Here is a 55,115-nt window from a genome sequence, read left to right as displayed (position 1 = left end):
GCAGGCCGGTCTCGGCGCCGTCGATGCGGCGATGCACGTTGACGGCCGGCGTCGGCAGCGCGTCGCGGCCGAGCGTGAAGCGCTGCTCCCGCACCAGCGCGCGATAGGCCTTGTCGAGCGCCAGCGCGCGCTCGCGCGAGGGCAGGATCAGCGCGGCGACCGATGCCGCGCGCACGCGCGCTTCGTCGAGCCTGCCGTCGGGGAAGAAGCGCGCGAGCATTTCCGCGTTGGCGCGGTATTCGTCGCCGCCGCGCGCGCGGCGCAGGTAGCGCAGGTACTCGGGCTCGTCGCTGCCGGCCTGCGGCCAGTCGGTGAGCGCGGCGAGGCTGGCGTAGCCCCAGCCGGGCGCGCCCGGCACCTTGCGCGGCAGGCTGAAGGAGCCGTCAACGGTGACGCCGATGCCGCTGTGGCAGCCCATGCAGAACATCTGCTCCTCGCGCGTCTGCAGGCGCAGCCTGCCGTCGGCCTGTTCGATGTAGGCCTGCAGCTGCCAGCCGTACTCGCTGAAGATGCCGCTGAAGGCGTCGCCGCCGAAGTACGGCCAGCCGCCGTTCTGCAGTTCGCGGGCGTCCTCCTCGTACTTCAGCGCCAGATGGGCGTCGTCGAGCTGGAAGATCTTGCGCGCATAGCGCAGTTCCTTGAGGCGGCGCGCGCGCTGGTCCGGCGCATCCGGATCGAGGTAGTAGACGCCGTGCATGAACTCGGTGCCGGGCGGATAGGCGTAGCGCTTGACGGCGATGGCCGCCGCCGCGCCGGCGTAATGCGCGGGCAGCGCGGCGATGCGCGTCGCCTCGGCGACACGCCCGTCGCCGTCGAGATCGAAGCCGGCGACGCGCTCGTCGAGCGCTTCGGTCGGCAGATCGAGCTCGCCGTCGCCGCGCGTGTCGGGCAGCGCGACCGCCGCTTCGACGATCGCCAGATTGATGCGATAGACGGCGAGCGAGGCCGCGCCGCGCGCGTCCTCGCGGAACGCGGCCGGCAGGCGGATCATCACGTCGTCGGCCGCGCCGTTGGTCGGCCAGAAGGTGCCCGGGAAGGGCTTGTAGCGGAACGCGCGCCAGCCGCTGCCGTCGCGCGCGAAGCCGTCGTCGGCGAAGCCGCGCGCCAGGTCGAGATCCGGCATCCAGCGCGGCCGCTTCGCCGCCGGCAGGCGGCCGAGCGCCGTGCGCAGCGGCGCGTAATTGTCCTCGCGCACGTAGCGCAGGATGTCGGCGTCGGCCTGCGCGGCGATCGCCGCGCGGCGGTCGACGTAGAGATTGCTCCAGTGATTGACGCGGCCGAGCGGATTGAGCTGGTACTGCGCCTGCAGCTGCCAGTCGTCGGCGGCATTGAGCTGGTTCTTCGCCGTGTGGCAGACCCAGCAGGGATTGGCGGCGCCGTCGGTCTTCGTGTAGCACTGCGGCGGAATGTGCGCGAGCACATTGTCGATGCGGCCGCGCGCCTTCTCGGCGGCGGCGGCGGCCGTGGGATCGTAGGCCGGCGCGCAGGCCGCGAGCGCGAGCGCCGCGGCCAGCGCCGCGCCGATCGCGCGCAGCGACGCGGCCAAGGCGCCGCTCAGTTCGCCGCCGGCCGCGCCGGGAAGGTCGGCATCACCTTGCTGTAGACGTCGCTGCCGAAGCTGCACGGCTGCTTGCTGTTGTCGCAGGCGCTGCCGTCGGCGGTGTCGCCGTCGGCGGCATGGCCGAGATAGGCCACGCCGAAGATGTCGGCGACGCTGCGCAGCAGCGAGTAATGGTTGTACGGCTGTGTCGACACCGTGCCCGGCTTGATGAACGGCGAGATCAGCACCGCGCCGACGCGGCCGCCGCCGGGGCCGAGAATGCCCGGCTGCAGGAACAGCTGCGCGGCCGTGCCCTTCTCGCCGCAGCAGGCCGTGCTGTCGTCGCCCGGGCCGTTCGATTCGTCGTAGGTGATGATCAGCAGGCCGTCCTTCTTGAAGGCCGGCGAGTCGAGGATGACCGGCACCCACTGCTGCAGGAACTTGTCGATGCCGGCCAGCCCGCCGACCGTGCCGTCGGCGCAGTTGCTGTCGTGGCCGTCGGCGCAGAGATCCGGCGTGATGAAGCTGTAGGCCGGCGTGGTATCGATGCGCTTCAGATCGTCGAGCAGGGCATCGTCGAGATTGACGACGTGCTCGTCGCAGTACGGCAGGTCGTCGATCACGCTGTGGAAATAGACGAAGGGATTGTGGCGCGCCGCGTACTGGTCGTCGGCGGTTGCCGACTGCGTGCCGTCGACGCCGCCGATCGTGCCGTGCCCGCAGGTGCGCGGGCCTTGCGGACGCGCGTCGGAGGCGGCGAGCGCCGGATCGTAGCGGCTCGGGTCCTTGCCCATGTCCTGCATGTAGCCCTTCCAGCTGATGCCGGCGTCGCGGAACTCGTCGGCGAGCGAGCGCACGCTCTTCGGATAGATGCAGCCGACGCCGCGAACCTGGCCGTCGATGATCACCGGCAGGATGAAGTCGGGCAGGCCCAGCGCGCAGTCGGCCTGCGTCAGCGAGTTCGGGCCCTGGCCGCTGATCATCGAGATGTAGTTGTCGAGGCTCGCGTGGCCGGTGCCGTAGTAGTTCTCCAGCAGCGCGCCTTTCTTAGGCAATTCCCGGCCGAGATACGGCGCCTCGGTGTCCGGACCGAAGCTGCGGTCGTAGTTCTTGTTCTCCAGCACGATGATGAAGACGTGGCCGACGGCGTCGCCGCTCTTCACCGGGCCGCCGCTGTCGCTGCTGCTGCAGGCGCCGAGCAGGGCGAGGGCCGAAGCGGCGAGTGTCGCGCGCAGGCGGACGAGAAACGACTTGTGCATGGACCCGCTCCCCAAGATGCGATGCCGTCAGGACCGCCCTGACGCAGCCGATGCCCGCGTTGCGGCACCCGGCCCCCGAGCGCGGGAGTGTAGCGGAGCGCCGTGTCGGCGATTTGACAGGGCGCGCCAGGCCGGCACCGCGCCGGTTCAGGCCGCGGGCGGGCGGACGCGGCTCAGCAGTTCGACCAGGGCCGCGATGTCGACCGGCTTGGTCAGGTGATGATCGAAACCGGCCGCGCGCGTATCGAGAATGTCGTGCCTCTGGCCCCAGCCGGTCAGCGCGATCAGCCGCAGCGCCTGGCCTTCGGCCTGGGCGCGGATGCGCCGTGCCACTTCCAGACCGCTGATGTCCGGCATGCCGACGTCGAGAATCGCGACGTTGATGCGCCGCGGATCAGCGGCGCCGAGCGCCTGCGCGCCGCTGTAGGCGATGTCCACCGACGCGCCGAAGCGCTGCAGCAGCAGGCCCAGCGAGTCGGCGGCGTCGCGATTGTCGTCGGCGATCAGCGCCCGCAGGAAGGACAGGTCGGGCTCGGCGGCGCGGTCGTCGTCGGCGGCGGCGGCGTCCGGCGCCGGCGCGAGCGGCAGGCGCACGGTGAAGCGGCTGCCCTGGTCGCGGCCGGCGCTGGCCACTTCCACCGAGCCGCCGTGCAGCTCGGTCAGGCGCTTCACCAATGTCAGGCCGATGCCGAGCCCGCCCTGCGCGCGCGTGCGGTTCTGCGGCACCTGCATGAACAGCTCGAAGATGCGCGCCTGGTCCTCGGGCGGAATGCCCATGCCGTCGTCCTGCACCTCGATCGCCACCTGCGCGCCTTCGACGCGCACGGCCAGCGCGATGTGGCCGTTGCCGAGCGTGTACTTGGCGGCATTGTTGAGCAGGTTGGAGAGCACCTGCGCCAGGCGCATGGGATCGGCGTCCAGGTAGACCGGCGACGAGGGCAGCGTGACGCTCAGCTGGTGGCGCTGCGCATCGATCAGCGGCTGGCTCGACTCGACGGCGGTGCGCACCACGGTCGCCACGTCGATGCGCTGGCGGTGCAGGTCGAGTTCGCCGCGCGTCACGCGCGAGACTTCGAGCAGGTCGTTGACCAGCCGCGTGAGATTGCCGAGCTGGCGCAGCATCATCTGCCCGAACCTCGCCATCTTCTCGTCGCGCGCCAGCCAGGGCTTGAGGATGTGCAGGGCATTGCTGATCGGCGCCAGCGGGTTGCGCAGCTCGTGCGCGAGGATCGCGACGAACTCGTCCTTGCGCTGATCGTTGAGACGCAGGCGCTCCTCGACCTCGGCGCGCTCGACGAGGTGCTGGCGGATCTGGTACTGGCGGCCGCGCGCGCGCAGCGCCGCCTGCACGGCGCTGACGAGCGCCGCGACGCGCGTCGGACGCACGAGAATGGTGACGTTGCCGAGCCGCTGCGTGGCGCGCGCCAGCGCGGTCGAATCGGTATTGGGCCGCGCCAGCACCAGCACCGGCAGGTCGGACCAGGCCGGCTGCCGATCGAGCCACTGCGCCAGCGGCTGCTGCCGCGGCAGCGCCTCCTCGGCGAGCAGCAGCGCGCCGGCGCCGGCATCGAGCTCGGCGCGCAGGTCCTCGATGTCCGCGCAGGCCACCACGCTGACGCCGTGCGGCGCGAAGGCCTGGCAGGTGAGCGCGGCATCCTTGACCGTCGGCGCCAGCAACAGCACGCGCATGTCGCTCGCAACGCTGGCCGCGGCCGGGACCGTGTTCAGGACTGCGACTCCATCAGGCCGTCCTGCTCGCCCTGGAATACCGGCACGCCGGTCAGCACGCCGTGGAAATCCCGCAGCGGCTGGCCGATCTGGATCAGGCCGCCGGCCATCTTGAACTCGCGGATGCTGCGCTCGTGGGCGCCGCCGCGCTTCTTGACCACCGAGATCGCCTGCCGCACCTCGCCGCGCGCTTCGAAGTAGCGCATCAGGATCACCGTGTCGGCCAGATAGCTGACGTCGACCGGCGTGGTCATGTTGTTGCCGATCAGGCCGTGATGCGCGCTGACCATCAGCGTCGCCACGCCGAGCTGGCCGAGGAAACTCAAAAGTTCGTGCAGCTGGATGATGAGGAACCGCTCGCCCGGCATGGCGTTGAGATAGCCGTTGAGGCTGTCGATCACCACCACCGACACGCCGTCGCGCTCGACCGCGGCGCGGATGGCGTTGGTCAACTCGCCCGGCGAAAGCTCCGCGGGATCGACCTGCTTGATCGTCACCTGGCCGGAATCGATATGTGGCTGCAGACCGATGTTGAGCTCGCCGGTGCGCTTGACCAGCGTGCTGAGGCTTTCGTCGAACAGCAGCATCAGCGCCTTCTCGCCGCGCAGCGCGGCGGCGTGCACGAACTGCGCGGCCAGCGACGACTTGCCGGTGCCGGCGGCGCCGGCGATCAGCGTGCTCGTGCCGCGTTCGAGGCCGCCGCCGATCAAGGCGTCCAGCGCCGCGATGCCGCTGGCGTAGCGCGTCATCTCGACCGCCTTGCGCGCCTCGCTGGCGACCAGCCGCGCGAACACCTTGAGACCGCCGCGCTCGATGATGTAGTCGTGGTAGCCGCCGCGAAAGCGCATGCCGCGGTACTTCACGATGCGCAGGCGGCGGCGTTCGGTGCCGTAGTCGGGATTGAGCTGCTCCAGCGAGATCACGCCGTGCGCGATGCTCTGCACCTGCAGATCGTGATCGGTGCTGGTCATGTCGTCGAGCAGCATCACCGTGCAGTTGCGGCCGCTGAAGAACTGCTTGAGCGCGAGGATCTGGCGGCGGTAGCGCAGCGAGTTGCCGGCCAGCAGGCGCAGCTCGGACAGGGAATCGAACACCACGCGCTTCGGCTGGATGCGCTCGACGTCCTCGAGGATGGTGCGCGTGGTCTCGCCGAGCTCCACCTCGGACGGATGGAACATGGTGTACTGGTCGTCGGGCCGCAGCGCCTCCTCGGAAGCGGCCAGTTCGCGGATGGCGATGCCGTCGAACGACCAGCCGTGCGAGGCGCCGACCGCGCCGAGTTCGGCGATCGACTCCGACAGCGTCACGTACAGCGTCGGCTCGTTCAGCTTCACGCCGGCGAGCAGGAACTGCAGGGCCAGCGTGGTCTTGCCGGAGCCGGGCACGCCTTCGACGAGATACAGACGATTGGGCGTGAGTCCGCCGCCGAGGACGTGATCGAGTCCGTCGATTCCGGTGGAGATCAGCGTCATGGTCATTCGGTTCTCCGCGTCGCTTCCACATGCAAGCCCGTCGACCATGGACGAGGTTGCCTGAACGTGGGCTGTGCGCGTGCCGAACCGATGTGCGCGGGAAAATTCGCCGGCGATCCGTGCCGCCATCTCACGAATAGGCGAACGACGGCGCCGCCTGCCGGCCCGCGGCGCCGTTGCCTCAGGCCGGCGGTCTCAGACCGGCGGCCAGCGCCGCCTGCACCAGCGACTGCCATTCCTCGACGTGCTCGGCGTGACGGTTCATGACGTCCGCGTAGCGCTCCGGCGTCATCGTGCTCTTGGCGTTCGACAGCTGCGCCGAGCAGGCCTGCCCGAACGAAGCGTCGTCCGGCACGCCGAAGACCGGCGCGTCCAGTTTCGGTGCCGATGAGAAGTCGAGGATGCGTGCAAAGTTCATCGACGTCGCACCGCGCGCGCCGAGCGGCGCGAAACCGAAGCGCCAGGCGATCATGTTGAGGATCGAGTTCGGATCGAGCTGCTGCTTGGCGATGTGGCCGCGCTTGACGCGCGGGCCGATCGCCATGCACGGCACGCGGAAGCCGAGACGGCCGTCGTTGCCGGTGGCCTGGTATTCCTCGTAAGTCACCGGCGCGAACGGCGGCTCGACGTGGTCGTAGAAGCCGCCCCACTCGTCGTAGTTGATGATCAGCAGTGTCTTCTCCCAGGCTGGGCTCGTGCGCAGCGCGTCGTAGATCGCGTTGAGCAGGACCTGGCCCTTGCGAATGTCGGCGAGCGGATGATCGTCGTTCGAGGTGCCGGCGCCCTCACCGAGCATCGACGGATCGATGTAGGTGACGTCGGCGAGATCGCCGCTGGCCGCGTCCTTGAGGAACTGAGCATACGGACGGATGTTGGCGACGCCCGGGTTGTGGCCGGCGAATTCGAAGCTGACCAGCGCCCAGCCGGCGAGGTCGCCGTAGTAGTAGCGGCCGCTGCGGCCGACGCTCTTCAGCGCGTCCCACACCGTCGGCTGCGAGAAGAAGGTGATGTCGTTGTTCTTCTTGTCGGTCTGGCCGGCGTGCATGTAGTAGCGGTTCGGCTGCGTGGGGCCGAGGATGCCGGTGAAGTAGCGGTCGCAGAGCGTGAAGTTCTCGACAACGCCCTTGTAGAACGGCAGGTCGTCGGCCGTGTAGAAGCCGATCGGGAAATCGTCGCCGACCGGCTGCGTCAGCAGGAAGCCGTCCATCTTGCCGCCGTTGAGATGCGTGCGGCCGGCGTCGTAGCCGTGATCGGGATCGGCGAGCTGGCAGTTCTGGTAGTCGGTCAGATGCCGCGCCGCGACCGCATTGCCGTCGCTGTCGAGCAGCTTGAGCCTGGACGTGTCGACTGTCGTCGCGCCCGGCACCCAGCTGAAGTAGTGATCGAAGGAGCGGTTCTCCATCATCACCACGACGATGTGATCGATGCCGGACGCTTCGGGATCGGGCAAGGGCTGCGAAGCCGCGTCGTCACCGGAGTCGGAACCGCCGCAGGCCGCCAGTCCGGCGGCACCGGCCGAGGCGGCGATGCCCGCCAGCACACGGCGCCGCGTCAGATCAACCGGCTTGCCGCCATCGTTGCCATTGTTGCCCATTGCCGCGATTCCTCGTCGAAAAGACGGAGGACCATAGATGCGCTGCTTGTCGGCACCATGACAAGCGGCGCGCGCGCCGATGGTAAAAACGCATCAGGCGCCGCGCTCGCGGCACCGCTTTCAGCGCCGGGCGCCGAAGATCGCGGTCTCGTCGTCCGCCGGCTTCGCCGCGCCCGGCGCGAGGCTGTCGCGCACGAAGCGGATGTGGCGGCGCAGGATGTAGGCCTGGTCGGCGAAGGCGCCGGGCATCTTGGTGCCGACCACCGCCTTCTCGATGCGATCGAGCTGTTCGATCATCGCCGTGCGCTGTTCCGGCGTGGTCGGTTCGGCCATGGCGCGTTCGAGCGCCATCAGCTCGCCGTAGTGCCGGTAGAGGCGACGGCGAATGCGCCAGCCGTAGAGGTCGGGCGCGAAGCGCAGGCCGGAATCAGCACGACGATGATCGGCACCAGCACCAGCGCGACGCGGTTGACGAGGCTGGCCAGCCAGAACGGCAGATAGCGGTATGCGAGGCTCTTGCCGGACTTGTAGTAGCGCGCGGCGTCCTCGCTCATCGGATAGTCGTGCTCGATGGCGTGCGGGAACTCGCCGGGGTTCTGCATCAGCGAACCGCGGCCATGCACTTCCTGGCCGGCCTCGACGAGCAGATCGGACAGCGCCGGATGCAGATCGGCGTGCGCGAGCAGCTCGACGGTCGGCGCCAGCATGGTGATGCGATGGTCGGGCAGGTTGGCGCCGAGATCGAAGGCGCCGGCCGGCAGCTCGAAGCGGTTGAGGTAGCGGTAGCGCCGCTCGTAGGCCTCGCCCTGCACGAAGTCGAACAGGCGGATGCCGTCGGCGTGCAGGAGCCGGCGCACGGCGCCGAGATTCGCCGAATCGCCGGACAGGAAGGCGGCGTCGATGCGGCGGTCGAGCAGGGCCTGCGCCGCCTCGCCGCCTTCCAGATCGAGGAACTGCGTCCTGCCGCCGGGTTCGATGCCGTTGCCGTCGAGCAGGGTGATCGCCAGCACGCGCGTGCCGCTGCCCTCGTGGCCGACGGCGATGCGCAGGCCGTCGAGCTCGGACAGGCGCGTGATCGGCTTCGGCGTGCGGTAGAAGATGGTCACCGGCTGGCGGAACATGGTGCCCAGCGAGACGATCTCGTCGGTGCCGTCCTTGCGCGTCACGCCGGACTGCACGAGCGCGATGTCGACCCGGTTTTCGGCCAGCAGATCGAGATTCTCGGCCGAGCCGTGCGTCGCCACGATGCTCAGCTCGATGCCGTTGCGCGCGAGAATCTGCCGGTAGCGCTCGGCGATGTTGCGGAAGTTGCTGCCGTCCGGCCCGCCCGCCATCACCAGATGCCGCGGCGGCGCCGGCCGCACGAAGTGCAGCGTCGCGTAGATCGCCGCGGCGCTGAGCAGCAGGATCGGCAGCAGCGTGGCGACCGCATCGCGCCACGACACCACCGACACCGGCCGCAGGCCGAGCAGGCGCCGACGCGCCCCTTCGATTTTCGTCTTCTTCGAATTCCCGCTTTCCGTCACGGCGCATCCCGGCTGGCTCGATGCGCGCAGCTTGCCAGAACCGCGGCCGCCGTCCACGCCGGCGCGGCGATGATGCAATCCGGACGGAACATCGAAGCCCGGCCACGACACGCCGCCGGCACCGCCGTTTCGACTGCGCGGCGCGGCTCTGAGCCTCCCCGCGCAACGACGAAGCCCGGACGGCTCACGCCGTCCGGGCTTCGTCTTGACCGCGCAATCGCGGGCCGGCGCCGCTTCAGAACGAATCGCCCGGCACGCGCACCCAGCCTTCCATCAGCACGCGCGCGCTGCGCGACATCATCGCCTTCTTGACGACCCACTGGCCCCCATTGGGCGATGGCTCGAAGGCCGCCGCCGCGCCGACGCGCAAGGTGCCGGACGGGTGGCCGAAACGCACCGCTTCGCGCTCGCCGCCGCCGGCCGCGAGATTGACCAGCGTGCCGGGAATCGCCGCGGCGGTGCCGATGGCGACGGCCGCGGTGCCCATCATCGCGTGGTGCAGCTTGCCCATCGACAGCGCGCGCACGTTGAGGTCGATGTCGCCGGCCTTGATCTGCTTGCCGCTCGACGACACGTAGTCCTTCGGCGGCGCGACGAACGCGACTTTCGGCGTGTGCTGGCGCTTGGCCGCTTCCGCGACGTCCTTGATCAGGCCCATGCGCAAGGCGCCGTAGGCGCGGATCGTCTCGAACTTCTCGAGCGCTTTCGGATCGCTGTTGATCGCCTCGCGCAGCTCGGTGCCGGTGTAGCCGATCTCGTCGGCATTGACGAAGATCGTCGGAATGCCGGCATTGATCATCGTTGCCTGAAGCCGACCGACGCCCGGCACTTCGAGATCGTCGACGAGCTTGCCGGTCGGAAACATCGAACCGCCCTCATCGCCTTCCTCGGCCGGATCGAGGAATTCGATCTGCACTTCGGCGGCCGGGAAGGTCACGCCGTCGAGTTCGAAGTCGCCCGTTTCCTGCACCTGGCCATTGCTGATCGGCACGTGCGCGATGATGGTCTTGTTGATCTGCGTCTGCCAGATGCGCACGACACAGTGGCCGTTCTGGGGGATGCGCGACGCGTCGACGAGGCCGTTGTTGATGGCGAACGAGCCGACCGCGGCGGTAAGATTGCCGCAGTTGCCGGACCAGTCGACGAAAGCCTTGTCGATCGACACCTGGCCGAAGCGGTAGTCGACGTCGTGATCCGGCTTCGCGCTCTTCGACAGGATCACCGTCTTCGACGTGCTCGACGTGGCGCCGCCCATGCCGTCGATCTGCGCGCCGTATGGATCGGGCGAGCCGATCACGCGCAGCAGGAACCTGTCGCGCGCCTCGCCCGGCTCACGGCAGCGCTCCGGCAGGTCGTCGAGCTTGAAGAACACGCCTTTCGACGTGCCGCCGCGCATGTAGGTGGCCGGGACTTTGATCTGCGGTACGTGGGTCATGGGGATCGGTGCAGCGTCTGGTTTGCAGTTTGAGGGCGCCCTGCGCGAGAAGCCGCGCATGGACGAGGTCCAGTGGCCGGATTCCGGCCTCGATCACGCCGCCTTGTTCGACTCCAGGAAGTCCTGCGCGAAGCGCTGCAGCACGCCGCCCGCCTGGTAGATCGACACTTCCTCGTCGGAATCGAGACGGCAGGTCACCGGCACTTCGACCGTCTCGCCGCTCTTGCGATGGATCACCAGCCTCAGCGTCGTGCGCGGCGCGAGCTTGCCGACCACATCGAAGGTCTCCGTGCCGTCGATGCCCAGCGTCAGGCGCGTCGTACCCGGCTTGAACTCGAGCGGCAGGCAGCCCATGCCGATCAGGTTCGTGCGATGGATGCGCTCGAAGCCTTCGGCGACGATCGCCTCGACGCCGGCGAGGCGCACGCCCTTGGCCGCCCAGTCACGCGACGAACCCTGGCCGTAGTCGGCACCGGCGATGATGATCAGCGGCTGCTTGCGCTCCATGTAGGTCTCGATCGCTTCCCACATGCGCACGACCTTTCCTTCCGGCTCGACGCGCGCGAGAGAACCCCGCCTCACCGTGCCGTCGGCGTTGCGCACCATTTCGTTCATCAGCGTCGGATTGGCGAAGGTCGCGCGCAGCGCGGTGAGGTGATCGCCGCGATGCGTCGCGTAGGAGTTGTAGTCCTCCTCGGGCAGGCCCATCTTCGCCAGATATTCGCCGGCCGCGCTGTCCGGCAGGATCGCGTTGGACGGCGAGAGATGGTCCGTGGTGATGTTGTCCGGCAGCACGGCGAGCGGACGCAGGCCCTTGAGCGTGCGCTCGCCGGCCAGCGCGCCTTCCCAGTACGGCGGACGGCGGATGTAGGTGCTCTGCGGACGCCAGTTGTACAGCGGGCTGATCTTCTTGCCCTCGACGACCTTGAACGTGAACATCGGGTCGTAGACCTTGCGGAACATCTCCGGCTTGACGCTGCTGGCGATGACGGCCTTGATCTCCTCGTCGCTCGGCCAGATGTCCTTGAGGCGGATCTCCTTGCCGTCCTTGTCGACGCCGAGCACGTCCTTCTCGATGTCGAAGCGCACGGTGCCGGCGATCGCGTAGGCGACCACCAGCGGCGGCGAGGCGAGGAAGGCCTGCTTGGCGTATGGATGGATGCGGCCGTCGAAGTTGCGGTTGCCGGACAGCACCGCGGTCGCGTACAGATCGCGGTCGATGATCTCCTGCTGGATCTTCGGATCGAGCGCGCCGGACATGCCGTTGCAGGTCGTGCAGGCGAAGGCGACGATGCCGAAGCCGAGCGCTTCGAGATCGTCGAGCAGGCCCGCCTCCTTCAGGTACAGCTCGACGGTCTTCGAGCCCGGCGCCAGCGAGGTCTTCACCCAGGGCTTGCGCACGAGGCCTTTCTGCACCGCGTTGCGCGCGAGCAGGCCGGCGGCGATGACGTTGGCCGGGTTCGAGGTGTTGGTGCAGCTGGTGATCGCGGCGATGATCACGGCGCCGTCCGGCATCAGGCCCTCGGCCTCCTGCTTCTGCGCCTTGTCGAGATCGACGGCGATGCCGCGCTCGTGCAGCGCGCTGACCGGCAGGCGCCTGTGCGGGTTGGACGGACCGGCCATGTTGCGCACCACGGTCGACAGATCGAACTTCAGGGTGCGCTCGTACTGCGCCGTCTTCAGGTCGTCGGCCCACAGGCCGGCGGTCCTCGCGTAGGTCTCGACCAGCTTCACCTGCGCGGCGTCGCGGCCGGTCAGCGTCAGATAGTCGAGCGTGTTCTGGTCGATGAAGAACATCGCCGCCGTCGCGCCGTATTCGGGCGCCATGTTGGAGATCGTCGCGCGGTCGCCGAGCGTCAGCGCCGCGGCGCCTTCGCCGCGGAATTCGAGATAGGCGCCGACCACCTTCTCCTTGCGCAGGAATTCGGTCAGCGCCAGCACGACGTCGGTCGCCGTGATGCCCGGCTGCGGCTTGCCGCTGAGTTCGACGCCGACGATGTCCGGCAGGCGCATCCACGAGGCGCGGCCGAGCATGACGTTCTCGGCTTCGAGGCCGCCGACGCCGATGGCGATGACGCCGAGCGCATCGACATGCGGCGTGTGCGAGTCGGTGCCGACGCAGGTGTCCGGGAAGGCGACGCCGTCCTGCGTGTAGATCACCGGGCTCATCCGCTCCAGGTTGATCTGGTGCATGATGCCGTTGCCCGGCGGGATGACGTCGATGTTCTCGAACGCTTCCTTGGTCCAGTTGATGAAGTGGAAGCGGTCGTCGTTGCGACGATCCTCGATCGCACGGTTCCGGGCGAACGCATCCTTCTCGAAGCCGGCGTGTTCGACCGCCAGCGAGTGGTCGACGATCAGCTGCACCGGCACCACCGGATTGACCTTCGCCGGATCGCCGCCCATGTCGGCGATCGCGTCGCGCAGGCCGGCGAGATCGACCAGCGCGGTCTGGCCGAGGATGTCATGGCATACCACGCGCACCGGGAACCACGGGAAATCGAGATCGCGCCTGCGCTCGATCAGCTGGCCGAGATAGGCGTTCAGCTTCTCGGGCTCGGCCTTGCGCACGAGGTTTTCGGCGTGCACGCGCGCGGTGTACGGCAGCGTGGCCCAGGCGCCGGGCTTGATGCTGTCCACGGCCTCACGCGCGTCGAAATAATCGAGCTTCGTGCCGGGAAGTGTCTTGCGGTATTTGGAGTTCATGACGGCTCTTCAAAAAGATGAACCACAGATTCCACAGATCTACACAGATCAAAAAGATAGAGATCTTTTCTGTGTCATCTGCGAAATCCGTGGTTGATTGCCTTTGCTCGGGCTTTTACTTGCGGTCCTTGAGCGGAACGAACTTGAGATCTTCCGGGCCGACGTAATTCGCCGAAGGACGGATGATCTTGCCGTCGATGCGCTGCTCGATGATGTGCGCGCTCCAGCCCGAAGTGCGGGCGATGACGAACAGCGGCGTGAACATGTCGGTCGGCACGCCCATCACGTGGTAGCTGACCGCGCTGAACCAGTCGAGGTTCGGGAACATCTTCTTGATGTCCCACATCACCGTTTCGAGACGCTCGGCGATGTCGAACATCTTCATCGAGCCGGCTTCCTTCGACAGCTTGCGCGCAACTTCCTTGATGACCTTGTTGCGCGGATCGGCGATGGTGTAGACCGGGTGGCCGAAACCGATCACCACTTCCTTCTTCTCGACGCGCGCCTTGATGTCGGCTTCCGCTTCGTCCGGCGTGTCGTAGCGCTTCTGGATCTCGAAGGCGACTTCGTTGGCGCCGCCGTGCTTCGGGCCACGCAGCGCGCCGATGCCGCCGGCGATCGCCGAGTACATGTCCGAGCCGGTGCCGGCGATGACGCGGCAGGTGAAGGTCGAGGCGTTGAATTCGTGCTCGGCGTACAGCACCAGCGAGGTGTGCATGGCCTTGACCCAGGACTCGCTCGGCTTCTTGCCATGCAGCAGGTGCAGGAAGTGGCCGCCGATCGAGTCGTCATCGGTCTCGACCTCGATGCGCTTGCCGTTGTAGGCGAAGTGGTACCAGTACAGCAGCATCGAGCCGAGCGAGGCCATCAGCTTGTCGGCGATGTCGCGCGCGCCCGGATGGTTGTGGTCGTCCTTCTCCGGCTTCACGCAGCCGAGCACCGAGACGCCGGTGCGCATGACGTCCATCGGATGCGAGGACGGCGGCAGCTGTTCGAGCGCCGTCTTCACGGCGGCCGGCAAGCCGCGCAGCGACTTCAGCTTGGCCTTGTACGCCGCCAGCTCGGCGATCGTCGGCAGCTTGCCGTGCACGAGCAGATGGGCGATTTCCTCGAACTCGCACTGCGCGGCGACGTCGAGGATGTCGTAGCCGCGGTAATGCAGGTCGTTGCCGGAACGGCCGACCGTGCACAGCGCGGTGTTGCCGGCGGCAGTGCCGGACAGCGCGACGGATTTCTTGGGCTTGAAGGCGCCGGCCGGCGCCGCGGTGGTTTCGCTCATCTGCTTCTCCTGGGAATCGTCGACGTAGGCGTATGGCGTGGACTTACTTCTTCTTCGACGCGAACAGCGCGTCGAGCTTGTTCTCGAAGGCGTGATAACCGATGCGGTCGTACAGTTCGGCGCGCGTCTGCATCAGCTCGAGCACGTCCTTCTGGTGCCCGTTGGTGCGGATCGAGGTGTAGACGGCTTCGGCGGCCTTGTTCGCCGCGCGGAACGCGGACAGCGGATAGAGCTGGATGCCGACGCCGACCGAGGCCAGCTCCTCGCGCGTGAACAGCGGCGTCGCGCCGAACTCGGTGATGTTGGCGAGCACCGGCACTTTCAGCGCGTCGACAAACTTCTTGTACGTCGGCAGATCGTAGGCGGCCTCGGCGAAGATCGCGTCGGCGCCGGCCTCGACGCAGGCGATCGCGCGTTCGATCGCGGCATCGACGCCTTCGGCCTGGATCGCGTCGGTGCGCGCGATCAGGAAGAAGTCCGGATCGGTCTTGGCATCGGCGGCGGCCTTCACGCGGTCGACCATCTCGCCCTGCGTGACGATTTCCTTGCCCGGCCGATGGCCACAGCGCTTGGCGCCGACCTGGTCCTCGATGTGGCAGGCGGCGGCGCCGGCCTTGATCAGCGACTTGATGGTGCGCTCGATGTTGAACGCGGAGGGCCCGAAGCCGGTGTCGATGTCGACCAGCAGCGGCAGGTCGCAGACGTCGGTGATGCGCCGCGTGTCGGTCAGCACATCGTCCATGGTGTTGATGCCGAGATCCGGCAGGCCCAGCGAACCGGCCGCAACACCACCACCCGACAGATAGATCGCCTTGAAGCCGGCGCGCTTGGCGAGCAGGGCATGGTTGGCGTTGATCGCGCCGATCACCTGCAAGGGCTTTTCGGCGGCAAGGGCGGCGCGAAAGCGCGCACCGGCGGAAGACGTCATGAGCGACTCCTCTGGGGCGGCGGCGCATCGCGCCGGCGCGGTATGGGACAGGCGCCTTTCGCAGTCAAGGCTTGTGCCAACTCGGCCAGAGGGCGGGGTCGTCCTTATATTATTGATTTTAATTAGCTAATTCGCCGGCGACGATCATCGCTTGTTGCATCGCGGCGTCCTGGCGCGGCATCGAAACGTTTCGTGAAACACTCGAAACGACGATTTGAAACATAATGCGCGGCATGCAGAATCCGGATACTCCGCTGCCGACGATCTGGACCGTCAGCGTCACGCGCCTCTCCAGCCTGATGCGCGACCTGACGCCGGAGTTCGACGGCCGCGCGCATATCGACACGATCAACCTCGGCTTCGAGGAAGCGGTGACGCTGATCCGCGAGCGCCTGCGCAGCGAGGACTGCGACGTGGTGCTGTCGGCCGGCAGCAACGGCGCCTATCTGCGCAACCGCATCGACAAGCCGGTCGTGCTGATCGAGCCCGACGGCTTCGATCTCATGCAGGCGCTGGCGCGCGCGCGCCGCCATTCCAGCCGCATCGGCTTCATCAGCTATGGCGAGGACCTGCCCGCCTTCGCCGCGTTCAAGCAGCAGTTCGGGCTCGACGTCGAGCACCGCCGCTACGGCAACACCGAGGAGGCGCGCGACATCGTCGCCGAACTGGTCTCGCTGGGCTGCGGCGCCATCGTCGGCACCGGCTTCGTCGTCGAGATGGCGGAGAAGGCCGGCGTCGCCGGCATCCTCATGTATTCCGCCGATTCGGTGCGCAAGACCTTCGAGCAGGCCATCGACCTCGCGCGCATGCTCAACACCGCGCGCAGCGGACCCGCGCGCGGCGCCAAGCCGGCGCTGGCCGCGGACGCCAAGTTCAGCCTGCGGCGTCTGATCGGCAACAGCGAGGCGATGGTCGATCTGCGCGATCAGGTGCGCCTGTACGGCGCGTCCGATCGCACGGTGTTGATCAGCGGCGAGACCGGCACCGGCAAGGAGCTGGTCGCGCAGGCGCTGCACGGCGCCAGCCCGCGCCGCGCCGCGCCGTTCGTCGCGGTGAACTGCGGCGCGATCGCCGAATCGCTGCTCGAGTCGGAACTGTTCGGCTACACCGAGGGCGCGTTCACTGGCTCGCGGCGCGGCGGCCGCGTCGGCCTGATCGAGGCTGCGAACGGCGGCACACTGTTCCTCGACGAGATCGGCGAGATGCCGCTGCCGCTGCAGACGCGCCTGCTGCGCGTGCTCGAGGAGCGCGAGGTGCTGCGCGTCGGCAGCACGCGGCCGACGCCGATCGACGTGCGCGTGATCGCCGCCACGCATGTGCAGCTCGACGAACGCGCCGCCGACGGTCGCTTCCGCCGCGACCTCTACTACCGCCTCAATGTGCTGCGCATCGCCCTCGCGCCGCTGCGCCAGCACGCCGACGACATTCCGCTGCTGCTGATGAACTTCCTGCGCGCCGCCGGCGCCGGCGCGATGACGCTCGACGGCCCCGCGCAGAAACTGCTGCTGCAACACCGCTGGCCCGGCAACGTGCGCGAACTGCGCAACCTCGCCGAACGCATCGCCGTGCTCGCGCACGCCGAGTCGCCGCTGTCGGCGCTGACGCGCCCGCTGCTGCTGCGCTGCGCGCCGGAATTCGGCTTCGGCGCGCCGCCCGAAGCGCACCAGCCGATTGCAGCAGCGATCGCCCCGCCCAAAGCGCAACGCGGCGCCCTCGATGCCACCGCGATCGAACGCGCGCTGCGCGAACACGACGGCGACCGTCAGCGCACCGCCGACGCGCTGGGCATCTCGCGCACGACGCTGTGGCGGCATTTGAAGGCGATGGAGAAGGCGCGACTCTGAGACGCCGACTTTTCCGCTCAGCGGAACATTCGATCGAACCGCGCCGTCGTCATGGCATGAGCGGCCAGCCGGGCGCTGCGGGCGCGCCGCATCGTCTAAACACTGTACTTCTCGGTCGGCCTTTGCTTTCGCCCTGCGGCGGCCTGGAGAAGGCGCACCCACTCGCCGCGCGAAGAAGTCGCCGCTGCAAGCAGGGCCTATCTCGTGCAGCAGACGAATTCGCGCTCTCAGAACACCAGCAGCGCAGAGCCCCAGGTCATGCCGCCGCCGACCGCTTCGAGCAGCACCTTGTGCCCGGCCCCGATGCGCCCGTCACGCACCGCGGTATCGAGCGCCAGCGGCACCGACGCGGCCGAGGTGTTGCCCTGCCGCTCGACCGTCGTGACGATGCGCTCGCGCGGCAGGCCGAGCTTGTCGGCGGTGGCCATGATGATGCGGATGTTGGCCTGGTGCGGCACCAGCCAATCGATGTCGGCGCCGCTCATGTTGTGGGCGGCCAGCGTCTCGCGGCAGACCTCGTCGAGCACGCGCACGGCGAACTTGAACACCGCGCCGCCGTCCATGTGCACGAAGGCGCGGCCGGTGATCTCGCCGTTGTGGACCGCGCCGTCGACGTTGAGGATGCCGCTCTGGCTGCCGTCGGCGTGCAGATGCGTCGACAGGATGCCCGGCGTTTCGCTGTGTTTGAGCACGACGGCGCCGGCGCCGTCGCCGAACAGTACGCAGGTACGGCGATCGCTCCAGTCGAGGAGACGGGAGAACACTTCGGCGCCGACCACGAGCGCGCACTTGCTCTGGCCGCTGGCGACGAACTTGTCGGCAACGGCGAGCGCGTAGACGAAGCCGGTGCAGACGGCCTGCACGTCCATCGCCGCACAGCCCTTGATGCCGAGCTTGTGCTGCAGCAGCGCGGCGGTCGACGGGAACATCATGTCCGGCGTGGTCGTGGCGACGACGATCAGGTCGATGTCGCTGGCCTCGATGCCGGCCATTTCCATCGCGCGACGCGAGGCGTGCAGCGCAAGGTCGGAGGTCTTCTCGTCGGGCGCCGCGACGTGGCGGCTGCGGATGCCGGTGCGCGAGAAGATCCACTCGTCGCTGGTTTCGATCCGCGCTTCCAGTTCCTGATTGCTCAGGGCCTGGGCAGGCAGATAGCTGCCGGTGCCGACGATACGGGAATAAGCCATTGCGTTCTCGCTGGGGGTATTGCGGCGGCCGTGCATTGCGGCCGGGCTGACATTTTAGCGCGGCGGAACGGCCAAAACGAAAACCCCGCGGCGGAGCGCGGGGTCACCCAACCCGCGCCCGATGCTTAGGGAACGCCGGCGGCCGGGCGGACGAGGTCGATGTTCTCATCGTCCGCGATTTCTGCCTTGCGATGCTCGGCGGCCAGCCACCTGTACATCGCCGGCACCACGAACAGGGTGAACAGCGTGCCGATCAGGATCCCGCTGAAAATCACCAGCCCCATGTGATTGCGACCGACGGCACCGGCACCGGAGGCGATCACTAGCGGCACCACGCCCAGCGCCATCGCCGCGGTGGTCATCAGGATCGGGCGCAGGCGGATCGCAGCGGCTTCTTCGATCGCCTGCAGTTTGCTGCGACCCTGCATCTGCAGTTCATTGGCGAACTCGACGATCAGGATTCCGTGCTTGGCGATCAGCCCGATCAGCGTCACCAGACCGACTTGCGTGTAAATATTCAGCGTCGCATGCAGCACGCCGAGGAACACGAAGATCATCGCACCGAAGATCGCCATTGGCACCGACATGATGACGATCAGTGGATCGATGAAACTTTCGAACTGCGCGGCCAGCGCCAGATAGATGATGATCAGCGCGAACGCCATGGTGACCAGGAACGCGCCGGACTCCTGGATGTACTGCCGCGATTCGCCCGCATAGTCGATGTTGTAGCCTTCCGGCAGGGTTTCGCTGGCGATCTCGCGCAGGGCCTGCAGCGCCTCGCCCTGCGTGCCGTTGAAGACGCCCTGGATGGTCGCGGCATTGAGCTGCTGGAAGTGCGGAATCGACTGCGGCACGGTCGCGGTCTTCAGGGTGATCACCGTCGACGCCGGCACCACGGTGCCGTTGCCGGCACGGATGTAGTAGTCCTTGAGTTGATCGACGTTGAGTCGGTGCTTCTGCTCGACCTGAGGAATCACGCGATACGAACGCCCCGCAATGCTGAAGTAATTGACGTAGCCACCGCCGAGCATCGCCCCCAGCGCCTGGCCAACGTCCTGCATGCTCAGGCCCATCAGCGCAACCTTGTCGCGATCGACGCTGACCACGGTCTGCGGTGCATCGAACTTGAGGCTGTTGTCGAGCACCCAGAACTTGCCGGTCGCCTGCGCCTTTTGCATCACCGCGTCGGAAACCTGATGGAGGTTCTCGAACGGCTGCGTGGTGGTGATCACGAATTGCACGGGCAAGCCGCCGTCCGAACCCGGCAGCGACGGCGGCAGGAATGCGAAGATGTTGGCGCCCGCAATCTTGCTGTATTCCTGCTGCAGCTCCGCCTGCATCTGCGTGGTGCTGGCGCTGCGTTCGCTCCAGGGCTTGGACAGAAACAGCGTGAGGCCCTGATTGAGCTCCGGTACGCCGTTGATCTGCACCAGTTGCTGGAAATCCGGACGCTTGGCGGCAATCTCATGGACCTGCCGGGAGTACAGATCCATCTGATCGACGCTGGCATCCGGTGCCGCCGTGGTCAGCGCCATCACGACGTTCTGGTCCTCCGCCGGCGCCAGCTCCTGCTGGGTCAGCTTCAGCATCAGCATGATCAGCACAATGACGATGAAGCCGAACACCACCACCGGCTTCCAGGCTTCGAGCATCGCACACAGCAGGCGCCGATACAGGCGTGTCACGCGCTCCATGTTGCGATCGATCAGCTTGACGAAGCGGCTGTCGTGATCGCCGATGCGCAGGAAGCGCGCGCACAGCATCGGCGACAGCGTCAGTGCGACCACCGCCGACACTGCGACGGCACCGGCCAGCGTGAACGCGAACTCCGAGAACAGCTTGCCGGTCAGTCCGCCCTGGAAGCCGATCGGCACGTAGACCGCGATCAGCACCACCGAGATGGCGACGATCGGGCCGGCCAGTTCACGCGCCGCCAGCAGCGCGGCCCGCGTCGCGCTCTTGCCTTCCTTCATGTGCCGGTCGACGTTCTCGACGATGATGATGGCGTCGTCGACCACCAGGCCGATCGCCAATACCAGCGCCAGCAAGGTCAGCAGGTTGATCGAGTAGCCGAGCACCAGCATCACGAAGAAGCCGCCGATCAGCGACAAGGGCATCGCGATCACCGGGATCAGCACCGAGCGCAGGCTGCCGAGGAACAGGAAGATCACCACGGTGACGATCAGCAGCGCTTCGATCAGCGTCTTGACCACCTCGTCGATGGCACTCTGCACATACTCGCTGGCGTCGTAGCCGATCTTGCCCTTCAGCGCCGCCGGCAGGCTGCGCTCGATCTCCGGCCACAGCTCGCGCACCCCTTTCATCACCGTCAGCACGTTGGCGTCCGGCGCGACGTCGATCGCGATGTAGACCGCGGTCTTGCCATTGTAGGCAACGGTACTGTCGTAATCCTGGGCGCCGAGCGTGACGTTGGCGACGTCCTGCAGCCGCACGATCGCGCCGTTGCCCTGCTTGATCGCCAGATTGCGGAACTCGTCGAGCGAATGCAGATCAGTGCCGGCGGTCATGTTGACGCTGATCATCTCGCCGCGCGTCTTGCCGATCGCCGACAGATAATTGTTGGCCGCCAGTGCGGAATAGACATCGGTGGCGGTAACACCCGTCGCCGCCAGTCGCACCGGATCGAGCCAGGCGCGCAGCGCAAACTGCCGGCCGCCGATCAGATCGGCCTTCTGCACCCCGGGCACCGTCTGCAGCTTGGGCTGCACGACGCGGATCAGATAGTCGGTGATCTGATTGCCGGCCAGCGTGTCGCTGGTGAACGCCATGTACATCGACGCCGTGGTTTCGCCAGTCGACAGGCTCAGCGCCGGCTGCTGGGCTTGCGCCGGCAGCTGGTTGAGCACCGAATTGACCTTGGTATTGATCTCGGCGAGCGCCTGATTCCCGTCGTAGTCGAGCCGCAGGCGCGCGGTGATCGTCGACACGCCGCTGGTGCTCGACGAGGTCATGTAGTCGATGCCCTGCGCCTGCGCCACCGCGGCTTCGAGCGGCGTGGTGATGAAACCAGCGACGACGTCGGGGCTGGCACCGTAATACAGCGTGCTGACGGTGACTGTCGCGGTCTGCGTCTCCGGATACTCGCGTACCGGCAGGCCGAACAGCGCGCGCAGGCCGAGCACCAGGATCGCCAAGCTGACGACACTCGCCAGCACCGGCTTGCGGATGAAGAGATCGGTGAAATTCATCGCGATGGGCTCCGCGGGAGCGTGCTCACTGATCGACCGGCTGCGGGGCCGGGTCGGAAGGCGGCTGTACCGTGTTGTTGATGACCACGGCAGCGCCGTTCTTCAACTTCAGCTGGCCGCTGGTGACGACTTCGTCGCCGGCCTTGAGGCCGTCGAGGATGGCGATCTGGCCGCCGCGCGTCGCGCCGACCTTGACGAACACCTGGTGCGCAACCAGCACATCAGCGTCGCCCGGCGGCGCGTCGGCCGCTTTCGAAGCTTCGGCCTTGGCGTTGAGCTTGGCGTTGGCGGCATCGATCGCCTCGTGCTCACGCAGGTCCGCCGGCTTGTTGTCGGCCAACTTGCCGGCGTCGCCACGCTTGATCACCACGAACACCGTCTCGCCATACGGGTTGTAGGTGATCGCTGTCTGCGGCAGCGTCAGATACTGCTGCGGCGAGCCCGACTCCAGCGCGACTGTCGCGAACATGCCCGGCAATAGTTGCCGCTGCGGGTTGCGCACGGTGGCCTGCACCCTGATGTTGCGGGTATCGGCATCGACGATCGGATCGACAGCGCTGATACTGCCTTCGAAGGACTCGCCCGCAAACGCGTCGACGGCGATGCGCAGCGGCGCGCCAACTTTCAGCGAGGCCAGCGCCTGCTGAGGCAGGCTGAAATCGACATAGATCGGATCGAGCTGCTGCAGCGGTACCACCGCATCGCCGGGATTCAGATACTGGCCGGGATTGACGGTGCTGATGCCGAGCCGTCCGGCGAACGGCGCGCGGATGGTTTTCTTGGCGACCAGCGCTTCCTGCTGCGCGAGCTGCGCTTCGGCGCCGGCCAGCGTTGCCTTGTCGCTGTCGAGCTGCGCCTGCGAGATCGCCTGCGCGTCAAACTGCTTGACACTGCGCGCATAGACCGTGCGTGCCAGATCGCGCGTCGCACGCAAGGCGTCGGCAGCGGCGATATCGGAATCGTCGACCAGCTGCAGCAACACATCGCCGGCCTTGACCTCGTCACCCGACCGGAACCGGATCTTGTCGACCAGGCCCGACACTTCGGTCGTCAGCATCACGCCGCGCACCGCGCGCAGACTGCCGACCGCGCTCAGCGTTGGCTGCCATTCGGTAGATTCGATGCGCTCGGTCGAGACCGTGAACTTCGGCTCGCCCTGGGCCTTGAAGCCCTGGATCATCTGGTAGATGCCGAAAGCCTTGAGTCCGCCAATGACGACGACCAGGACGATGACGATGAGTGCAAGGATGCCCCAGCGCTTCATGTGTATCCCCAAACCTTGTTGAAGGTGATGAACGGAAATCCGCGCGGCGCTTACGGCTGCGCCGAAGCCGTCGTGCTCTGCGCGTCGCGGTTCCACCAGCCGCCGCCGAGCGCCTGCAGCAGCGCGGCGGTGTCGCTGTAGCGCGCGGCCTGCGCGTTGATGAAATTGATCTTGGCCTGCTGGTGCTGCTGCTGCGCGTCGAGCACGTTCAGATAGCCGACCGCGCCGGCGCGATACGAGCGCTGCACGAGATCGAGGTTCTTCTCGGCGCTGGTCAGCGCCGCGTGGCGGGAGTGCAGCGCGTCGGCATCGTTGCTCAGCGCATGCAGGCTGTCGGCCACGTTGGCGAAGGCCTGTAGCACCGTCTGCTGGTAATTGGCGAGCGCCTCGTCGTATGCCGCGACCGCGGCGCGCTTGCGCGCGCGCAGTTCGCCGCCGTGGAGGATCGGCGCCGCCAGGCCGGCGGCGACCGACCAGACCTCGCTCGCCGACTTGAACAGATCGGCGTCACGGCCGGCCTGCGAGCCATAGCTGCCACTGATCGTCAGGCTCGGATACAGGTTCGCCGTGGCCACGCCGACGTTGGCCGACGCCGCGTGCAGCTGCGCTTCGGCGGCGCGGATGTCCGGGCGCTGCCGCGCGAGTTGCGACGGCAGTGACAGCGGCACGTCCTGCGGCAGCGTGATCTGCGCCAGATCGAGCGTCACCGCTTCCTGCTCGGACGGCAGGCGGCCGAGATAGATCGCCAGCTGGTTGCGCGTCTGCGCGAGCTGCTGGCGCAGCGCCGGAATCGTCGCGCGGATCGCTTCGAGCTGCGTGCGCGCCGCCAGCACGTCGGTCAGCGCCACGCCGCCGAGTTCGTACTGCTTCTCGGTGATGCGCTGCTGCTCTTCGAGCGCCTTGATGATGTCCTCGGTTGCCGTGACCTGCGCCTGCAGCGAGGCTTCCTGCACGGTCGCGGTGACGACGTTCGATGCCAGCGTCAGGTATGTGCCTTCGAGCTGGTACTGCTGGTACTCGGCCTGCGCGGCCTGCGCTTCGACCGAGCGGCGCACACCGCCGAACAGATCGAGCGTGTACGACACGTCGACCGACGCGCCGTAGACGTTGTAGAGATAGCCGCCGCTGGAACCCGGCGCCAGCGTCGCCGAATTGATCTTCTGCCGCGTCACCGAGGCATTGCCGTCGACGCGCGGGAAGTAGCTGCCGCTCGCCGCCTTGAAGTTTTCCTGCGCCTGACGCAGTGCCGCCTGCGCGGCGCTGACCGTCGGGCTGTGCGTGAACGCCTGATCGATGCGCTGCGAGATCAACTCGGAACCGTAGAGCTGCCACCACTGCGCCGGAATCGTCGCGCCGCTGCGCAGCGTCTGCGCCTCGCCGCCGGCGACGTCGGTGCTCACCGTCTGTTGCGGCAGCGCTTCGGCGGTGTAGCGATCGGTCTTCGTCGCCTCTGGTGTCTTGAAGTCGGGCCCGACGGCGCAACCCGTCGCCAGCACGGTCGCGGCGATGGCAAGGGCCGGGCGATTCCTGGCAAACCCCTTAACAGACGTATTCATGCAGGACCTCTTTGCAAATGCGTTCCGCCAGTGCATCGAAGGCGGCGTGGTTCATGGGATCGGCCAGCGGCTTCCAGCCCAGGCCGTTCAACAGCTCGCTGAGATGCCGCAGCATCAGGTGATACGGCTCGCGGACCTCGTGGTGCTCCAGCAATCCCTCGGTGTGCATGATCGAGTGCATGCCAAACGCCATCGCCCACGGCGCCAGGCACACCTCGTCCGGCCGCAGGCCGCGCAGATCGAGATCGCCCTTGCGCACCGCCTCGTCGATCAGTGCCAGCGTGAGCTGGCGCAGCGGCGCGTTCGCATCGAGACAGGCCTGGCGCCGCGACGCCGGCGCCGCGCCCCACACGACTTCGGTGAGTGCGAACTGGAACAGCCGGAAATGCCCGGGATTGCGGCGCGCGTACAGCATGTCGGCGACCGCGAAGCCAATCATGCGCTCGCGCGTGCTCGCCCGCCAGTCGTGGACGCGCTGGAACATGTCGACACGTTCCTGCGCCTCGTCGGTCGCCAGCGCCACCAGCAGATCTTCCTTCGAGACGAAATGCTGATACAGGGTGCCGACTGCGTAATCGCATTTCTCGGCGACCTTGCTCATCTGCAGATTGAGCAGGCCGTCCTGGCGAATCAGATCGCGCGCCGCCCCCAGGAAACGCTGTTCGCGCCCGGCGACCTCCCTTTGCCGTCTTTCCCGAATCCCCATGCTGCACCGCGATGAACAAGGTGCGCATATTGAATCAGATTCAAAATTTGATGAAGCGTTACGAGAGAACCCCCTTGGCGCAGGTAAGTCGTTTATACGTCAGCCTTCTGTCAGCAAGGCCTCAGCGCCGCCGCAGGCAGGCCGCGAAGAAACCGTCGGTGCCATGCCGCTGCGGCAGCAGACGCAGCCAGGGTTCGCCGCATGCGAGCGCCGGCAGCGCCAGGCGTTCGCCGGCCGGCTGCGGTTCGAAGTGCGGGTGCTCGCGCAGGAAGGCTTCCACCACCGCCTCGTTCTCCGCCGCCAGCACGCTGCAGGTCGAATACAGGAGACGTCCGCCAGGCTTCACGAGCGGCGCAGCCGCCTCGAGGATGCGGCGCTGCTGCGCCGCCAGCGTGTCGAGATCGAGCGGCCGCAGGCGCAGCTCCGGATTGCGGCGCCAGGTGCCGGTGCCGGAACATGGCGCGTCGACCAGCACCGCGTCGCAGCGTTCGCGGTATCGCGCGTGCCAGTCAGTGGCCGGCAGGGCCTGCGTTCGGATCTCGCGCAGGCCGGCGCGGCGCGCGCGCGGATCGAGGCGCGCCAGGCGCGCCGGCGCCACGTCGAGAGCCCAGAGTTCGCCGGCATTGCGCATCGCCGCGCCGAGCGCCAGGGTCTTGCCGCCGGCGCCGGCGCAGTAGTCGACCACGCATTCGCCGGCCCGCGCGGCGACCAGCGCCGCGAGCAGCTGGCTGCCTTCGTCCTGCGGCTCGATCCAGCCATCTTTCCAGGCGCGCGTGTTCTGCAGCGCGACGCGCCGTGCGAGGCGCAGGCCGGTCGTCGCGTGCGGCGTCGGCGCCGCCGCGATGCCCTCCGCGGCCAGTGCCGCGATGGCGTCGTCGCGCGTCGCCTTCAGCGTGTTGACGCGCAGATCGACCGGGGCTTCGCGATTCAAGGCCAGCGCCAGCGCGGCGGCCTCGGCTTCGCCGTACTGCGCGAGCCATGCCGCCCAAACGGGCGCCGGCACGTTGAGGCGCTCGGCGTCGGACAGACGCGTCGCGTCGCAAGCGGCGAGGCACTGCTGCGCTTCATCGGCCGTCGCGCCGGCGAGCGCGCGCAATGCGTCGACGCCGCTGATGCCGCGATCGAGCACATGAGCGGCGAGCAGCAGCCCTGCATCGGCGGCGCTGCCGCACATGCGCGCGAGCCGCATCGCGTCGCGCAGCACGCCGTACAGCAGGCCGCTCAGCTGCGCGCGATCGCGGCCGCCCATCTCGCGATGCTCGCGAAACCAGGCCTGCAGCGTGGCGTCGGCGACGCGCTGCTCGTGCCATACCGCATGCAGCACGGCGAGTGCCGCGCGCCAGTGCGCCGGCCGCAGGCCCGCGGTGCGGGAAGGCTCGCTCACGAGGCCTCCGGGGGCGGACATAAAATGACCGTTCGTCGGATCATCAACCACTACCTATTGTGTTGGGAATGTGGCAGTGCCACGATCAGTCGTGGTTGACCGACTGTGCGCCTGGGGGCACACGGGGTCGCCATATTTCTGGCTTGAAAGGAGATGTGCCATGGCTGCTGCCAAGAAAGCGAAGAAAGCTGCTCCAAAAAAAGCGAAGAAAAAGTAAGTTCAAGGCCCGCAACTTGAGCGCGGCGCCGCAAGGCTCCGCGCTCATTTTGTCTGGGGCGCACTGCGAACGGCGACGCCTCACCGCGTCGCCGTTCGCATTTGCGCAGCGCAAAAGTCGGCGGCGCGCACCACTCGTCCCCACGCAATGCCCGTCCGGCCGACATCGGCACGCGGCGTCGTGCACGCCGGCGAAGCGCGATGCTAGATTCGCGACCGTTCACCGTCTTGAGCCTCCGGGGGGATGCATGCAGAGAACCGCACTGGTCGTCGACGATTCCAAGTCGGCGCGTTTCGCCTTGCGCCGCTATCTCGAGAGCCGCTCGTTCAAGGTCGATACCGCCGACAGCGCCCAGCAGGCGTATCTGGCGCTCAAGCAGCAGCGTCCCGATCTGATCTTCCTCGATCACATCATGCCGGACGTCGACGGCTTCGAGGCGCTGCGCCAGCTCAAGCTTGACCCGGAGACGGCGACGATCCCGGTCATCATCTGCTCCTCGAACGAGGGCGACGCCTTCGTCGCCGAAGCGCGCGAACAGGGTGCCGTCGACGTGCTGCCGAAGCCGCCGACGCCCGCGCATCTGTTGCGCGTGCTCGAATCGGTCGAGCAGCAGAACAGCGCACAGGAGATCGAGAAGAGTCTCGCCGCCGCCGGACTCGATGAAGAACCGCCGGCCGCCGAGTCCGCCGTGACGGCGCCGGCCGCCGCCGAGCTCGTCGCCCTGCAGGACAGCATCCGCGAGCTGCAGCAGAAGCTGCCGCCCGCCGCGCAGGCGCAGCTGGCCGCACTCGAGGCGCGCGTCGAGGCGCTCGAGCAGAAGATCGATCGCGAACTGGTGGCACTGCGCGGTCAGCTGTCGCGCGATTTCGATGAAGCGATCGAACGCGTGCTCGGCCAGGTGTCGGACGCGCTGCGCAGCGCCATGCGGCGCTGAAGCGCTACGCGGAGCGCAGCGCGGCAACGAACAGCGCCAGCCAGCCGACGAGAAACAGCAGCCCGCCGAGCGGCGTGACCGCGCCGAGGCCGCGCACGCCGCTCAGGGCCAGCGCATAGAGGCTGCCCGAGAACAGCAGCACGCCGAGCGCGAAGCAGACGCCAGCCACCTGCAGCGCGGGGCTCTGCTGCGCGCGTAGCCACAGGCCGATCAGCAGCAGGGCGCCGGCGTGATAGAACTGGTACTCGACGGCGGTTTTCCACACCGCGAGCAGATCCGGCGACAGCCGCGCGCGCAGCGCATGCGCGCCGAACGCACCGAAGGCGACGCCGAGAAAACCGTACAGCGCACCGATCGACAGCCAGAGTCTCATGGGTCGGGCCTCGTGCTCATTCCAGGACGCGGAAACGGATGCCGCGGCGCTGCAGGCGCTCGATCAGCGCGTTGCCCATGGCCTGCACCGGCGTCACGCAGCCGGCCGTGCGCGGCAGCTTGTCGAACGCCAGCGACAGTGCCGACTCGGCGAGCATCTTCGCGGTCTCGCCGTAGCCGGGATCACCGCCGGCGACTTCGCAGCGCAGCGTCTTGCCGCCACCCTCGGCGATGAAGTGCACCTTGAACCAGCCCTTGGCGCGCTGCGCCTCGCTCGGTCCGTCGCCGGGGCCGCGGATCTTCAGCAGGCGCTCGCGCGTCGGCTTGAACTGCGCGGCGATCAGCACGGCGGCGGTGCCGCCGAGCAGCTGCGCGACCGAGCTCGCCTTCTTCAGCTGCAGGTAGTGGCCGTAGCGGAAATCCGGGCCGTAGCGATCGAGCGCGGCGGCGCTGCGCTGCACGATCTGCGGATCGATGACCGGCGCCGGCACCGCCCAGCCGCCGATCTCACGCACATAGCGCAGGCCGTGATGCAGGCCACCGACGCGGCGGTCGACCGGCCAGCCCTCGCGCGCGCGGCGCGCGCGCTTGACCTTGCCCGACAGGCCGAGCCGCGACAGCGCCAGCACCGCCGAATGCAGGGTGCCGCCGGAGAAGGTGCCGCCGACGCGCACGAAAGCCTGCACGCGCAGCGGCACGTCCTCCGGCATCTGCTGCATGGTGAACCAGCAGCCGAGATCGGCAGGCAGGCTGTCGAAGCCGCAGCAGTGCACGATGCGGGCGCCGTTGGTGCGCGCCGTATCGTGGTACTTCAGCCACATGCGGTCGACGAATTCGGGTTCGCCGGTCAGGTCGACGTAGTCGGTGCCGGCCGCCGCGCAGGCCGCCACCAGCGGCTCGCCGTGCACGATGTACGGGCCGACCGTAGTGACGACCACGCGCGCGCTTTCGGCCAGCGCCTGCAGCGAGGCGGGGTCGTCGACGTCGGCCTGCAGCAAATCGATGCCGCGGCAGCCGGCGTTGAGATCGACGAGGCGCGCGCGCACCTCCCCGAGCTTGTCCGGCGAGCGCCCGGCGAGCGCCCAGCGCAGCGTGTCGCCGCCGTTGCGGGCGAGATACTCGGCCGTCAGCCGGCCGGTGAAGCCCGTCGCCCCGAACAGCACGATGTCGTACCTGCGGCCCTTCGCCATGAGCACTCCCCCAACTTTTCGGACGTGTTCTTTTCGGACAATGACGTCGTGCGGCGATCTTACGGGCCGCGTGCGGCGCGCGATAGCGCGCTTCAGCGATCGTAGCCGCGCCCGCCGAATTCAACGTCGGTCACGCGGCCGTTGTCGATCTGCACGATGCGCAGGAAGCGGCTGGCGCCGAAGTTGTAGACCCATTCCTCGCGCAGCACCGTCTCCCAGCTGTTGTACGAGGCACGCGGATCGTAGACGCGATCGCGGCGGTCGACGGGCACCTGCACGACGTCGACGCTCTTGGTGGCCGGCTCGCCGCACTGCGCGACCAGCCGGTACTTGCTCATGCCGCGGACGATGCCGCTCTGCGTGCAGTCCCCCGGCCCGTCGTCCGCGAAGCCGTAGCCGTCGACGTCGATGCGCTGCAGCCGGCCGTTGCGGAAGCGCAGCACGCGCAGGAGCTGGCTGGAACCGAGGTTGTACGTCCATTCCTCGATGGCGCCGAGGTAGTTCGGGCCGTAGCCGGGCTGCGCCCAGACGTCGCGGTAGCTCGGCTCGCCGCAGGCGCCGAGCACCTCCGCCGCCGTCATGTCGATGCTGACCAGCCGCGAGCCGCAGCGCACGGTATCGATCGCCTGCGCCGGTGCCGCCCACAGGCACAGACCGGCGAGCAGGGCGCCGATCCGCAGCAAGCCGATGATGAAGTGCCTCATTCGATATTCTTCGCCCTGAACTCGACCGCAGCCCGCCGGTCATTAGAACGCTTTGCCGCCGACTTCTCCATGAATATCCGCCGCCTGCTGCTGTGCCTGCTGATCGCCGCGCCGCTCGGAGCGGCGGCCGAAACCGTGCGCACCGATCAGCTGGAGGCCGAGCTGGTCGCCGAGCACACCGCGCTGAGCGCCGGCCGGACCAACTGGGTGGCGCTGCGCATCAAGCCGGTTGCCGGCTGGCACGTCTACTGGCGCAATCCCGGCGATTCCGGCATCCCGACCAAGCTCGAGTGGCAGCTGCCGAAGGGCATCACGGCCGGCGACATCGTCTGGCCGTATCCCTCGACCGAACGCCTCGGCGATCTGGTCAACTACGGTTACGGCGAGGAGGTGCTGCATCTCGTGCCGCTCGAAGTCGCCGCCGGCACGCACGGCGAGCAGACGCTCGCGGCGACCGCGAAATGGCTGGTGTGCAAGGACATCTGCATTCCGGGCAGCGCCGCGCTGACGCTGCGCCTGCCGGTCGCCGCCGACGCGAAGTCCGCGCCGGACGATGGTCGCTGGCAGGCTGCCTTCGCGCGGGCGCGCGCCGCCGTGCCGCGGGCCGTGGCCTGGCCGGCGCAGTTCAGCGTCGCCGACGACACCGTGTCGCTGCAGCTGCGCGACGCGGCATTGGCCGGTGCCGCGCGCATCGCCTTCTTCCCCTACGCCAGCGACCTGGTCAATCACGCGGCGCCGCAGCGCATCGCCGGCGACGGCGACACCCTGCGCCTCAGCCAGGCGGCGAGCGCCTATTTCGTCGAGGCGCCGAAGACCGTCGAGGGCGTCGTCGTCGTCACCCGCGACGGCCGCACGCAGGCCTACGAGATCAAGGCGCAGCCCGGCGCGGTGGCAGCGGTCGCCGCGCGCGCGCCGGCCGCGCAGGACGACGAGGCCGGCGCCGCGCTGAGGGCGTCGCCGACCGCCGCGCGCGACACCGGCAGCGCACCGCTGGGCCTGCTCGCCGCGCTCGGCTTCGCCCTGCTCGGCGGCCTGATCCTCAACCTGATGCCCTGCGTGTTCCCGGTGCTGTCGTTGAAGGCGCTGTCACTGGCGCGCGCCGGCCACGCCGGTCAGCGCGCGCAGGCGCTCGCCTACGGCGCCGGCGTGGTGCTGTCCTGCGTGGCGATCGCCGTGGCGATCCTCGTGCTGCAGAGGCTCGGCAAGGTCGCCGGCTGGGGCTTCCAGCTGCAATCGCCGCTGGTGGTCGGCGCCCTCGCGTATCTGCTGTTCGCGCTCGGCCTGTCGCTGTCCGGCGTCGCCAGCTTCGGCGCACGCCTGATGAATCTCGGCCAGTCGCTCACCGAGAAGCCGGGTCTCGCCGGCGCCTTCTTCACCGGCGTGCTCGCCGTGGTCGTCGCCAGTCCCTGCACGGGCCCCTTCATGGGCGCGGCGATCGGCTACGCGGTGCTGCAGCCGGCGGCCATCACCCTCGCCGTGTTCGCGGCGCTCGGGCTCGGCCTGGCCCTGCCCTTTCTCGTCATCGGCTTCGTGCCGGCGGCGGCGCGCCTGCTGCCGAAACCGGGCGCCTGGATGGAGCGCTTCAAGCAGCTGATGGCCTTTCCGCTGTATCTGTCGGTGGTCTGGCTGGTCTGGGTGCTGGCGCGTCAGCTCGACGTCGGCGCCGCCGCGCAGCTCATGGTCGGCCTCGTGCTGATCGCCTTCGTGCTGTGGCTGTGGACGGCGCACGGACTCGTCGCGGCGCTCGCCAAGCTCGCCGCCGCGGCGCTCGCCGCGGCGCTGCTGCTGACATTGCCGCAACAGGGCGAGAGCAAGGCCGCCGCCGCCGGCATCGGCGCATACGCGTCCGAACCGTGGTCGGCGCAGCGCGTCGCCGAGCTGCGCGGCGAAGGGCGCACGATCTTCGTCGACTTCACCGCCGACTGGTGCCTCAGCTGCAAGGTCAACGAGCGTGTCGCGCTGCGTTCGGAGCGCGTCGAGCAGCGCTTCCGAGACGCCAATGTCGCCGTGCTGGTCGCCGACTGGACCAATGCCGATCCGGCCATCACCGCCGAGCTGGCGCGCTTCGGGCGCAACGGGGTGCCGCTGTATCTGGTCTACGCGCGCGGCGGCGAGCCGAAGATCCTGCCGCAGCTGCTGACGCCGGATCTGGTCGCCGGCGCGCTCGAATGAACGCCGGTCCCGCCCCAAGGAGTCATGCCATGCGCATCGCCGCTCTCGCTTCCGCCGCGCTGCTGATCAGCAGCGCCGTCTTCGCCGCGCCGAAAGTCGGCGCCCCGGCACCGGATTTCGCGGCGACCGACAGCAAGGGCCAGACCATCAGACTGTCCGATTACCGCGGCAAGTTCGTCGTGCTCGAATGGACCAACGACGGCTGCCCGTTCGTGCAGAAGCATTACCGGGGCAACATGCAGTCGCTGCAGAAAGAGGCGACCGCGCAGGGTGCCGTGTGGCTGAGCGTGATTTCGTCGGCGCCCGGCAAGCAGGGCCACGTCAGCGGCGCCGAGGCCGATGCGCTGACGCTCAAGCGCGGCGCGGCACCGAGCGCGGTGCTGCTCGATCCTTCGGGCACCCTTGGCCATCTGTACGACGCCAGGACCACGCCGCAGCTGTTCATCGTCGATCGGCATGGCACGCTGCTCTACGCCGGCGGCATCGACAGCATTGCCAGCACCGACGTCGACGACATCGCCAGGGCCAAGCCCTACGTGAAGACCGCGCTCGCCGAAGCGATGGCCGGCAAGCCGGTCCGTTCGCCGGTCACCAGACCCTACGGCTGCTCGATCAAATACTGAGCGCCGCCGGCGTCGCCGCGCCGAGCGCGCAGCGGCGCGCATACCGCGTAGGCGAGAAAAGCCGCGCCGAGCGACGCCAGGTACGGGTAATCCCAGGCCAGCAGGTGCTCGCCGAGCAGGTAGACGGCGACGCTGACGACGAGTGCGGCGACCGCACTCGCGGCGCCGCCGAAGCGCGGCAGCCACAGCGCCGCCAGCATCATCACGAACACGCCGGACGAACCGAGACCGGACGCTTCCTCGACCAGCTCGTACATGCTGTCCGAGCCGAGTGCGATGAGGTACGACAGCACGCCGAACGCCACCACCGCGACGCGGTTGAAGCGCAGGCGCTGGCGCTCGGACAGCGGCGCGCCGCGATGCCGCGCGAGCAGCGGCGCCGCGAGGTTGTGCGCGGCCAGCGAACCGGCGACCAGCAGCGTGCCCGACAGCGTCGACAGGATCGCCGAAACCAGCGCGCCGAGGAACAGCACGTAGAGCGGCAGCGGCAGCTGCGCCTGGGCGATCTTCGACAGCAGCTGTTCCGGCTCGAACGGCTCGCCCAGCGTCGCCGCCGCGCCGAGGCCGATGAGCACCGGCACCGAGCCGACCGCGAGATAGAGCAATGCGCCGGCGATCGTCGCGCCGCGCGCCAGGCGCGGACTGCGCATCGCCAGAAAGCGCGCGACCAGTTCCTGCGCGGCGATCGTGCCGAAAATCGGCACAGCCAGCGCCTCGATCAGCGGCCGCGGCGCTTCATCGGCGGCGGCACCGATACCGCCGATCGAGAGCTGCGCCAAACCGCCGTCGACGGCGAAGACCACACCGATCGCGGCGACGCCGGCGATCAGCACGATGCCCTGCACGAGATCGGTCCAGGAATCCGCCCACATGCCGCCGATCGCCGTGTAGGCGACGACGACCGCGGCGGCAAGCGTGGTCGCCGCGACCACGCCGAGATCGCCGGTCGAGGCCAGCACCTGGCCGAAGGCGCGCACCTGCGCCGCCGCCCACAGCAGCGAGCCGGGGATCATCACCACGGCGGTGAAGCGCTCGACGCCGCTGCCGTAGCGCTGGCGGAACAGATCGGCGAGCGTGGTCAGATTGCGCCGCCACAGCGTCGCCGCGAAAAACAGGCCGGCGGCGGCGAGACCCAGCGTGTAACCGAAAGGATCGGCGGCCACCGCGCGCAAGCCGCCGCGATACGCCTCGCCGGCGGCGCCGATGCAGGTCTCGGCGCCGAACCAGGTCGCGAACACCCCGAAGGTGGCGAGCCAGGGGCCGAGCCTGCGGCCGGCGAGCAGATAGTCCGATTCGCTGGCGACACGCCGCGAGGCGGCGAACGACACCAGCACCTGCAAGGCGATATAGACGAGGACCGCCGCCAGCACTCCGTTCACCGCTTCCCCCCAAGTGTGCGTCCGTTCGGATGGGCGATCTTCCGGCTTCCTCGCGGCGCTGACTAGCGCTAGGCTCAGCGCCCTTCCTGCTCCGGAACGCACCATGATCCGTCTCGCCATCCACGGCGGCGCCGGCGAACTCGATGCCGGCGTCGACACGCGCGAGCAACGCGCCGCCCTGCAGCGCATCGCCGAGGAAGGCCTGCAAATGCTGCGCCAGGGCGCGACCAGCCTCGATGCCGTGGAGCGCATGGTGATCCGCCTCGAGGAATGCCCGCTGTTCAATGCCGGCATCGGCGGCGTGCTGAACCGCGACGGCCTGCCCGAGCTCGACGCGGCGATCATGGACGGCCGCGATCGCGCCTGCGGCGCGGTCGCCGGCGTGCAGCGCTCGAAGAGCCCGGTGCGCCTGGCACGCGCGGTGATGGAACGCTCGCCGCACGTGATGTTCATGGGCGCCGGCGCCGACGCGCTGAACGCCGAGCTCGGCCTCGAAGTCGTCGAACCCGCGTACTTCATCACCGAGCTGCGGCGCCGCCAGCTGCGCAAGGCGCAGACGCAGAACGTCATCGTACTCGATCACGATTCGGCTTACGCCGAATCGGCGGCAACGCATGATTCGCCGCGCACGGACGCCGACGGAGCCTTCGGCACCGTCGGCGCCGTGGCGCGCGACGCGCGCGGCGATCTCGCCGCCGCGACCAGCACCGGCGGCCTCACCAACAAGCATCCGGGCCGCATCGGCGACACGCCGGTGATCGGCGCCGGCACGTTCGCCGACAACCGCAGCGCGGCGATTTCCTGCACCGGCACCGGCGAGGCGTTCATCCGCGCCGGCTTCGGCTTCGAAGTCGACGCGCGCCTGCGCTATGCGCACGCCTCGCTCGCCGAGGCCGGCGCGCACGCGCTCGGCCGCGTCGCGCACTACGGCGGACGCGGCGGCTGCATTGCCATCGACCACGCCGGCCACATCGCCTTGCCGTTCAATTCGAGCGCGATGTTCCGCGCCTGGGTCGCCGAGGACGGCCGGATCGGCGTCGCGGTCGGCGAAACCTAGGCCGCTACAGGGCGTAGCGCGGCACCGGCTCGCCGAAGCCCTTCACGACGATCGCCTCGCGGGCCTGCAGCAGTTCGCTGCCGGCGAGATCGGCGGTGCGCACGTCGACGAGAATCTCGCCGCTCGCCGCCTGCTCGCAGAGCCGCGAGGCGAGGTTCACCGCCGAGCCGACCGCCGTGTATTCGAGACGCGAAGCCGAACCGATGACGCCGACCGTGACCATGCCGGTGGCGACGCCGAGACCGATGCCGAGCCGGTGCTGCGGCGTGCTCCAGCGCTCGGTCAGCGCCAGGCCGAGATCGCGGATGCGCTGTGCCATCTCCAGCGCGCGCGTCGCGTGATATGGAATCGGCAGCGGCGCGCCGACCAGGATCAGGATGCCGTCGCCGGCGAAATCCTTGATCGTCGCCTCGTACTCGGAGACCACCGCGCCGACCGCGTCGTAATACTCGCGCAGCACCTGCAGCACGCGCGACGAGGGCGTGGCGGCCGCGTAGGGCGTGAAGCCGCGCAGATCGCAGCAGACCACCGAAATCTCGCGCTGCGATTCCTGCATGGCGCGCGCCAGGCCCTGCTCGCCGACCAGCTTGGCGAGCTGCGGCGACAGGAAGCGCGACATGAATTGCCCGCGCTGGCCCTGCAGCACGTGGTAATGCGTCGAGCCGATGAAGAAGATGATCTCGCCGAGGATCACCGACACCGCCGCCGCGTCGACCGGCAGCACGAAGGCGGTGACCAGGAACGGCACGGCGATCGCCATGGCGAGCACGCGCGTCGTCTCGGCGCGATCGGGCCGGCGGTTCAGCAGCAGCAGGATGCCGACGAAGCCGGCGGCGACCGCGTACAGCAGCGGCGCCGCGAACAGCCAGAAACCGCCGCTGAGGAACAGCGCCGGATTGGCGCTGGCGCGCAGGAAATGCGTGAGGCGCACGTCCGGCCAGAACAGCGAGACGAGGCCGTAGATCACGCCGGCGAGCTGGCCGCTGCGCAGCACGCGATCGCCGAAGCGCGTGTCGAGATCGAGATTGACCGGCACCGTGCGCCGCACGCGGATGATCCACTCGAGCATCGTCACCGTCGCCGCCGCTTCCGGCAACGCGAACCAGCCTGCCCAGCGCGGCAGCGCACCGTCCGCGGTCGTCCACTCGCCGGTCCAGACGATGTTGAGGTAGATGGAAATGCCGATGTAGGCATACGTCGCCGCCAGCGCGCGCGACGTCGGCGAACGGCGGTCGGCCGACACGAACGCGAGACCCATGCCGAGCGCGACGAGCGCGACGACGGTGTGCGCAATCATGCTGCCGTGATCGCTCAAGTCGGGTCGCCCTGCGCCGCCGTCGGCGACGGGTCTTCGGCGAACAGCTGTTCGAGTTCGGCGGCCGCGTCGGCCGTGGTCTGGCGCATCTTCTGCAGGTCGTCGCGCGGCACCTGCAACTGGCGCAGCAGCACCTGCTCGTCGTGATCGCGGAACCGATCGACGGCGCGCCGCGCCGCATCGTCGCTGTCGCCCATGCCCAGCAACACGCGGCGCGTCATCTCCAGCGAGGAGAAATAGCTGCGGCGCACGACGTCGCCCGGCGCGATGCCGATGTCCATGAGGCGAAGCGCGTGCTGGCGATTGACCGCGGCGGCGAAGATGCGCAGCTGCGGAAAATGCCGGCGCACGGTTTCGGCGGTGCGCAGCGACGCCTCGATGTCGGGAATCGCCAGCACGAACAGCCGCGCCTTGTCGGCGTGCGCGGCGCGCAGCAGGTCGAGGCGGCTGGCGTCGCCGTAGAAGATGCGATTGCCGAACTGGCGCACGAAGTCGACGTGCTCGAAATCCTTGTCGAGCACCGTGAAGCGGATGCGCTTGACGCGCAGGATGCGCGCGACGATCTGGCCGAAGGGGCCGAAGCCGGCGATCAGCACTTCGTGCTCGTCGGTCTGGATGTCGTCGTAGGGCCGCGCTTCCTTGCGCTTGCGCATGCGCATCTGCAGCGAGAACAAGGGCGGCGTGGCGATCATCGAGATCGTCACCACCAGCACCAGCAGCGCCGACAGCTCGGCGCTCATCACGCTGGCGGCGACCGCCGCCGAGAACAGCACGAAGGCGAATTCGCCGCCCTGCGCCAGGGAGGCGGCGAGCGCGCCGGCGCTGTCGCCGCTCAGGCCGTCGAGCCGCGCGATCGCCCACAGCACGAAGGCCTTGACCGCCAGCAGGGTGACGACCAGCCCGACGATCTGCATCGGCCGCGCCACGAGCAGGGACAGATCGGCGGACATGCCGACGGCGATGAAGAACAGGCCGAGCAGCAGGCCCTTGAAGGGCTCGATGTCGGCCTCGAGTTCATGGCGGAACTCGGACTCCGACAGCAGCACGCCGGCGAGGAAGGCGCCGAGCGACATCGACAGGCCGACCGCCGACATCGCCAGCGCGGTGCCGACGACGATCAGCAGGGCCGCGGCCGTGAACAGTTCCGGCGTTTCCGCGGCAGCGACGCGCTTCATGACCGGCCGCACCGCGTAGCGACCGCCGAGCACGACGACGAAGAACATCGCCAGGGTCTTCACCGCGGCCTGCCAGTGCAGGGTCCAGCTGCCGCCGTGCACGTCGCCGCCGCTGCCGGCGAGCAGCGGAATCAGCGCCAGGAACGGAATCACGCTGAGATCCTGGAACAGCAGGATGGAGAACGCCACGCGGCCGTGGCGCGCATTCAGTTCGCGGCGTTCGGCGAGCATCTGCAGCACCATCGCCGTCGACGACATGGCGAGGCCGAAACCGGCGACCAGCGCCGAGCGATGATCGAGGCCGAGCGCCACGGCGATGAGCGTCAGGACCAGCCAGCTGAGCGCGACCTGCGCGCCACCGATGCCGAACACGGTGCGGCGCATCGCCCACAGGCGGCTGGGCTGCAGTTCGAGGCCGATGATGAACAGCAGCAGCACGACACCGTATTCGCCGAAGTGCAGCACGCGCTCCGGCTCGTCGATGAGCCCGAGACCCGCCGGACCGATGGCGATGCCGGCGCCGAGGTAGCCGAGCACCGCTCCGAGCCCGAGCCTGCGGAACAGCGGCACGAAGAGCACGGCGGCCGCCAGGAAGCAGGCAATGTCACTCAGCACGAAGCACCTTCAGAATTCCCTTGCTTTTTTATTAGCTTAACGAAGCTTCCGAATATCAAGATAATGAAGTTCGTCCTTGCTTTCGAAAGCACTGTGTTTTTAAATATATACAGATATTTTCGACTCTTCCCGATTTGCACAGCGCCGACGAGCAGAGCAAGTCCGAACGCATCTTAGCCTTGGTCCAAGAGCTCGGCGTTCTGCGTCCGAAGGATCTCGGTCCGCACCACATCCAGGCCGAGTATCTGCGCCGCCTCTGCGATCGCGGGCAGCTGAAGAAGCTCGGTCGCGGCAGCTATGTGCTGGCCGAGCGCAAGCCGTCCTTCGAGTTGTCGCTCGCCCTGGTGGCGCGCGCCGTGCCGAACGGCGTCGTCTGCCTGCAGTCGGCGCTGGCGTTCCATGGGCTGGGCGAGGCCAACGCGCGCGAGATCTCGGTGGCGATCGAGCGCCGCGCCGCCAAGCCGCGCCTCGACTTCCCCGCCTTGCGCATCGCCCGCCTCGGCGGCGAAGCGTTCAGCGGGGGCGTCGCGCATCATCGCATCGAGCACGTCGATGTCGCCGTCTACACACTCGAAAAAACGCTCGCCGATCTGTTCAAGTTCCGCAACAAGATCGGCCCGCATATCGCCGTCGACGCGCTGCGCGCCGCGCTGGCGAAGCGCCAGGTCGATATGCTGACGCTACAGCACTACGCACAGCTGTGCCGCGTCGAGCGTGTGATGAAACCCTATGTCGATGCCCTGCACCGTGGAGTCTCCTAGATGTCGTCGTTCCCCTGCCGCTGGCCCCTGGCGCTGCTCGCCCTCGTCCTGCTGATCGCCACCGCGTCGGTACGCGCGCAGGCACAATCCGGCGCCGGCGACGTCGCCACGCCGGCCGCCGCAGGCGAGAGCGACCCGGCGGAGGAAAAAGTCCGTGTCAGCGTGCCGCGCTCGCTGGCGCGCTGCCTGGAGCACGAAACCGAACCTTTCATGCTGGTCGGCATGCAGCCCTGCCTGTCGTTCCACAAGCCGATGTATCTGATGCCGGCGACGTACAGCGACCGCTACAGCGGCGACGAGAGCGAGTTCGTCTACCAGATCAGCCTCAAGCTGAACCTTTTCAACAGCGACGTGTTTTTCGCCTATACACAGAAGTCGTTCTGGCAGATCTACAACGCCAGCGAGTCGCGGCCGTTCCGCGAGACGAACTACAACCCGGAACTGTTCTACCGCTGGAAACCGCGTCTCGCGCTCTGCCCCCGCTGCGGTTTCGATTTCGGCGGCGAGCATGAATCGAATGGCCGCGACGTGCCGCAATCACGTTCCTGGAATCGCCTTTACGTGAACGTCTTCAGCGAATGGCGGCGGACGCTCGTCGATCTCAAGCTCTGGTACCGCATCCCCGAGGACCGCAAGAAGACGCCGGACGATCCGAAGGGCGACGACAACCCAGACATCGCCCACTACTACGGCTACGGCGAGCTGCGCCTGCAGCAGCGCCTGTTCCATGCCGATCATCTCGCCGCGCTGATGCTGCGCGGCAATCCGAACACCGGCAAGGGCGCGCTCGAACTGAGCTACAGCGTGCCGTTCGGCGACTACCTCTACTGGAACGTCTACGTGTTCAACGGCTATGGCGACAGCCTGATCGACTATAACCGCAGCGTCACGCGCGTCGGTCTCGGCGTGATGCTGGCGCGCTGAGGACGATCCGCGGACGCAAACGAAAACGGGCGCCTCGCGGCGCCCGTTCGGTCCACGGATTCCCGCTTACCCGGCGGCGACGGCGGCGCTCTTCGCCGGGCGGTCGACCAGTTCGACGTAGGCCATCGGCGCGTCGTCGCCGGCGCGGAAGCCGCACTTGAGGATGCGCAGATAGCCGCCCGGACGCTGCTTGTAGCGCGGGCCGATCTCGTTGAACAGCTTCTGCACGGCGTCACGGTCGCGCAGGCGCGAGAAGGCGATGCGGCGATTGTGCAGCGAGTCTTCCTTGGCGCGCGTGATCAGCGGCTCGGCGAGGCGGCGCAGCTCCTTGGCCTTCGGCAGCGTGGTCTTGATCAGCTCGTGCTCGAAGAGCGCGACGGCGATGGCCTGCATCGTCGCCTTGCGGTGGCTGCTGGTGCGGCCGAAGGTACGGCCCGACATCTTGTGGCGCATGGCTTTATCTTCCTAAATCTTTCTTCCGAGGGCCTTAAGCCGGCACCTTCGGCGACGACCAGTTCTCGAGGCGCATGCCGAGATCGAGCTCGTGCGAACGCAGCGCTTCCTTGATCTCGTTGAGCGACTTCTTGCCGAGGTTCGGCGTCTTCATCAGCTCCATCTCCGTGCGCTGCACGAGATCGCCGATGTAGTAGATGTTCTCGGCCTTGAGGCAGTTCGCCGAACGGACCGTGAGCTCCAGATCGTCGATCGGACGGAACAGGATCGGCGACAGTTCCTTCTTGCCCGGCACCGCGGCAGCCTGCGCCGCCTCGGCCTCGAGATCGACGAACACCGACAGCTGGTCACGCAGGATGCGCGCGGCCAGGCGCACGGCTTCCGCCGGATCGATACCGCCGTTGGTGTCGACGTCGAGGATCAGCTTGTCGAGGTCGGTGCGCTGCGCGACGCGCGCGCGCTCGACCGCGTAGCTGACGCGACGCACCGGGCTGTAGCTCGCATCGAGCTTCAGCACGCCGACGCCGCGGGCATCTTCCTCGCGCACCGCGCTGGCGGCCGGCACGTAGCCGCGCCCGCGCGTGACCTTCAGCGTCACGTTGAGCTTGCCGCCGGTGAGGTTGGCGAGCACCAGTTCCGGGTTGACGATCTCGACGTCGTGGTCGAGCTTGATATCGCCGGCGGTGACCGGACCCTTGCCCGACTTCTCGAGACGCAGGGTCGCTTCATCGCGCGCATGCATGCGGATCGCGATGTTCTTGATGTTCAGCAGGATGTCGAGGACGTCTTCCTGCACGCCTTCGATCGCGCTGTATTCGTGCACGACGCCGTCGATCTGCACTTCGGTGATCGCGGCGCCCGGGATCGACGACAGCAGGATGCGGCGCAGGGCATTGCCCAGCGTGTGGCCGAAGCCGCGTTCCATCGGCTCCAGCGCGACGCGAGCGTGGCTCGGAGACACGGTCTCCACTTCGATCTGACGCGGCTTGAGCAGGTCTGCGACGACGTTCTGCATGGTGTACCTCTGAATCTGTATGGACGGGACTGTCGGCGGCGACTCGCCAAGTAACGACGGGCGTTACTTCGAGTACAACTCGACGACCAGCGCCTCGTTGATGTCCGGCAGGATCTGATCGCGCGTCGGCACGGCCTTGAAGGTGCCCTTCAGGCCCTTCTCGTCGACGTCGACCCAATCGGCCAGACCGGCCTGCGTGGCGATCGACAGCGCTTCGGCGATGCGCGACTGCGCGCGCGAAGCCTCGCGGATTTCCACCACGTCACCGGCCTTGACCTGGTACGAGGGGATGTTGACGATCTTGCCGTTGACGACGACCGACTTGTGCGACACCAGCTGGCGGGCTTCGGCGCGGGTGCGCGAAAAACCCATGCGGTAGACGACGTTGTCGAGGCGCGTTTCCAGCAGCTGCAGCAGCAGCAGGCCGGTCGAGCCCTTCTTCGACGACGCCTTCAGGTAATAGTTGCGGAACTGCTTCTCGAGCACGCCGTACATCTGCTTGAGCTTCTGCTTCTCGCGCAGCTGCAGGGCGTAGTCGGACAGGCGCGGCTTGACGGCACCGTGCTGACCCGGGCGGGTCTCCATGTTGCACTTGCTGTCGATGGCGCGGGCGCGCGATTTGAGCAGCAGGTCGGTGCCGGCGCGGCGGGACAGCTTGCACTTCGGGCCAATGTAACGAGCCATGAATTCTCTCCTTACACGCGGCGGCGCTTGGCCGGGCGGCAGCCGTTATGCGGAATCGGCGTGACGTCGGTGATGTTGGTGATTTTGAAGCCGGCGGCGTTCAGCGCACGGACGGCCGATTCACGGCCCGGGCCGGGGCCCTTGACGCGAACCTCGAGGTTCTTCACGCCATGCTCGGCGGCGGCCTGGCCGGCCTTGTCGGCGGCGACCTGCGCGGCGAACGGCGTCGACTTGCGCGAGCCCTTGAAGCCGGCGGCGCCCGCCGTGCTCCACGACAGCGTGTTGCCCTGGCGGTCGGTGATCAGGATGATCGTATTGTTGAAGGAAGCATGAATGTGCGCCACACCATCGGTGACGTTCTTCTTGACTTTCTTGCGCTTCGCCGCGGCAGCGGTCTGGGTCTGGGTCGCCATATGCGTGTCCGGCTAGAAATCAGGTTTTCTTGTTGGTCGCGACCGTGCCGCGGCGCGGACCCTTGCGGGTGCGGGCATTGGTACGGGTGCGCTGGCCGCGAACCGGCAGGCCACGACGGTGGCGCAGGCCGCGGTACGAGCCGAGATCGATCAGGCGCTTGATGCTCATCGACACTTCGCGGCGCAGGTCGCCCTCGACCACGAACTTGCCGACTTCGGTGCGCAGCTTCTCGAGCTCGCCCTCTGTCAGCGTGCGAATCTGCACGGTCGGGTCGATGCCCGCCGCCGCGCAGATCAGCTTGGCGCGGGTCTTGCCGATGCCGTAGATCGCCCGCAGGGCGATGACGGTGTGTTTGCGATCCGGGATGTTGACGCCCGCGATACGTGCCATTGTGACTACCTCGACTGATGCCTAACGCGCGAAAAGCCGCGCATTATATTGACCAAACGGCTATTAATCAAACGCGCGGGCATTCAGCCCTGGCGCTGCTTGTGGCGCGGGTCGGTGCAGAGGATGCGAACGACGCCATTGCGACGGACGACCTTGCAGTTCCGGCAGATTTTCTTGACCGATGCACGGACTTTCATGACTCACCTCGAACTAGGTAATCGGACTCAGCGGCCTTGCGCCGGGCCCAGCGACTTCAGATTGGCCTTCTTCAGCAGGCCTTCGTACTGGTGCGACATCAGGTGCGCCTGCAGCTGCGCCATGAAGTCCATCACCACCACCACCGTGATCAGCAACGACGTGCCGCCGAAATAGAACGGAATGCTGGTGACGAACGAGCGCAGGATCTCCGGCACGAGGCAGATCACCAGGATGTAGAGCGAGCCCACCACCGTCAGGCGCGTCAGCACCGTGTCGATGTACTTCGCCGTCATCGCGCCCGGACGCACGCCCGGGATGAAGGCCCCCGACTTCTTCAGGTTGTCGGCCGTCTCGCGCGAGTCGAAGACCAGGGCCGTGTAGAAGAAGCAGAAGAAAATGATCAGCAGGCCGTAGAGCAGCGTGTACAGCGGCTGGCCCGGCGACAGCGCATTGGCCAGCTTCTGCAGGAAGCTGCCCGCCGTCGAGGTGGTATCACCGCCGAAGAACTGCACCAGCGACGCCGGGAACAGGATGATCGACGACGCGAAGATCGGCGGGATCACGCCCGACATGTTCAGCTTCAGCGGCAGGTGCTGGGTCTGCGCGGCGAAGATCTTGCGGCCCTGCTGGCGGCGCGCGTGGTGGATCGGGATGCGGCGCTGGGCGCGCTCGAAGAACACCACGCCCCAGGTCACCACCGCGATCAGCGCCAGCACGACGATCACCGTGAAGCCGTTGATCGAGCCTTCGCTGACCAGCTGCGCCGTCGCACCGAGCGCGCGTGGAAAGCCCGCGACGATGCCGGAGAAGATGATCATCGAGATGCCGTTGCCGATGCCGCGCTCGGTGATCTGCTCGCCGAGCCACATCAGGAACATCGTGCCGGTGACCAGGCTGACCGTCGCCACGAACAGGAAGCCGAAGCCGGCGTTAATCGCCACGCCCGATTTCTGCAGCGCCAGCGCCGCGCCGAACGACTGGAACAGCGCCAGCGCCAGGGTGCCGTAACGGGTGTACTTGGTGATCTGGCGGCGGCCCGACTCGCCTTCCTTCTTCAGATCCTTGAGCTGCGGCACGACCGTCGCCATCAGCTGCACGATGATGCTCGCCGAAATGTATGGCATCACGCCGAGCGCGAAGATCGACAGGCGATGCAGGGCGCCGCCCGAGAACATGTTGAACATGTCCAGGATCGTGCCGTGGCTCTGGTTGAACAGCGCCGCCAGCTGCACCGGATCGATCCCCGGCACCGGGATGAAGCTGCCGATGCGGTAAACGATGATCGCCCCGAGCAGGAACAGGAGGCGATTGCGCACCTCACCGATCTTGCTCAGATCCGGCACCATCGAGCCGCCTGCGGCACCCGGAGACTTCGCCATGAGCGTTCCCGACCTTACTCGGCGATGCTGCCGCCCGCGGCCGTGATGGCTTCGCGAGCACCCTTGGTGACGAGCACACCCTTGAGCGCGACCTTGCGGCTCAGCGCGCCGGACTTGATGACCTTGGCGGTCTCGGCATTCGCCGAGATCACGTTCTCCGCCTTCAGCGTGGCGAGGTCGATCTCGACGGCTTTCATCTTCTCGAGCTCCGACAGGCGCACTTCCGCCGTCAGGCCCTTGAGCGGCGAGTTGAAGCCGCGCTTCGGCAGGCGACGCTGGATCGGCATCTGGCCGCCCTCGAAGCCGAGCTTGTGGTAGCCGCCCTTGCGCGCGTGCTGACCCTTGTGGCCGCGGCCGGCGGTCTTGCCGATGCCCGAACCGATACCACGGGCCACGCGGACCTTCTTGGTCTTGGCGCCCTTGGCCGGCTTGATGCTGTTGAGTTTCATGTTCTGTAGATCCTGTCGGAGCAGTCTTAGGCGACTTCTTCGATGCGCAGCATGTACGACACCTTGTTGACCATGCCCATGTTCTCGGGCGTGGCGGCAACGATGCGCGACTGATGCATGCGGGTGAGACCCAGGCCGCGCACGCAGGCCTGATGCTTCGGCAGGCGCTTGGCGAGGCTACGGATCAGCGTGAGCTTGATCTGCTTGGTGGCGGTCATGATCTTTGCAACCCTTAGCCGAGGATTTCTTCGACGGTCTTGCCGCGCTTGGCGGCCATTTCCGACGGCAGGTTCATCTTGGTCAGCGCGTTCATCGTCGCGCGCACCAGGTTGATCGGATTACGCGAGCCGAGCGCCTTGGCGAGGATGTTCTGCACGCCGGCGACTTCGAACACCGCGCGCATCGCGCCACCGGCGATCACGCCGGTACCGTCCGAAGCCGGACGCAGGAACACCTTCGCGGCGCCGTGCTGGCCCCAGATCTCGTGCTGCACGGTCAGGCCCTTGAGCGGCACCGTGACCATGTTCTTGCGCGCCTGGTCCATCGCCTTGGAAATGGCCTGCGGCACTTCGCGCGCCTTGCCGTAGCCGAAACCGACGCGGCCGGCGCCGTCGCCGACGACCGTCAGCGCGGTGAAGGCGAACTGCTTGCCGCCCTTGACCGTCTTCGACACGCGATTGACGGTGATGAGCTTTTCCTTGAACTCGCCGCCGCTCTGCTCTTCGTAGTTGTGCTGGGTCGCCATGTCTTAGAACTCCAGGCCGGCTTCACGCGCGGCGTCGGCCAGGGCCTTGATGCGGCCGTGGTATTGGAAACCCGCGCGGTCGAAGGCCACCTTGGTGATGCCCTTCTCCTTGGCGCGCTCGGCGATCGTCGTGCCGACCTTCTTGGCGGCCTCGACATTGCCGGTCGCGTCGAGGCCGTCGGCCACCGACTTCTCGACCGTCGACGCGGCGACGACGGTCACCGAGGCGTCCGGCGCGATGATCTGCGCGTAGATGTGCTGCGGCGTGCGGTGCACGGCGAGACGATGCACGCCGAGTTCGCGGATGTGGGCGCGCGTGCGGCGGGCGCGGCGCAGACGGGTCTGTTTCTTGTCCTTCATATAAATCCAGTTCTTCCTGGCAACTTTTTGGTCGATGCCAAAATGTTCGCGAGATCGAAGTCCGGTCCATGTGCGCAAGGCCTTCCGAAGGAGGACGGCCCCACGCGAACCCTTTACTTCTTCTTCGCTTCCTTGAGTTCCACCTTCTCGGTGGAGTAACGCACGCCCTTGCCCTTGTATGGCTCGGGCGGACGGAAACCGCGGATGTCGGCGGCGACCTGACCGACCATCTTCTTGTCGGCGCCCTTGACGATGATCTCGGTCTGCGACGGCGTTTCCACCGTGATGCCTTCCGGGATCGGGTATTCGATCGGGTGCGAGAAGCCGAGCGAGAGGTTCAGCTTCTTGCCGGCGGTCGCGGCGCGGTAGCCGACGCCGACCAGCTGCAGCTTCTTCTCGTAGCCCTTCGACACGCCGACCACGGCATTGTTGAGCAGCGCGCGGAACGTGCCGGCCTGCATCTTGTCGGCGGTGATCGAGGCGGCGGCGACCGTGACGGTATCGCCCTGCACCTCGATCTGCACCTTCGCCGGCACGTTGATCGTCAGGCTGGTCTTGCCCTTGACGGTCAGCTGGCCGTTCGCGTTGGCGACCTGCACACCGGCCGGCAGCTTCACCGGCATTTTTGCGACGCGGGACATGGTGCTCTCCTTAGGCGACGATGCAGAGCACTTCGCCGCCGAGACCGGCAGCGCGCGCCTTGCGGTCGCTGACCACGCCCTTGGGCGTGGAGACGATGGCGACGCCGAGACCGCCGAGAACCTTCGGCAGCTCGTCCTTGCCCTTGTAGACGCGCAGGGCCGGCTTCGAGATGCGTTCGAGGCGCTCGATCACCGGCTTGCCCTCGAAGTACTTCAGGGCCAGGGTGATGGTCTTCTTGGCGCCGTCGGCGACCACGGCGTAGTCGGCGATGTAGCCCTCGTCCTTGAGAACGGCGGCGATCGCTTCCTTGATCTTCGAGGACGGCGACGACACCTGCTTCTTGCGCGCCGCCTGGGCGTTGCGGATGCGCGTCAGAAAGTCGGCGATAGGATCGGTCATGCTCATATGGAAATCCTCTTACCAGCTCGCCTTCTTCAGGCCCGGCACTTCGCCGCGGTTGGCGGCTTCGCGCAGCTTGTGGCGCGCAAGGCCGAACTTCTTGTAGACGCCGCGCGAGCGGCCGGTGAGCTGGCAGCGGTTGCGCTGGCGGGTCTTCGCCGAGTCGCGCGGCAGCTTCTGCAGCGCCACGACGGCAGCAGCCTTGTCTTCGTCCGAAGCGGCTTCGCTGACGATGGTCGCCTTCAGCGTCGCGCGCTTCTTGGCGTACTTCGCGGCAAGGGCGGCGCGCTTCTTCTCGCGCTCGATCATGTTGGTCTTGGCCATGGGTATCGCCTGCGCTTTACTTGCGGAACGGGAAGTTGAAGGCGTCGAGCAGGGCGCGGCCCTGTTCGTCGTTCTTCGCCGTCGTGGTGATGGTGATGTTCATGCCGCGCACCGCGTCGACCTTTTCGTACTCGATTTCCGGAAAGATGATCTGTTCCGTGACACCGAAATTGAAATTGCCGGCGCCGTCGAAGCCGCGCGCCGAGATGCCGCGGAAGTCGCGGATGCGCGGCAGGGCGACGACGATCAGGCGCTCCAGGAACTCGTACATCTTCTCGCGGCGCAACGTCACCTTGACGCCGACCGGATAGTTCTCGCGGACCTTGAACGCCGCGATGGCGATACGGGTCTTGGTGACGACCGGCTTCTGGCCGGCGATCGCCGTCATGTCCTCGACCGCCTTCTCGATCACCTTGCGGTCGGTCGTCGCTTCACCGACGCCCATGTTCAGGGTGATCTTTTCGATGCGCGGGACTTCCATCGCGCCGACGCCGAGCTTCTTCTGGAGCTCGGACGCGAGCTTCTCGCGGTAAAGAGTTTGCAGATTCGCCATGGCTTTCTACCTTAGTCCACCAGTTCGCTGTTGGACTTGAACACGCGCACCTTGCGGCGCTTTTCGCCTTCGCCCTCGAACTTGAAGCCGACGCGATCGGCCTTGCCGGTCTTCGCGTTCCAGATGGCCACGTTCGACACGTCGATCGGCATTTCCTTCTCGACGATGCCACCGGCCACGCCGGCGTTCGGGTTGCCGCGCTGGTGCTTCTTGGCGACGTTGACGCCTTCGACGACCACCTTGCCGGCGGCGACCAGAACCTGCGCGACCTTGCCGCGGCGGCCCTTGTCCTTGCCCGTGATGACGACGACTTCGTCGCCCTTCTTGATCTTGCTCATGCTCGGTCCTGCCTTAGATCACTTCGGGCGCCAGCGACACGATCTTCATGAAACGGTCGCGCAGTTCGCGCGTCACCGGCCCGAAGATACGAGTGCCCAGCGGCTCCAGCTTGTTCGTCAGCAGCACGGCGGCATTGCTGTCGAAACGGATGACCGAACCGTCGGCGCGCTTGATCGGGAACTTGGTGCGGACGACGACCGCGTCGTGCACTTCGCCCTTCTTGACCTTGCCGCGCGGAATCGCGTCCTTGACGGTGACCTTGATCAGGTCGCCGACGGCCGCATAGCGGCGGTACGTCGAACCCTTGACCTGGATCACCTGCACTTCACGGGCGCCGCTGTTGTCGGCGACCACCAGAAAGCTTTCCTGTTGAATCATGGTCTGGCTCCCTGGTCAGCCGGCGGCGCCGGACTTCAGCACTTCGACGAGGCGGAAGCGCTTGGTGGCCGACAGCGGGCGCGTCTCGACGATCGCCACGGTGTCGCCTGCCTTCGCCTGGTTGTTCTCGTCGTGCGCGCGCAGCTTGGTCGAGCGGCGCAGCGTCTTGCCGTAGAGCGGATGACGCTCGACGCGCTCGACGAGCACGGTGATGGTCTTGTCACCCTTGTCGCTGACGACACGGCCCACGACGCGGTTGCCCTTCTTTTCGGTCTGTTCGGTGCTCATGGCTTACTTCACCTGGCTGCGCGCAATGGTCTTGACCCGCGCGATCTTCTTGCGCGCCTCGCGCACGAGATGCGGCTTGGCCGGCTGGCCGGTGGCATGCTGCATGCGCAGGTTGAACTGTTCGCGACGCAGCGCGGCGAGTTCCTCGGCGAGCGCCTTCATGTCCTTGCCGCGCAGCGACTTCACATATTCGGAGGTCTTCATCACATGATCGTCCGGTTGACGAAGCTGGTCTTCACCGGCAGCTTCGCTGCGGCCAGGCGGAACGCCTCGCGCGCGGTCACTTCATCGACGCCTTCCATTTCGTAGAGCACCTTGCCGGGCTGCACCTTGCAGACCCAGTACTCGACGTTGCCCTTGCCGGAGCCCATGCGGACTTCCAGCGGCTTCTTGGTCACCGGCACGTCCGGGAACAGGCGGATCCACACCTTGCCGCCGCGCTTGATGTAGCGCGTGATGACGCGGCGTGCCGCTTCGATCTGGCGGGCGGTGACGCGACCCGGTTCGGTCGCCTTGAGGCCCCACTCACCGAAGCTGACCTTGTTACCGACCAAGGCCATACCGGTGTTGGAACCCTTGCGTTGCTTGCGAAACTTGGTTCGCTTCGGCTGCATCATGGCTTTGTCTCCCGACCTTAGGCCGTACGGGCCTCGGTGGTTTCGTTCTTGTCCTGGCGGCGATCGGCTTCGAACACTTCGCCGGTGAACACCCAGACCTTCACGCCGATGATGCCGTACGTGGTACGGGCTTCACCGACGGCGTAGTCGACGTTGGCGCGCAGCGTGTGGAGCGGCACGCGGCCTTCGCGGTACCACTCGGTGCGGGCGATCTCGGCGCCGTTCAGACGGCCGCCGACCTGGATCTTGATGCCGCCGGCGCCGAGGCGCATGGCGTTCTGCACCGAGCGCTTCATCGCGCGGCGGAACATGATGCGGCGCTCGAGCTGCTGGGCGATGCTGTCGGCGACCAGCTGCGCGTCGAGTTCCGGCTTGCGGATTTCCTCGACCGAGATGTGCACGGAATCCGGCTTCAGGCCCATGCGCTTGGCGACTTCGGCCTTCAGCTTCTCGATGTCCTCGCCCTTCTTGCCGATGACGATGCCCGGACGCGCCGTGTGGATCGTCACGCGCGCCGACTTCGCCGGGCGGTCGATCTGGATGCGCGACACCGACGCCTGCGCAAGCTTCTTGCGCAGGAAGCTGCGGACCTGGATGTCCTTCAGCAGGTTTTCGCCGTAAGCCTTGCGCTCCGCGTACCAGTTCGACGTCCAGGACGTCGTGATGCCGAGGCGGAAGCCGTTCGGATTGACTTTATGACCCATGAATATTCTCTCTCGTCCGACGCAGGCGGCCTTACTGGCCGTCCGAGACCTTGATCGTGATGTGGCTGGTCGGCTTCACGATGCGATCAGCACGGCCCTTGGCACGCGGCATGATGCGCTTGAGCACCGGGCCGGCGTCCACGTAGATCTCCTTCACCTTCAGCTCGTCGACGTCGGCGCCGTGATTGTTTTCGGCGTTGGCGATCGCGGACTCCAGCACCTTGAACAGGATGCGAGCCGGCTTGCGGGTGGAGTACTTGAGGATGTTGCGCGCCTCGTCGACCGGCTTGCCGCGCACGAGATCGGCGATCGCGCGCGCCTTCTTCGGCGACAGGCGGACGAACTTCAGGATGGCTTGCGTCTGCATGGCGATTACTTCTTGGCTTCGACTTTCTTGTCGCCATGACCCTTGAAGGTCCGCGTCGGCGAGAACTCGCCGAGCTTATGGCCGACCATGTTGTCGGTGATGAAGACCGGCAGGTGCGTCTTGCCGTTGTGAACCTGAAGCGTCAGGCCCACGAAGTCCGGAGTGATCATCGAACGGCGCGACCAGGTCTTGATCGGCTTCTTCACGCGCTGGCCGGCAGCCGCTTCCACCTTCTTCGCGAGATGGTGGTCGACGAACGGGCCCTTCTTGACGGAACGTGGCATGGCCTAAGTCCTAAAGTGTTCCTGTTACTTCTTCGAATGGCGGCTGCGCACGATGAACTTCTGCGTGCGCTTGTTGCTGCGGGTCTTGAGGCCCTTGGTCTGCTGGCCCCACGGCGTCACCGGATGCGGGTTGCCCTGGCCGGAACGGCCTTCGCCGCCGCCGTGCGGGTGATCGACCGGGTTCATGACCACACCGCGAACCGTCGGACGGATGCCCTTGTGGCGCTTGGCGCCGGCCTTGCCGTACTGACGCAGGTTGTGCTCGTTGTTGCCGACTTCGCCGATCGTGGCGCGGCACTCGGAGAGCACCTTGCGCATTTCGCCGGAACGCAGACGAATCGTCGCGTACTCGCCTTCGCGGGCGACCAGCTGGATGGCGGCGCCGGCCGAGCGCGCGATCTGCGCACCCTTGCCCGGGCGCAGCTCGACGCAGTGCACGGTCGAACCGATCGGGATGTTGCGCAGCGGCAGCGTGTTGCCCGCCTTGATCGGTGCATCGGTGCCGGACTGCAGCTTGTCGCCGGCGGCGACGCCGCGCGGCGCGATGATGTAGCGGCGCTCGCCGTCGGCGTAGCACAGCAGCGCGATGTGCGCCGAACGGTTCGGATCGTATTCGACGCGCTCGACGACGGCCGGAATGCCGTCCTTGTTGCGCTTGAAATCGACCAGGCGGTAGTGCTGCTTCTGGCCGCCGCCCTTGTGGCGCGTGGTGATGTGGCCGTTGTTGTTGCGGCCGCCCGTGCTCTTCTGCTTCTCGAGCAGCGGCGCGTGGGCTTCGCCCTTCCACAGGCCCGGCGTGACGACCTTGACCTGGTGACGCGCGCCCGGCGACGTCGGCTTGATTTGGATCAGTGGCATGGTGTCGTGTCCTTAGGCCGAGGCGCCGCCGAGGAAATCGATTTCCTGGCCCTGCGCGAGCGTGACGTACGCCTTCTTCCAGTCGGAGCGCTTGCCTTCGAAACGGCCGAAACGCTTGCTCTTGCCCTTCACGGTCAGCGTGCGAACGCCGTCGACCTTGACGTTGAAGAGCTTCTCGACCGCTTCCTTGATTTCCGGCTTCTGCGCGTCGCGAGCGACCTTGAAGACAGCCTGGTTGTTCTTCTCGGCGACGCGCGTGCTCTTCTCCGAGACGACCGGCGCGATGATGATCTGGTGCAGGCGATCGGCCGCGGTTTTGAACTTGGTGCTCATTGCAGCCACGCCTCCAGCTTCTTGACCGCGTCCGCCGTGATGACCACCTTCTCGTGGCGCAGCAGCGTGACCGGATTGAGGGCCTCGACATCGCAAACCGCCACATGCGGCAGGTTGCGGGCCGAAAGGAACAGGTTCTGGTCGAGCTCGCCGGTGACGATCAGCACGTCGTCCGAGCCGAGCTTCGCGAGCTGCTCGACGAGACCCTTGGTCTTGGCGGCAGCGACCGTGAAGGCCTCGGCGACGATCAGGTGGTTCTGGCGGGCGAGTTCGGCAACGATCGAGCGGATGGCGCCGCGGTACATCTTGCGGTTGACCTTCTGCGAGTGATCGCGCGGGCTGGCGGCGAACGTCGCGCCGCCGCCGCGCCACAGGGGCGAGCGGATCGAACCGGCGCGGGCGCGGCCCGTACCCTTCTGCTTCCACGGCTTCTTGCCGCCGCCGCGCACTTCGCCCTTGGCGAGCTGCGCCTTGGTACCGGCACGGCCAGCCGCCATGTAGGCGGTGACCACCTGGTGGATCAGCGGTTCGTTGTATTCGGCGCCGAACACGGCATCCGAAACGTTCAGCTTGTTCGAGCTGTTATAGAGTTGAATATCCATGGCCGTTTTTCCTCAGTGAACCCAGACCCGACGACTCAGGCCTTCACCGTGGGGCGCACGATGACATCGCCATTCGTGGCACCCGGCACCGCACCCTTCACCAGCAGAAGGTTGCGGTCCACATCAATCTTGACCAGGTCCAGGTTCAGCGCGGTAACGCGATCCGAACCCATGTGACCTGCCATCTTCTTGCCCTTGAACACGCGGCCCGGCGCCTGGCGCTGGCCGATCGAGCCCGGAGAGCGGTGCGACAGCGAGTTACCGTGCGTCGCACGGCCACCGCCGAAGTTCCAGCGCTTCTGCACGCCGGCGAAACCCTTGCCCTTCGAGACGCCGGTGACGTCGACGGCCTTCACGCCATCGAACTGACCCACCTTGATCTCGGAACCCGCAGCGAGATCCGCACCCTCGCCCTCGGCGAGACGGATTTCCCACAGACCGCGGCCGACGGCGACGCCAGCCTTCTTGTGATGACCGGCCTGCGCCTTGTTGACGCGGCCCGGCTTCTCTTCACCCACGGCCACCTGCACAGCACGGTAGCCATCGGTTTCCACGGTCTTGACCTGAGCGACGCGGTTCGGCGTGCACTCGATGACGGTCACCGGAATCGACGCACCATCTTCGGTGAAGATGCGCGTCATGCCTGCCTTGCGGCCTACGATTGCGATCGACATGTCCGTTTCTCCTTAGCTCAGCGAGATCTGGACTTCGACGCCGGCCGGCAGGTCGAGCTTCGACAACGCGTCGACGGTCTTTTCCGTCGGGTCGACGATCTGCATGAGCCGCTTGTGCGTGCGGATCTCGTATTGATCGCGCGCGTCCTTGTCGGCGTGCGGCGAAACGAGGATGGTGAAGCGTTCCTTACGGGTGGGCAGAGGAATCGGCCCACGCACGACGGCACCGGTGCGCTTCGCGGTCTCAACGATCTCCTTCGCCGATTTGTCAATCAGACGATGGTCGAACGCCTTGAGCCGGATGCGAATAGATTGGCTGGTCGCGGCCATGCTTTGGTTTCCGGTTTAAAGAGCAGGGAACAAAAGGGGCGCGAATTTTATTCGCGCCCCAGCCAAAAGTAAAGCGAAAAGGTGTTAGGCCAGAATCTTCGTGACGACGCCGGCGCCGACGGTACGGCCGCCCTCGCGAATCGCGAAGCGAACGCCGTCTTCCATCGCGATCGGGCTGATCAGCTCGACCGTCATCTGCACGTTGTCGCCCGGCATCACCATTTCCTGGTTGAACTGGATCGACCCCGTCACGTCCGTCGTGCGGAAGTAAAACTGCGGACGGTAGCCCTTGAAGAACGGCGTGTGACGACCGCCCTCTTCCTTCGTCAGAACGTACACCTCGCCCTCAAACTTCGAGTGCGGCTTGATCGAGCCCGGCTTGCACAGCACCTGCCCGCGCTCGACGTCTTCCTTCTTCGTGCCGCGCAGCAGAATGCCCACGTTGTCGCCCGCCTGCCCCTGGTCCAGCAGCTTGCGGAACATCTCCACGCCCGTGACGATCGTCTTGGCCGTGTCGCGGATGCCGACAATCTCGACTTCCTCGCCCACCTTGACGATGCCGCGCTCGATACGGCCCGTCACCACCGTGCCGCGGCCCGAGATCGAGAACACGTCTTCGATCGGCAGCAGGAACGGCTTGTCAGTCTCGCGCTCCGGTTCCGGAATCCAGGTGTCGATCGCGTTGTACAGCTCCTCGAGCTTGGCCACCCACTCCGGCTCGCCGGCAATCGCCTTGGTCGCCGAGCCGCGGATCACCGGCGTGTTGTCGCCGTCGAAGTTGTACTTGCTCAGAAGATCGCGCACTTCCATCTCGACCAGGTCCAGAAGCTCGGCGTCTTCCACCAGATCGCACTTGTTCAGCCACACCACGATCTTCGGAACGTTCACCTGCTTGGCCAGCAGAACGTGCTCGCGCGTCTGCGGCATCGGGCCGTCCACCGCCGACACCACCAGAATCGCGCCGTCCATCTGCGCCGCGCCCGTGATCATGTTCTTCACGAAGTCCGCGTGCCCAGGGCAGTCCACGTGCGCGTAGTGGCGGTTCGCGGTCTCGTACTCCACGTGCGACGTCGCGATCGTCAGAATCTTCGTCGCGTCGCGGCGGCCCTGCGATTCCGACGCCTTCGCCACCTGGTCGTAAGGCACGTACGTCGAACCGAACTTGTCCGACGATACCTTCGTCAGCGCCGCCGTCGTCGTCGTCTTGCCGTGGTCAACGTGGCCAATCGTGCCCACGTTCACGTGCGGCTTCGTGCGTTCAAACTTACCCTTTGCCAT

Annotated in this window: 59 protein-coding genes (1 of these 59 running past the window's edge); 7 read left to right on the top strand and 52 right to left on the bottom strand. The window is 67.2% G+C overall.

Annotated elements, in window-relative coordinates:
• The 11 genes from K344_RS0106145 to prpB form a co-directional block, all read right to left on the bottom strand.
• Positions 1–1,546, bottom strand: partial view of an Aq_1262 family (lipo)protein gene (locus K344_RS0106145; protein ID WP_084197057.1) — the 5' portion only. The gene continues 65 nt to the left of window position 1, outside the view; 1,546 of the gene's 1,611 nt are visible here — the first part of the coding sequence; its start codon is at positions 1,544–1,546; its stop codon lies off the left edge, out of view.
• A gap of 8 nt (positions 1,547–1,554) precedes the next feature.
• Entirely contained in the window at positions 1,555–2,799 is a 1,245-nt protein-coding gene (locus K344_RS20465; protein WP_043113935.1) for an alkaline phosphatase family protein, read from the bottom strand.
• Between the two features lie 147 nt (positions 2,800–2,946).
• Positions 2,947–4,488, bottom strand: coding sequence for an ATP-binding response regulator (locus K344_RS0106135; RefSeq protein WP_028079928.1), 1,542 nt, complete (start codon positions 4,486–4,488; stop codon positions 2,947–2,949).
• Positions 4,489–4,523: 35 nt separating this feature from the next.
• Complete coding sequence (locus K344_RS0106130; RefSeq protein ID WP_028079927.1) at positions 4,524–6,005, bottom strand: ATPase domain-containing protein; 1,482 nt, start codon at positions 6,003–6,005, stop codon at positions 4,524–4,526.
• A gap of 175 nt (positions 6,006–6,180) precedes the next feature.
• The gene (locus K344_RS20460; protein ID WP_051361945.1) at positions 6,181–7,593 is read right to left on the bottom strand and encodes an alkaline phosphatase family protein; all 1,413 of its coding nucleotides are present in this window, start codon (positions 7,591–7,593) and stop codon (positions 6,181–6,183) included.
• A 120-nt stretch (positions 7,594–7,713) separates the two neighbouring features.
• Positions 7,714–7,944, bottom strand: a complete 231-nt coding sequence (locus K344_RS24605; RefSeq protein WP_245586130.1) for a hypothetical protein — start codon at positions 7,942–7,944, stop codon at positions 7,714–7,716.
• Positions 7,944–9,119 carry a TAXI family TRAP transporter solute-binding subunit gene (locus K344_RS20455; RefSeq protein WP_245586129.1) on the bottom strand — a complete coding sequence of 392 codons (1,176 nt, stop codon included), beginning with the start codon at positions 9,117–9,119 and terminating at the stop codon, positions 7,944–7,946. The genes K344_RS24605 and K344_RS20455 overlap by 1 nt, the downstream gene beginning before the upstream one ends.
• Positions 9,120–9,354: 235 nt before the next feature.
• Positions 9,355–10,554 carry a 2-methylaconitate cis-trans isomerase PrpF gene (prpF, locus tag K344_RS0106115; protein ID WP_028079926.1) on the bottom strand — a complete coding sequence of 400 codons (1,200 nt, stop codon included), beginning with the start codon at positions 10,552–10,554 and terminating at the stop codon, positions 9,355–9,357.
• Positions 10,555–10,647: 93 nt separating this feature from the next.
• Entirely contained in the window at positions 10,648–13,260 is a 2,613-nt protein-coding gene (gene acnD, locus K344_RS0106110) for a Fe/S-dependent 2-methylisocitrate dehydratase AcnD (protein ID WP_028079925.1), read from the bottom strand.
• A gap of 115 nt (positions 13,261–13,375) precedes the next feature.
• The gene (prpC, locus tag K344_RS0106105) at positions 13,376–14,539 is read right to left on the bottom strand and encodes a bifunctional 2-methylcitrate synthase/citrate synthase (RefSeq protein WP_028079924.1); all 1,164 of its coding nucleotides are present in this window, start codon (positions 14,537–14,539) and stop codon (positions 13,376–13,378) included.
• Between the two features lie 43 nt (positions 14,540–14,582).
• On the bottom strand, positions 14,583–15,467 hold the full coding sequence (gene prpB, locus K344_RS0106100) for a methylisocitrate lyase (RefSeq protein ID WP_028079923.1): 885 nt from the start codon (positions 15,465–15,467) through the stop codon (positions 14,583–14,585).
• 233 nt (positions 15,468–15,700) lie between these two features.
• Between prpB and prpR the strand changes: the two genes are divergently transcribed.
• Positions 15,701–17,311, top strand: coding sequence for a propionate catabolism operon regulatory protein PrpR (prpR, locus tag K344_RS0106095; RefSeq protein ID WP_436278827.1), 1,611 nt, complete (start codon positions 15,701–15,703; stop codon positions 17,309–17,311).
• Between the two features lie 227 nt (positions 17,312–17,538).
• On the opposite strand, the gene K344_RS0106090 is transcribed toward prpR, so the two are convergent.
• From K344_RS0106090 to K344_RS0106065, 6 genes are all read right to left on the bottom strand, one after another.
• Positions 17,539–18,498: a beta-ketoacyl-ACP synthase III gene (locus K344_RS0106090; protein WP_028079921.1), complete on the bottom strand. Its 960-nt coding sequence runs from the start codon at positions 18,496–18,498 to the stop codon at positions 17,539–17,541.
• A gap of 125 nt (positions 18,499–18,623) precedes the next feature.
• Positions 18,624–21,710 carry an efflux RND transporter permease subunit gene (locus tag K344_RS0106085; protein WP_028079920.1) on the bottom strand — a complete coding sequence of 1,029 codons (3,087 nt, stop codon included), beginning with the start codon at positions 21,708–21,710 and terminating at the stop codon, positions 18,624–18,626.
• Between the two features lie 25 nt (positions 21,711–21,735).
• On the bottom strand, positions 21,736–22,974 hold the full coding sequence (locus K344_RS0106080; RefSeq protein WP_043113931.1) for an efflux RND transporter periplasmic adaptor subunit: 1,239 nt from the start codon (positions 22,972–22,974) through the stop codon (positions 21,736–21,738).
• 50 nt (positions 22,975–23,024) lie between these two features.
• Positions 23,025–24,530, bottom strand: a complete 1,506-nt coding sequence (locus K344_RS0106075) for an efflux transporter outer membrane subunit (protein WP_028079918.1) — start codon at positions 24,528–24,530, stop codon at positions 23,025–23,027.
• Positions 24,514–25,236, bottom strand: a complete 723-nt coding sequence (locus K344_RS0106070; protein ID WP_028079917.1) for a TetR/AcrR family transcriptional regulator — start codon at positions 25,234–25,236, stop codon at positions 24,514–24,516. The genes K344_RS0106075 and K344_RS0106070 overlap by 17 nt, the downstream gene beginning before the upstream one ends.
• A 121-nt stretch (positions 25,237–25,357) precedes the next feature.
• Positions 25,358–26,620, bottom strand: coding sequence for an RsmB/NOP family class I SAM-dependent RNA methyltransferase (locus tag K344_RS0106065; protein WP_051361944.1), 1,263 nt, complete (start codon positions 26,618–26,620; stop codon positions 25,358–25,360).
• A 464-nt stretch (positions 26,621–27,084) separates the two neighbouring features.
• On the opposite strand from K344_RS0106065, the gene K344_RS24280 reads away from it, so the two are divergent.
• Positions 27,085–27,771: a response regulator gene (locus tag K344_RS24280; RefSeq protein WP_028079915.1), complete on the top strand. Its 687-nt coding sequence runs from the start codon at positions 27,085–27,087 to the stop codon at positions 27,769–27,771.
• Positions 27,772–27,775: 4 nt separating this feature from the next.
• On the opposite strand, the gene K344_RS0106055 is transcribed toward K344_RS24280, so the two are convergent.
• The 3 genes from K344_RS0106055 to K344_RS0106045 all read right to left on the bottom strand — a co-directional run bounded on the left by K344_RS0106055 (position 27,776) and on the right by K344_RS0106045 (position 30,037).
• Positions 27,776–28,144, bottom strand: a complete 369-nt coding sequence (locus tag K344_RS0106055) for a DUF423 domain-containing protein (protein ID WP_028079914.1) — start codon at positions 28,142–28,144, stop codon at positions 27,776–27,778.
• A gap of 16 nt (positions 28,145–28,160) precedes the next feature.
• Positions 28,161–29,333 carry a saccharopine dehydrogenase family protein gene (locus tag K344_RS0106050; RefSeq protein ID WP_028079913.1) on the bottom strand — a complete coding sequence of 391 codons (1,173 nt, stop codon included), beginning with the start codon at positions 29,331–29,333 and terminating at the stop codon, positions 28,161–28,163.
• 92 nt (positions 29,334–29,425) lie between these two features.
• Positions 29,426–30,037 (bottom strand): DUF2845 domain-containing protein, encoded by a 612-nt coding sequence (locus tag K344_RS0106045; RefSeq protein WP_051361943.1) that lies wholly within the window; start codon positions 30,035–30,037, stop codon positions 29,426–29,428.
• Between the two features lie 69 nt (positions 30,038–30,106).
• On the opposite strand from K344_RS0106045, the gene K344_RS0106040 reads away from it, so the two are divergent.
• Together K344_RS0106040 and K344_RS0106035 are read left to right on the top strand one after the other, a co-directional pair.
• Complete coding sequence (locus K344_RS0106040) at positions 30,107–32,209, top strand: protein-disulfide reductase DsbD family protein (protein WP_043113929.1); 2,103 nt, start codon at positions 30,107–30,109, stop codon at positions 32,207–32,209.
• 29 nt (positions 32,210–32,238) lie between these two features.
• Complete coding sequence (locus K344_RS0106035; protein ID WP_028079910.1) at positions 32,239–32,832, top strand: redoxin domain-containing protein; 594 nt, start codon at positions 32,239–32,241, stop codon at positions 32,830–32,832.
• Here K344_RS0106035 and K344_RS0106030 read toward each other — a convergent pair.
• On the bottom strand, positions 32,808–34,211 hold the full coding sequence (locus tag K344_RS0106030) for a sodium:solute symporter family transporter (RefSeq protein ID WP_028079909.1): 1,404 nt from the start codon (positions 34,209–34,211) through the stop codon (positions 32,808–32,810). The two genes, K344_RS0106035 and K344_RS0106030, sit on opposite strands and share 25 nt — an antisense overlap.
• 103 nt (positions 34,212–34,314) lie before the next feature.
• On the opposite strand from K344_RS0106030, the gene K344_RS0106025 reads away from it, so the two are divergent.
• Positions 34,315–35,268, top strand: a complete 954-nt coding sequence (locus tag K344_RS0106025) for an isoaspartyl peptidase/L-asparaginase family protein (protein ID WP_028079908.1) — start codon at positions 34,315–34,317, stop codon at positions 35,266–35,268.
• 4 nt (positions 35,269–35,272) lie between these two features.
• Here K344_RS0106025 and K344_RS0106020 read toward each other — a convergent pair whose 3' ends face one another.
• A complete protein-coding gene (locus K344_RS0106020; RefSeq protein WP_043113928.1) occupies positions 35,273–36,565 on the bottom strand; it encodes an adenylate/guanylate cyclase domain-containing protein in 1,293 nt (430 codons plus the stop codon).
• A 14-nt stretch (positions 36,566–36,579) separates the two neighbouring features.
• Complete coding sequence (locus K344_RS0106015; protein WP_028079906.1) at positions 36,580–38,373, bottom strand: monovalent cation:proton antiporter-2 (CPA2) family protein; 1,794 nt, start codon at positions 38,371–38,373, stop codon at positions 36,580–36,582.
• A gap of 134 nt (positions 38,374–38,507) precedes the next feature.
• Between K344_RS0106015 and K344_RS0106010 the strand changes: the two genes are divergently transcribed.
• Positions 38,508–39,134 carry a type IV toxin-antitoxin system AbiEi family antitoxin domain-containing protein gene (locus K344_RS0106010; RefSeq protein ID WP_043113927.1) on the top strand — a complete coding sequence of 209 codons (627 nt, stop codon included), beginning with the start codon at positions 38,508–38,510 and terminating at the stop codon, positions 39,132–39,134.
• On the top strand, positions 39,135–40,058 hold the full coding sequence (locus K344_RS20445) for a phospholipase A (RefSeq protein WP_051361942.1): 924 nt from the start codon (positions 39,135–39,137) through the stop codon (positions 40,056–40,058).
• A 66-nt stretch (positions 40,059–40,124) separates the two neighbouring features.
• On the opposite strand, the gene rplQ is transcribed toward K344_RS20445, so the two are convergent.
• The 29 genes from rplQ to tuf all read right to left on the bottom strand — a co-directional run bounded on the left by rplQ (position 40,125) and on the right by tuf (position 55,115).
• A complete protein-coding gene (rplQ, locus tag K344_RS0106000; RefSeq protein ID WP_028079904.1) occupies positions 40,125–40,511 on the bottom strand; it encodes a 50S ribosomal protein L17 in 387 nt (128 codons plus the stop codon).
• A 34-nt stretch (positions 40,512–40,545) separates the two neighbouring features.
• A complete protein-coding gene (locus K344_RS0105995; protein ID WP_028079903.1) occupies positions 40,546–41,526 on the bottom strand; it encodes a DNA-directed RNA polymerase subunit alpha in 981 nt (326 codons plus the stop codon).
• 63 nt (positions 41,527–41,589) lie between these two features.
• Positions 41,590–42,210 (bottom strand): 30S ribosomal protein S4, encoded by a 621-nt coding sequence (gene rpsD / locus K344_RS0105990; protein WP_028079902.1) that lies wholly within the window; start codon positions 42,208–42,210, stop codon positions 41,590–41,592.
• 11 nt (positions 42,211–42,221) lie between these two features.
• Positions 42,222–42,623 (bottom strand): 30S ribosomal protein S11, encoded by a 402-nt coding sequence (gene rpsK / locus K344_RS0105985; RefSeq protein WP_028079901.1) that lies wholly within the window; start codon positions 42,621–42,623, stop codon positions 42,222–42,224.
• Between the two features lie 19 nt (positions 42,624–42,642).
• Positions 42,643–43,014, bottom strand: coding sequence for a 30S ribosomal protein S13 (gene rpsM, locus K344_RS0105980; RefSeq protein WP_028079900.1), 372 nt, complete (start codon positions 43,012–43,014; stop codon positions 42,643–42,645).
• An 83-nt stretch (positions 43,015–43,097) separates the two neighbouring features.
• Positions 43,098–43,211: a 50S ribosomal protein L36 gene (gene rpmJ / locus K344_RS0105975; protein ID WP_020651319.1), complete on the bottom strand. Its 114-nt coding sequence runs from the start codon at positions 43,209–43,211 to the stop codon at positions 43,098–43,100.
• 27 nt (positions 43,212–43,238) lie between these two features.
• Entirely contained in the window at positions 43,239–44,591 is a 1,353-nt protein-coding gene (gene secY, locus K344_RS0105970; RefSeq protein WP_028079899.1) for a preprotein translocase subunit SecY, read from the bottom strand.
• Positions 44,592–44,605: 14 nt separating this feature from the next.
• The gene (gene rplO / locus K344_RS0105965) at positions 44,606–45,040 is read right to left on the bottom strand and encodes a 50S ribosomal protein L15 (RefSeq protein ID WP_028079898.1); all 435 of its coding nucleotides are present in this window, start codon (positions 45,038–45,040) and stop codon (positions 44,606–44,608) included.
• 26 nt (positions 45,041–45,066) lie between these two features.
• Positions 45,067–45,258 (bottom strand): 50S ribosomal protein L30, encoded by a 192-nt coding sequence (gene rpmD, locus K344_RS0105960; protein WP_028079897.1) that lies wholly within the window; start codon positions 45,256–45,258, stop codon positions 45,067–45,069.
• Positions 45,259–45,272: 14 nt separating this feature from the next.
• The gene (rpsE, locus tag K344_RS0105955; protein WP_028079896.1) at positions 45,273–45,785 is read right to left on the bottom strand and encodes a 30S ribosomal protein S5; all 513 of its coding nucleotides are present in this window, start codon (positions 45,783–45,785) and stop codon (positions 45,273–45,275) included.
• Between the two features lie 3 nt (positions 45,786–45,788).
• Positions 45,789–46,145 (bottom strand): 50S ribosomal protein L18, encoded by a 357-nt coding sequence (gene rplR, locus K344_RS0105950; protein ID WP_028079895.1) that lies wholly within the window; start codon positions 46,143–46,145, stop codon positions 45,789–45,791.
• Positions 46,146–46,258: 113 nt separating this feature from the next.
• Positions 46,259–46,786: a 50S ribosomal protein L6 gene (rplF, locus tag K344_RS0105945; RefSeq protein ID WP_028079894.1), complete on the bottom strand. Its 528-nt coding sequence runs from the start codon at positions 46,784–46,786 to the stop codon at positions 46,259–46,261.
• Between the two features lie 10 nt (positions 46,787–46,796).
• Positions 46,797–47,192, bottom strand: a complete 396-nt coding sequence (gene rpsH, locus K344_RS0105940) for a 30S ribosomal protein S8 (RefSeq protein ID WP_028079893.1) — start codon at positions 47,190–47,192, stop codon at positions 46,797–46,799.
• A 12-nt stretch (positions 47,193–47,204) separates the two neighbouring features.
• Positions 47,205–47,510 (bottom strand): 30S ribosomal protein S14, encoded by a 306-nt coding sequence (gene rpsN / locus K344_RS0105935; protein WP_028079892.1) that lies wholly within the window; start codon positions 47,508–47,510, stop codon positions 47,205–47,207.
• Between the two features lie 16 nt (positions 47,511–47,526).
• Positions 47,527–48,063 carry a 50S ribosomal protein L5 gene (gene rplE / locus K344_RS0105930; protein WP_028079891.1) on the bottom strand — a complete coding sequence of 179 codons (537 nt, stop codon included), beginning with the start codon at positions 48,061–48,063 and terminating at the stop codon, positions 47,527–47,529.
• 11 nt (positions 48,064–48,074) lie between these two features.
• Positions 48,075–48,401 (bottom strand): 50S ribosomal protein L24, encoded by a 327-nt coding sequence (gene rplX / locus K344_RS0105925; RefSeq protein ID WP_028079890.1) that lies wholly within the window; start codon positions 48,399–48,401, stop codon positions 48,075–48,077.
• Positions 48,402–48,414: 13 nt separating this feature from the next.
• Positions 48,415–48,780, bottom strand: coding sequence for a 50S ribosomal protein L14 (gene rplN, locus K344_RS0105920; protein ID WP_028079889.1), 366 nt, complete (start codon positions 48,778–48,780; stop codon positions 48,415–48,417).
• Between the two features lie 15 nt (positions 48,781–48,795).
• Positions 48,796–49,068 carry a 30S ribosomal protein S17 gene (rpsQ, locus tag K344_RS0105915; protein ID WP_043113924.1) on the bottom strand — a complete coding sequence of 91 codons (273 nt, stop codon included), beginning with the start codon at positions 49,066–49,068 and terminating at the stop codon, positions 48,796–48,798.
• Between the two features lie 3 nt (positions 49,069–49,071).
• Positions 49,072–49,272: a 50S ribosomal protein L29 gene (gene rpmC, locus K344_RS0105910; protein WP_028079887.1), complete on the bottom strand. Its 201-nt coding sequence runs from the start codon at positions 49,270–49,272 to the stop codon at positions 49,072–49,074.
• Positions 49,272–49,685, bottom strand: coding sequence for a 50S ribosomal protein L16 (gene rplP, locus K344_RS0105905; protein ID WP_026353325.1), 414 nt, complete (start codon positions 49,683–49,685; stop codon positions 49,272–49,274). The genes rpmC and rplP overlap by 1 nt, the downstream gene beginning before the upstream one ends.
• 17 nt (positions 49,686–49,702) lie before the next feature.
• Complete coding sequence (rpsC, locus tag K344_RS0105900; protein ID WP_028079886.1) at positions 49,703–50,389, bottom strand: 30S ribosomal protein S3; 687 nt, start codon at positions 50,387–50,389, stop codon at positions 49,703–49,705.
• 31 nt (positions 50,390–50,420) lie between these two features.
• Positions 50,421–50,756 (bottom strand): 50S ribosomal protein L22, encoded by a 336-nt coding sequence (rplV, locus tag K344_RS0105895; protein WP_028079885.1) that lies wholly within the window; start codon positions 50,754–50,756, stop codon positions 50,421–50,423.
• A 5-nt stretch (positions 50,757–50,761) separates the two neighbouring features.
• A complete protein-coding gene (gene rpsS / locus K344_RS0105890; protein WP_028079884.1) occupies positions 50,762–51,040 on the bottom strand; it encodes a 30S ribosomal protein S19 in 279 nt (92 codons plus the stop codon).
• 24 nt (positions 51,041–51,064) lie between these two features.
• Positions 51,065–51,898: a 50S ribosomal protein L2 gene (gene rplB / locus K344_RS0105885; RefSeq protein WP_028079883.1), complete on the bottom strand. Its 834-nt coding sequence runs from the start codon at positions 51,896–51,898 to the stop codon at positions 51,065–51,067.
• Between the two features lie 12 nt (positions 51,899–51,910).
• Complete coding sequence (gene rplW / locus K344_RS0105880; protein ID WP_028079882.1) at positions 51,911–52,231, bottom strand: 50S ribosomal protein L23; 321 nt, start codon at positions 52,229–52,231, stop codon at positions 51,911–51,913.
• Positions 52,228–52,833 (bottom strand): 50S ribosomal protein L4, encoded by a 606-nt coding sequence (gene rplD / locus K344_RS0105875; protein ID WP_028079881.1) that lies wholly within the window; start codon positions 52,831–52,833, stop codon positions 52,228–52,230. The genes rplW and rplD overlap by 4 nt, the downstream gene beginning before the upstream one ends.
• A 35-nt stretch (positions 52,834–52,868) precedes the next feature.
• Positions 52,869–53,507, bottom strand: a complete 639-nt coding sequence (gene rplC / locus K344_RS0105870) for a 50S ribosomal protein L3 (protein WP_028079880.1) — start codon at positions 53,505–53,507, stop codon at positions 52,869–52,871.
• A gap of 12 nt (positions 53,508–53,519) precedes the next feature.
• Positions 53,520–53,837 carry a 30S ribosomal protein S10 gene (gene rpsJ / locus K344_RS0105865; protein ID WP_020651341.1) on the bottom strand — a complete coding sequence of 106 codons (318 nt, stop codon included), beginning with the start codon at positions 53,835–53,837 and terminating at the stop codon, positions 53,520–53,522.
• A gap of 84 nt (positions 53,838–53,921) precedes the next feature.
• Complete coding sequence (gene tuf / locus K344_RS0105860; protein ID WP_028079879.1) at positions 53,922–55,115, bottom strand: elongation factor Tu; 1,194 nt, start codon at positions 55,113–55,115, stop codon at positions 53,922–53,924.

It is taken from the genome of Solimonas soli DSM 21787, assembly GCF_000474945.1.
GTDB lineage: Bacteria > Pseudomonadota > Gammaproteobacteria > Nevskiales > Nevskiaceae > Solimonas > Solimonas soli.
Note: the sequence above shows the minus strand (reverse complement) of the source record. Positions and strands in the feature narration are given on the sequence as shown.

Bases quoted from the DNA above. Each gene is read 5' to 3' on its own strand.
- rpsJ (WP_020651341.1), bottom strand. From the start codon at position 53,837: ATGGCCGCGACCAGCCAATCTATTCGCATCCGGCTCAAGGCGTTCGAC.
- acnD (WP_028079925.1), bottom strand. From the start codon at position 13,260: ATGAACTCCAAATACCGCAAGACACTTCCCGGCACGAAGCTCGATTAT.
- rpsN (WP_028079892.1), bottom strand. From the start codon at position 47,510: ATGGCCAAGACCAACATGATCGAGCGCGAGAAGAAGCGCGCCGCCCTT.
- rplQ (WP_028079904.1), bottom strand. From the start codon at position 40,511: ATGCGCCACAAGATGTCGGGCCGTACCTTCGGCCGCACCAGCAGCCAC.
- prpF (WP_028079926.1), bottom strand. From the start codon at position 10,554: ATGACCCACGTACCGCAGATCAAAGTCCCGGCCACCTACATGCGCGGC.
- K344_RS0106020 (WP_043113928.1), bottom strand. From the start codon at position 36,565: ATGATTGCGCACACCGTCGTCGCGCTCGTCGCGCTCGGCATGGGTCTC.
- rplX (WP_028079890.1), bottom strand. From the start codon at position 48,401: ATGAGCAAGATCAAGAAGGGCGACGAAGTCGTCGTCATCACGGGCAAG.
- rplW (WP_028079882.1), bottom strand. From the start codon at position 52,231: ATGAGCACCAAGTTCAAAACCGCGGCCGATCGCCTGCACCAGATCATC.
- rplB (WP_028079883.1), bottom strand. From the start codon at position 51,898: ATGCCACTGATCCAAATCAAGCCGACGTCGCCGGGCGCGCGTCACCAG.
- prpR (WP_436278827.1), top strand. From the start codon at position 15,701: ATGCAGAATCCGGATACTCCGCTGCCGACGATCTGGACCGTCAGCGTC.
- rpmC (WP_028079887.1), bottom strand. From the start codon at position 49,272: ATGAAGACCTCCGAATATGTGAAGTCGCTGCGCGGCAAGGACATGAAG.
- rplV (WP_028079885.1), bottom strand. From the start codon at position 50,756: ATGCAGACGCAAGCCATCCTGAAGTTCGTCCGCCTGTCGCCGAAGAAG.
- rpsC (WP_028079886.1), bottom strand. From the start codon at position 50,389: ATGGGTCATAAAGTCAATCCGAACGGCTTCCGCCTCGGCATCACGACG.
- rpsK (WP_028079901.1), bottom strand. From the start codon at position 42,623: ATGGCGACCCAGACCCAGACCGCTGCCGCGGCGAAGCGCAAGAAAGTC.
- K344_RS24605 (WP_245586130.1), bottom strand. From the start codon at position 7,944: ATGGCGCTCGAACGCGCCATGGCCGAACCGACCACGCCGGAACAGCGC.
- rpmD (WP_028079897.1), bottom strand. From the start codon at position 45,258: ATGACCGCCACCAAGCAGATCAAGCTCACGCTGATCCGTAGCCTCGCC.
- rpsM (WP_028079900.1), bottom strand. From the start codon at position 43,014: ATGGCACGTATCGCGGGCGTCAACATCCCGGATCGCAAACACACCGTC.
- rplE (WP_028079891.1), bottom strand. From the start codon at position 48,063: ATGGCGAATCTGCAAACTCTTTACCGCGAGAAGCTCGCGTCCGAGCTC.
- rplN (WP_028079889.1), bottom strand. From the start codon at position 48,780: ATGATTCAACAGGAAAGCTTTCTGGTGGTCGCCGACAACAGCGGCGCC.
- K344_RS0106090 (WP_028079921.1), bottom strand. From the start codon at position 18,498: ATGGCTTATTCCCGTATCGTCGGCACCGGCAGCTATCTGCCTGCCCAG.
- rplR (WP_028079895.1), bottom strand. From the start codon at position 46,145: ATGAAGGACAAGAAACAGACCCGTCTGCGCCGCGCCCGCCGCACGCGC.
- rplO (WP_028079898.1), bottom strand. From the start codon at position 45,040: ATGAAACTCAACAGCATCAAGCCGGCCAAGGGCGCCAAGACCAAGAAG.
- K344_RS0106045 (WP_051361943.1), bottom strand. From the start codon at position 30,037: ATGAGGCACTTCATCATCGGCTTGCTGCGGATCGGCGCCCTGCTCGCC.
- K344_RS0106085 (WP_028079920.1), bottom strand. From the start codon at position 21,710: ATGAATTTCACCGATCTCTTCATCCGCAAGCCGGTGCTGGCGAGTGTC.
- K344_RS0106075 (WP_028079918.1), bottom strand. From the start codon at position 24,530: ATGAATACGTCTGTTAAGGGGTTTGCCAGGAATCGCCCGGCCCTTGCC.
- K344_RS0106055 (WP_028079914.1), bottom strand. From the start codon at position 28,144: ATGAGACTCTGGCTGTCGATCGGTGCGCTGTACGGTTTTCTCGGCGTC.
- prpC (WP_028079924.1), bottom strand. From the start codon at position 14,539: ATGAGCGAAACCACCGCGGCGCCGGCCGGCGCCTTCAAGCCCAAGAAA.
- rplC (WP_028079880.1), bottom strand. From the start codon at position 53,507: ATGTCGATCGCAATCGTAGGCCGCAAGGCAGGCATGACGCGCATCTTC.
- K344_RS20465 (WP_043113935.1), bottom strand. From the start codon at position 2,799: ATGCACAAGTCGTTTCTCGTCCGCCTGCGCGCGACACTCGCCGCTTCG.
- K344_RS0105995 (WP_028079903.1), bottom strand. From the start codon at position 41,526: ATGCAGAACGTCGTCGCAGACCTGCTCAAGCCGCGTCAGATCGAAGTG.
- K344_RS0106035 (WP_028079910.1), top strand. From the start codon at position 32,239: ATGCGCATCGCCGCTCTCGCTTCCGCCGCGCTGCTGATCAGCAGCGCC.
- secY (WP_028079899.1), bottom strand. From the start codon at position 44,591: ATGGCGAAGTCTCCGGGTGCCGCAGGCGGCTCGATGGTGCCGGATCTG.
- rplD (WP_028079881.1), bottom strand. From the start codon at position 52,833: ATGGATATTCAACTCTATAACAGCTCGAACAAGCTGAACGTTTCGGAT.
- K344_RS0106135 (WP_028079928.1), bottom strand. From the start codon at position 4,488: ATGCGCGTGCTGTTGCTGGCGCCGACGGTCAAGGATGCCGCGCTCACC.
- K344_RS0106130 (WP_028079927.1), bottom strand. From the start codon at position 6,005: ATGACCATGACGCTGATCTCCACCGGAATCGACGGACTCGATCACGTC.
- prpB (WP_028079923.1), bottom strand. From the start codon at position 15,467: ATGACGTCTTCCGCCGGTGCGCGCTTTCGCGCCGCCCTTGCCGCCGAA.
- K344_RS0106070 (WP_028079917.1), bottom strand. From the start codon at position 25,236: ATGGGGATTCGGGAAAGACGGCAAAGGGAGGTCGCCGGGCGCGAACAG.
- K344_RS20445 (WP_051361942.1), top strand. From the start codon at position 39,135: ATGTCGTCGTTCCCCTGCCGCTGGCCCCTGGCGCTGCTCGCCCTCGTC.
- K344_RS0106025 (WP_028079908.1), top strand. From the start codon at position 34,315: ATGATCCGTCTCGCCATCCACGGCGGCGCCGGCGAACTCGATGCCGGC.
- rplF (WP_028079894.1), bottom strand. From the start codon at position 46,786: ATGTCCCGCGTCGCAAAAATGCCGGTGAAGCTGCCGGCCGGTGTGCAG.
- rpsD (WP_028079902.1), bottom strand. From the start codon at position 42,210: ATGGCTCGTTACATTGGCCCGAAGTGCAAGCTGTCCCGCCGCGCCGGC.
- rplP (WP_026353325.1), bottom strand. From the start codon at position 49,685: ATGATGCAGCCGAAGCGAACCAAGTTTCGCAAGCAACGCAAGGGTTCC.
- rpmJ (WP_020651319.1), bottom strand. From the start codon at position 43,211: ATGAAAGTCCGTGCATCGGTCAAGAAAATCTGCCGGAACTGCAAGGTC.
- K344_RS24280 (WP_028079915.1), top strand. From the start codon at position 27,085: ATGCAGAGAACCGCACTGGTCGTCGACGATTCCAAGTCGGCGCGTTTC.
- K344_RS0106040 (WP_043113929.1), top strand. From the start codon at position 30,107: ATGAATATCCGCCGCCTGCTGCTGTGCCTGCTGATCGCCGCGCCGCTC.
- tuf (WP_028079879.1), bottom strand. From the start codon at position 55,115: ATGGCAAAGGGTAAGTTTGAACGCACGAAGCCGCACGTGAACGTGGGC.
- K344_RS0106080 (WP_043113931.1), bottom strand. From the start codon at position 22,974: ATGAAGCGCTGGGGCATCCTTGCACTCATCGTCATCGTCCTGGTCGTC.
- rpsQ (WP_043113924.1), bottom strand. From the start codon at position 49,068: ATGAGCACCGAACAGACCGAAAAGAAGGGCAACCGCGTCGTGGGCCGT.
- K344_RS0106050 (WP_028079913.1), bottom strand. From the start codon at position 29,333: ATGGCGAAGGGCCGCAGGTACGACATCGTGCTGTTCGGGGCGACGGGC.
- rpsS (WP_028079884.1), bottom strand. From the start codon at position 51,040: ATGCCACGTTCCGTCAAGAAGGGCCCGTTCGTCGACCACCATCTCGCG.
- K344_RS20460 (WP_051361945.1), bottom strand. From the start codon at position 7,593: ATGGGCAACAATGGCAACGATGGCGGCAAGCCGGTTGATCTGACGCGG.
- rpsE (WP_028079896.1), bottom strand. From the start codon at position 45,785: ATGGCGACCCAGCACAACTACGAAGAGCAGAGCGGCGGCGAGTTCAAG.
- rpsH (WP_028079893.1), bottom strand. From the start codon at position 47,192: ATGAGCATGACCGATCCTATCGCCGACTTTCTGACGCGCATCCGCAAC.